The organism is Lysobacter auxotrophicus (assembly GCF_027924565.1).
Lineage (GTDB): Bacteria > Pseudomonadota > Gammaproteobacteria > Xanthomonadales > Xanthomonadaceae > Lysobacter_J > Lysobacter_J auxotrophicus.
The window spans coordinates 1,303,044-1,360,425 of record NZ_AP027041.1 but is presented as its reverse complement, the minus strand read 5'-3'; the positions used below and the strand labels follow the sequence as shown (position 1 = coordinate 1,360,425).

The following is a 57,382-nucleotide window of genomic DNA, read 5'->3' as shown; positions in this document are numbered from 1 at the left end:
AGGTCGGCGACAACGTCCATGGATTCCCGCCTTCGCGGGAATGACGAACACCACGCATCGCGCACCACCCAATCGCCTTCGCGCCCGCCGAAACACGCACGGAACCGGCCACACGAAACCCTCCGGATGAACGCCACTTCCCTCCCCGCCGTCGAAGTTCCCGCCGCGCGCGACCACCAGGACGCGCGCAACGACCGGCTGTTCCGCATCGTGCTCACCTGCACCGTGGTCTTCGTGCTCGTCGCGCTCGCCAGCGCGGCGCTGTCGATGCTGTGGGGCGGTCGCCACGTGCTTCAAGCCGAAGGCCTGCGCTTCTTCTTCAGCACCGAATGGAACCCGGTCGAGAACCGCTACGGCGCGCTCGTGCCGATCTACGGCACCGTCGTCACCGCGCTCATCGCGATGGTGATCGCGGTGCCGGTGAGCTTCGGCATCGCCTTCTTCCTCACCGAAGTCGCACCGCGCTGGGCGCGCGGCCCGATCGGCACGGCGATCGAACTGCTCGCCGGCATTCCCTCGATCATCTACGGCATGTGGGGCCTGTTCGTGCTCGTGCCGGTGATGACCGAATACGTGACGCCGTGGCTCAACGACCACGTCGGCACGCTGCCGGTCGTCGGCGCCCTCTTCCAGGGCCCGCCGCTGGGCATCGGCATGCTGACCGCCGGCATCGTGCTGGCGATCATGGTGATCCCCTTCATCTCCTCGGTGATGCGCGAGGTCTTCCTCACCGTGCCCACGCGCCTGAAGGAATCGGCGTACGCGCTGGGCTCGACGAAGTGGGAAGTGAGCTGGGACATCGTGCTGCCGTACACGCGCTCGGCGGTGATCGGCGGCATCTTCCTCGGCCTGGGCCGTGCGCTGGGCGAGACGATGGCGGTCGCCTTCGTCATCGGCAACAGCGTCAACTTCTCCGCCTCGCTGCTCGAACCGGGCACGACGATCGCCGCGCTGATCGCCAACGACTTCGGCGAGGCGACGGAAACCTACCGCTCCGCGCTGCTGCTGCTGGGCTTCGTGCTGTTCATCGTGACCTTCGTCGTGCTGGCCATCGCGCGCTTCATGCTGCTCAAGCTCGCCCGCAAGGAGGGCACCTGATGAGCGCCCCCACCGTCTCGGTCAAGACCGAACGCGAATTCAAGGTCGCCGACGCGCTGTATCGTCGCCGCAGGATCATCAACGTCGTCTCGCTCGTGCTGGCGTGCGCGGCGGCGCTGTTCGGCCTGTTCTTCCTGGGCTGGATCCTGTGGACGCTGATCGCCAAGGGCATCGGCGGCATCAACTGGGCGCTGTTCACGCAGAACACGCCGCCGCCCATGCAGGAGGGCGGCCTGATGAACGCCTTCTTCGGCAGCGCCGTGATGTGCGTGATCGCCATCCTGATCGGCACGCCGCTGGGCATCGCGGCGGGTACGTGGCTCGCCGAATACGGCCACGCGCGAAAGTTCGGCACGGTGGTGCGCTTCGTCAACGACATCCTGCTGTCGGCGCCGTCGATCGTGCTGGGCCTGTTCGTCTACACGCTGGTGGTGATGCAGACCGGCGGCAACTTCTCGGCGCTGGCCGGTGCGATCTCGCTCGCCTTCATCGTGCTGCCGGTGGTGGTGCGAACCACCGACGAAATGCTGCGACTGGTGCCGGCGCAGATGCGCGAAGCCGCGCTGTCGCTCGGCGTGCCGCAGTGGAAGGTGATCGTGCAGGTGCTCTATCGCAGCGCGTCGGCGGGCATCGTCACCGGCATCCTGCTGGCGCTGGCGCGCATTTCCGGCGAAACCGCGCCGCTGCTGTTCACCGCGTTCGGCAACCAGTACTGGTCGGCCAACGTGCTGCAGCCGATGGCCTCGGTGCCGGTGGTGATGAACCAGTTCGCCGGCAGCCCGTACGAGTCCTGGCAGGTGCTGGCCTGGGCCGGCGCGCTCGTGCTCACCGCTTTCGTCCTCCTCATCAGCCTCGTCGCGCGCGCCATCGTGCTGCGCAACCGGATCAGCCATGACTGACCTCTCGAACCTCTCGGGCCTTTCGACCCGGAACACCGCCATGAACGACGCCCGCATCGCCCTCGCCACGCCGGAACGCAACGCGCCTGCCGCCGCCGCACCGGTGAAGCTCGCCGCCCGCGGCCTGAACTTCTACTACGACAAGTTCCATGCGTTGAAGGACATCCACCTGGAAATGCCGGAAAAGCGCGTCACCGCGCTGATCGGCCCATCCGGTTGCGGCAAGTCCACGCTGCTGCGCATCTTCAACCGCATCTACGCGCTGTACCCGAAGCTGGAAGCGCGCGGGGAGGTGATCCTGGACGGCGAGAACATCCTGGATTCGCGCTACCCGATGAACCGCCTGCGCAGCAAGGTGGGCATGGTGTTCCAGAAGCCGGTGCCGTTCCCGATGACGATCTACGAGAACGTCGCCTACGGCATCCGCCACCACGAGAAGCTGTCCAAGGCCGACATGGACGCGCGCGTCGAACATGCGCTGCGCCAGGGCGCGCTGTGGGACGAGGTCAAGGACAAGCTCGGCGCGAGCGCGCTCGGGTTGTCGGGCGGCCAGCAGCAGCGCTTGTGCATCGCGCGCGCCGTCGCGCTGCGCCCGGACGTGCTGCTGCTGGACGAGCCGACCTCGGCGCTGGATCCGATCTCCACCAGCCGCATCGAGCAACTGGTGGAGGAGCTGAAGAAGGACTACACGATCGTCATCGTGACCCACAACATGCAGCAGGCCGCGCGCGTGTCGGACTTCACCGCCTTCATGTACCTGGGCGACCTGATCGAGCACGGCACGACGGACACGATCTTCTCCAATCCGACGAAGCAGCAGACCGAGGATTACATCACGGGCAGGTTCGGATAAGCCGGGAACAGGGAATGGGGAATCGAGAATCGAAAGCGCTCGCCTCATTCCTCCCGCCCTCCCGCCCTGCCGCTTTGCGATTCCCCATTCCCCATTCCCGGTTCCCAGACAGATGACCATGCACGACCACATCGTCAAGAGTTACGACGACGAGCAGCGCCGGCTGCTCAACGAAACCCTGCGCATGGGCGAGATGGCCGCCGCGCAGCTGGAGGCCGCGCTCGACGTGGTCCAGCGTCGCGACGACAAGGCCGCCGAGCGCATCATCGCCAACGATGAAGCCATCGACGCGCTGGAGCAGGAAGTCAGCCACGACGTGATGAAGCTCGCCCTGCGCGGGCCGATGGCGCGCGACCTGCGCGAGATCCTCGCCGCGATCCGCATCGCCTCGGACATCGAACGCGTCGGCGACTACGCGGCCAACGTCGCCAAGCGCTCGCTCGCGCTGAACCTGTCGCCGCCGCTGCCCCACGTGAGCGGCCTGCATGCGATCGGCACGCTGGCGGTGCAGCAGGTGCGCGACGTGCTGGTGGCGTATCGCGACAACAACGTCGAACTCGCCCAGCGCGTGCGCGCCCGCGACGCCGACCTGGACGTCGCCTACACCGCGCTGTTCCGCGAACTGCTGACCTACATGATGGAAGACGCGCGCGCCATCACGCCGTGCACGCACCTGTTGTTCATGGCGAAGAACATCGAGCGCATCGGCGACCACGCCACCAACATCGCCGAGAACGTGTGGTTCCTCGTGCGCGGCGAGGAAGCCCTGCCCCCGCGCGAGAAGCGCGACGGCAGCAGCACGACGGCGGCGCCGTAAGCGAGCCTGTTTTTGTAGCCCGGGTAAGCGGAAGCGCACCGCGCCTCTGGGCAATTCGGTCGTGGTAGCGATGACCGCGCCGCAGCGCGCCGTATCGCGGAGGCGGCGATTCCTTTCGCCCGGCACCGGCTCTTGCGGCGTGGATTTGCGACTTGCGAACCAACTTCAGCGACCCGGCAACCTGGAAGACCGTCATTCCCGCGAAGGCGGGAATCCAGCTTTGAGCGCATCACCGCCTACGGAAAGGCTGACATCCGGGCCGTTGGATCCCCGCCTTCGCGGGGATGACGATCTTCCTTGATGTTGCTGTGCCGTTAACCCGGGTGCGCTTCGCTTACCCTGGCTACAAACGCCCGGCGTTCGTTTCACCGCGTATCCCGCCCGCCTCGGCGCATTCACCGCCAGCGCCCACGACTGATGGCCTATGACGCGGCGCGCCGGATTGCGCAAAGTCGCGATCTGCAGACGCGTTCGCGCGGAAACCGCTTACACCACGTGCTGCACTGCGTCACGTGAAGCGGAATTCACCGATCGCTATCCTTTGCCCTGTCATCGTTCCCAGGCCTGAAACCGGGCCATCTCCGCGGGTCCCCCGCATCGCGCACAGGAGTTCACTCATGTCCAGCAAGACCAGCAAGACCGTCGCCCTCGTTGCCGGCGCCGCCCTGGCCGGCGGGATCGCCCTTTCGGGCTCGGCGTTCGCCATGACCGACCTCGCCTCCGGCTACATGGTCAGCGCCGGCGAAGGCGCGAAGGCCGGTGAAGGCAAGTGCGGCGTCGAGAAGATGGACACCGACAAGGACGGCAAGGTGTCGCAGGCCGAATTCGGCGCGGCGCACAACGGCGACACCAGCAAGTTCGCCACGCACGACGCGAACAAGGACGGGTTCCTCTCCGCCGACGAACTGAAGGCGAAGAAGGGCGACAAGATGGAAGGCAAGTGCGGCGAGGGCAAGTGCGGCGGCATGAATTGAATGCGAGTCCCTCGCAAAAGCCCGCACATCCTTATGCGGACTCTTCAATAGTGCGTCGCTCATGGATAGGCAATGAGCAGCCTGGCTGACACTTCAGTCGGACTCGGACTGCGGCGGGCCCTGATGGGCCCGCTGCGGAACGCCGCCGCGGGCGATTTCGATTTCCTCGAATGCGCGCCGGAAAACTGGATCGGCGTCGGCGGCAAGCTCGGCGAAGCGCTGGACGAACTCGCCGCGCGCCACACGATCAGCTGCCACGGCCTGTCGCTTTCGCTCGGCGGTTTCGCGCCGCTGGATGAAACCTTCCTCGCGCGCGTGCGCCGGTTCCTCGACCGCCACCACGTCGCGCTCTACAGCGAACACCTGAGCTACTGCAGCGACGACGGCCAGCTCTACGACCTGCTGCCGCTGCCGTTCACCGAAGAAGCGGTGCATCACGTCGCCGCGCGCATCCGCCAGACGCAGGAGATCGTCGGCCGCCGCATCGCGGTGGAGAACGTCTCCTACTACGCGACGATGCCGGTCGATGGCGATCAATCCGCGCTCGACGAGGCGACCTTCATCAACGCGGTCCTGAGCGAAGCCGACTGCGACCTGCTGCTGGACGTCAACAACGTCTACGTCAACGCGATCAACCATCGCTACGATCCGCACGAATTCCTCGCGGCGATGCCGGCGCAGCGCATCGCCTGCATCCACGTCGCCGGTCATTACGACGAAGCCGACGACCTCAAGGTCGACACGCACGGCGCGCCGGTGAAGGACGCGGTGTGGTCGCTGCTGCGCGAGGCGTACCGCCGCTTCGGCGCGCGCCCGACGCTGCTCGAGCGCGATTTCAACATCCCGTCCTACGCCGAACTGCTCGGCGAACTCGACACCGTGCGTCGCGTGATGCGCGAGCACGCGCCCGCATCGCACGCGCACGCCCATGCCTGACGCACCGCCGCGCCTGCGCGCGCAGCAACTCGCCCTCACCCGCCACCTGCGCGATCCGCAGGCCGTGTCCGCGCCGGACGGCGTGGAGGATCGGCGCGTCGCGATCTACCGCGACCTCGTCTTCAACAACGTCGAAAGCCTGCTCGCCGGCAATTTCCCGGTGCTCAAGCAGGTGCTCGGCGATAGCCACTGGCGCGCGCTCGTCCGCGATTTCTTCCGTGTGCACCGCGCCCAGACGCCGCTGTTCCCGGAACTCGGCCGCGAATTCCTGCGCTTCCTCGATGCGCGCGAGGACCACGCGCCGTCGCTGCCGCCGTTCGCCGGCGAACTCGCGCATTACGAGTGGGTTGAACTCGCTTTGCAGATCAGCGATGCCGAACTGCCGTCGTTCGACGCGCGCGGCGAGCTGATCGACGGCGTGCCGGTGCTGTCGCCGCTGGCGTGGCCGCTGGCGTATGCGTGGCCGGTGCATCGCATCGGGCCGGATCATCGCCCCGAGGTTCCGCCGCCCGAACCGACGTTGCTGCTGGTGCGTCGGGGCCCCGACGGCGACGTGCGGTTCTCGCAGCTGAGCCCGCTCGCGTTCCGGCTGCTGCAGCGGCTGGATGAAGCGCCGACGCTGACTGGTCGCGCGCAGCTGGAAGCGCTGGCGTCGGAAGCCGGCCACGCGGATGCGGACGCGTTCGTCGAGCAGGGCCGTGCGCTGTTCGAACAGATGCGCGGCGCGGGCGTGGTGCTGGGGACGCGGCTGTAGCCGCATCCGGCATCTTCTTTGTCCGTCATCCCCTTCTTTATCCGTCATCCCCGCGAAGGCGGGATCCAACCGTGCGTGTATCACGCTCGACGGAAGCCTTGACGCGTTCACAGGTGGATTCCCGCCTTCGCGGGAATGACGGCTGATAGGCATCACGCTTGACGGAAGACTTGACGCGTCCACGGCTGGATTCCCGCCTTCGCGGGAATGACGGGAGCGGCATTTCCCCCGTCTGCTAACCTTTCCGGCATGCAGAACCCCGACGCACCCGCCCCGCCCGCCCGCCTTTGCACCCGATTCCGCGGCTTCCTGCCGGTGGTGGTGGACGTGGAAACCGGCGGGTTCGACTGGAACCGCCACGCGCTGCTCGAGATCGCCGTGGCGCCCATCGACATCGACGAGAACGGCCTGCTTTTCGTCGGCGAGATCACCAGCAGCCACGTCGTGCCGGCCGAAGGCCTCGAGATCGATCCGAAGTCGCTGGAAGTCACCGGCATCGACATCGACCATCCCTTCCGGGACGCGAAGATCGAGCGCATCGCGCTGGAAACCGTGTTCGCCCCGGTGCGGGCCGCGCTGAAGAAGCACGGCTGCCAGCGCGCGATCCTGGTCGGCCACAACGCGCATTTCGACCTGAATTTCCTCAACGCCGCGGTCGCGCGCAGCGGCCACAAGCGCAATCCGTTCCATCCCTTCAGCGTGTTCGACACGGTGAGCCTGGCCGGCGTCGCGTACGGGCAGACGGTGCTCGCGCGCGCGGTGCAGGCGGCGGGGCTATCGTGGAACAGCGAGGAGCAGCACTCGGCCGTGTACGACACCGAGCGCACCGCGCAGCTGTTCTGCCGCATCGTCAACGCGTGGCCGTCGCCGCTGCCGCCGGTGGTCGCGCCGTGACCGACGCGCGCACGCCGATGCAGCGCATGCTGGCCGGCGAGCTGTATCGCGCCGACGACGCCGAAATTCAGGCCGCGCAGGCCGACACGCGCGACTGGCTGGTGCGCTACAACGCCGCGCTGGGCATGACGCCGGCGCAGCGGCATTCGCTACTGGTCGAGCGCCTGGGCGCCGCCGGCGAAGGCAGCGAGATCCGCCCGCCGTTCCATTGCGATTACGGTTTCAACGTGCACCTGGGTCGCGGCGTGTTCCTCAACTTCGACTGCGTGATCCTCGACGTGGTGCGCGTGGAGATCGGCGACGGCACGCAGATCGGCCCGGCGGTGCAGATCTACACCGCCGACCACCCGCGCGATCCGGCCATTCGCCGCGACGGTTGGGAATTCGGCAAACCCGTGCGCATCGGCCGCAACGTGTGGATCGGCGGCGGCGCGATCCTCCTGCCCGGCGTGAGCGTCGGGGACGATGCGCTGATCGGCGCCGGCAGCGTGGTCACGCGCGATGTGCCCGCCGGCGCGACCGTGGCCGGTAATCCGGCGCGCATCGTGTCCAAGGGCGCGTAACCGACCTCCGCATCGTTCCGCGACGCGGAAGGATCGCGGCTGGATGCTCCATCGCAGGCGACCCCGGGGACCCGGATGCACGACCCGGGCGCGCTTCGCTACCCGGGCTACAAACGCGTGCTTACGGCGACGCCAGCTTCAACCCGATCAGTCCCGCGACGATCAGGCCCACGCTGATCAGGCGCAGCGCGTTGACGGGCTCGTTGAACAGCACGATGCCCAGGATCACGGTGCCGACTGCACCGACGCCCACCCAGATCGCATACGCCGTGCCCACCGGCAGCGACTTCATCGCGATGCCCAGCAGCCCGAGGCTGATCGCCATGGCGGCGACGGTGCCGATCGTGGGCCAGGTTTTGGTGAAACCGTCGGTGTACTTGAGGCCGATCGCCCAGCCTACTTCGAACAGGCCGGCGAGTACGAGGATGATCCAGGGCATGTGAGTCTCCAGTCGGATGGGGCCGTCCCCGGTTGCGATTGGAGCGGCGGGGTCGTCCCCGCTTCCTGGGCTTCGCGGATTATTCCACACGCATGCCGCGCGCGCCGTCACGCGCGCGGGCGGTTCACAGGCGCGCCTGTGGCGGGTTCGCGTCCACGCAGATGATGTTGCGTCCCTGGTTCTTGGCGCGGTACATCGCCGCGTCGGCGCGTTCGAGCAGGCGCGCGGTCGTGTCGTCGAAACGGCATTCGGCGATGCCGACGCTGAAGGTCACGCGCAGGCCCTCGATCCCGGCCCAGATCGCATGCTTCTGGAAGGTTTCCTGCATGCGTTCGCAGATCGTGATCGCCTCGTCCAGCGTGGTGTCGGGCAGCAGCAACGCGAACTCCTCGCCGCCCAGGCGCGCGAGCAGGTCGGCCGCGCGGCTGCCGCTGGCGAAGAGGATCGCCGCCTCGCGCAGCACGGCATCGCCCACCGCGTGCGAGTGCGTGTCGTTGATGCGCTTGAAGTGATCCAGGTCGATCAACGCCAGGCACAGCGGATGGCCTGCACGCTGCGAGACGGCCATGTCGCGCTTGAGCACTTCGTCGAAGCGGCGTCGATTCGGCAGGCCGGTGAGCGCGTCCTCGCGCGCCTGCCGTTCGTAGGCAACGGCCTGGCGACGCACGCGTTCGAGCAACTGCGCGCGCTCGCGATCGACCGCGAGCAGCCGTTCGGCCTGTGCCTGCAGGTCGCGCGTGCGTTCATTGACCAGTCGCGCCAGGCGCACGTTCTTGGTGCGGTAGCGATGCACCAGATAGCGGTACAGCGCGAACAGCGCGCCGATGAGCAGCAGCGCGGCGAGCACGCGCGTGTCGGCGCGCTGCCACCACAGCGGCTTGATCGTGAACGCCCAGACCGCCACGTCCTGCGTCCACGGCCCGCCCGGATGCGCCGCGGCGACCTGCAGCACGTAATCGCCCGGAGGCAGGCCCATGTATTCGACGGTGCGCTGCCGATCGCGTTCGACCCAGTGTTCATCCAGCCCGATCAGCCGCGTGCGATAGCGGATGCGATCGGACATCACGTAACTCAGCCCGACGTACGACACGCCGATGCGCTTGCCGCCCGGCAGCGCGGCGCGCGAGTGGAACGGCACGTCGCGCCCGTCGAGCGCGACGCGTTCGATCACCGTCGGCGGTGCGCGGCGGTCGAGATAGCGCTGCAGGCGCGCGGGATCCACCGACGCGACACCGGCCGCGGTGGCGATCCACACGCTGCCGTCGCGACGCAGGATCGCCGAGGGCGACGAACTGCCGTTGGCCTGCGCGCTCGGAAGGCCGTCGGCTTCGGTGTAGCGCTCGTTCGGCACCGGCGTGGTGCTGCCGTCGGCGGCGGTGTCGAGCGCGTCCGTCGCGATGCGCAGCACGCCGCGATTGCTGGTCACCCAGGCATTGCCGACACGGTCGGGGACGATCTGGAACACCGCGTCCACCGGCAGGCCCTGTTCGAGTCCGACACGCGCCAGCTTGCCTTCGCGATAGCGGTACAGGCCGCGATCGGTGGCGATCCACACGTCGCCATGGACGCTGCGGAATCCGAACACCGAACGCGCACCGCTCGCTTCCAGGTCGATGCGTTCGACCTTGCCGTCGCGCAACACGTGCGCGCCTTCGACCGAGCCGATCCACAGCGCGCCGTCGATGCTGGCGAGCGCGGTGATCAATCCCTGCGGCAGGCCGGGCACGGACGGCGCATGCGCGCCCTGCCCGTCCAGCGACACCAGGCCGCGTCGCGTGCCGGCCCAGACCACGCCGGCATCGTCCACGGCGATCGCGCGCACGTGGCCGCTGGGCACGCCTTCGTCCTGCGCGTAGCGACGTTGCAGGCGACCGTCGCGCAGGCGGAACACGCCATCGGCATACGTGCCGACCCACAGGTCGCCGTCGACGCCCTGCGCGATGCTCAGCACCGACAGCGCATCGGCACGGTCGCTGTCGGCGCGATCGATCCCGATGTGGCGCACCTGGCCGTCCGCGCCGAGGCGATCGAGCCCGCCGCCGCCGCCGATCCACAACTCGCCGTCGCGGTCTTCGAAGATCGCGCGCACGTAGTCGCCCGAGATGCCGTCGCGCCGCGTGATCGCGCTGAAGAGCGTCTCGCGCAGGCGGAACAGGCCGCCGTTCGCGCCGACCCAAATGTTGCCCTCGGCGTCTTCCAGCAGGCTGGCGATGCGGCCGTTGGGCAGCACGTCGCCGCCGGGCAGGCGCTCCACGCCGTGCGCGCCGATGCGCAGCAGGCCGTGGTTTTCCGTGCCCAGCCACAGCTCGCCGTTGCGGTCGCGCAGCATCGCGGTGAAGTGGCCAAGCCCCGGCACGTGCTTCACCAGCGCCACCGTGTCGCCCTGGAGGCGGTAGACGCGGTCGCTTGCCACCAGCCACAGCGAACCGTCGGCGGCGCGATACGGCCACGCCAGACCCGGCGGGAGATTCCAGCGGGCCGGGGCACGTTCCCATCGGCCGTTGGGCTGGCGGATCACCAGCCCGTCCATCGTGCCGACCCAGACGCGATCCTCGGCGTCGATCGCCATGCGCGGGAAACTCGCCGCCAGCGGAATGCCCGCCGGTGGCGCGAGGTACGTGAAGCGATCGTCGGGGTCCAGGCGCCCCATGCCGTGGTTTTCGAACAGCAGCCACAGGCGGCCGCGGCTGTCCATCGCCATGTCGTGGATCAACGCTTGCGGCCAGTCCTTCGCGCGTTCCCAGAAACGCCATTGGCCGTCGGGCTGCAGTCGCCCCAGGTTGCCGCGCGAATCGCTCAACCACAGGCGGCCGGCCGGATCGACGTACAGCGCACCGATGCCGTTATCGCGCAGTCCGGGCCGCGTACCGCGCCCGACCACGGTGAAATCGATGCCGTTGTAGCGGACCGCGCCTTCCCAGGTGGCGAACCACAGGTGCCCTTCCGGCGTCTGCGCGATGTCGCGCAGCGAGTTGTGCGGCAGGCCGTTGCGCGTCGTCCATTCGTCGACGACGTAATCGCGAAGCGGCGGCGGCCCCAGGACCGGATGGGCGTTCGCGATGCCGCACGCGGCGAGCGCGAACGCCATGGCCGGCAGCCATGACGCGCAAAACAGAAGCCATCGCCGCCAACCGCGGCGTTCTCCCCGTGTTTGCGTAGCCCCCATCGCGACCCCGAATCTCGTTCCCGCAGGCGTTAACGGCCCCGTTCGCCCGCGCTCAAGCCCGCTGGCGCACCGCTTCGAACAGGGTGACGCCCGCGGCGACGGAAACATTCAGGCTTTCGACGCTGTCGCCGCCCGGCATCGGGATGCGCACCAGCTGGTCGCAGTTCTCGCGCGTCAGGCGGCGCAGGCCATCGGCCTCGCCGCCGAGCACCAGGCCGACGTTGCCCTTCAGGTCCAGCGAATACAGCGACGTGTCCGCCTCACCCGCCAGGCCGTACAGCCACACGCCGAGTTTCTGCAGATCGCGCATCGTGCGCGCGAGATTGGTCACCGGGATCACGGCCACGCTGTCGGCCGCGCCCGCGGACGTCTTGCGCACGGTGGCGTTGACCTGCACCGACTTGTCTTTCGGGATGATCACCGCCGTCGCACCGGCCGCGGCCGCGCTGCGCAGGCATGCGCCCAGGTTGTGCGGGTCCTGAACGCCGTCCAGGAGCAGCAGCAACGCGCGACCTTCCGCGCCTTCGACCAGCGCTTCGAGCTCGTTCTCGTTCCACGTCTTCGCCGCGGCGTAGCGCGCGACCACGCCCTGGTGGCGCAGGTTGCCGACCACGCCGTCCAGCGCCTGCGTCGCGACGCGGCGCACGTCGATGTCGAGACGGCGCGCGTTGCTCTCGATCTCGGTGATGCGCGGATTCTTGGCGCCGGCCTCGATCAGCACCTCGCGCACGTGTTCGGCATCGTGTTCGAGCGCCGCCGACACGGCATTGATGCCGGCGATCCATTGTTTCTGGCTCATGGGGGTTCCGGAATTGCGGGGCGCCGGGCGGGCGCCAGAAGGTCCGTATCGTCGGGCCGGCCGGGGGCGGCGGTCCAGTGTTTTGTGCGGAAGGTCGCGGATTGGGGGCCTGGGTGGCGCACGACCGGTATTCCTGAACGGATCGGCCCGATTGGGCAAGGCGTTCCGAGGCGCGCCGCTCACCGCATTTGTAGCCCGGGTAAGCGAAGCGCACCCGGAGAAGCGTCACGTCGGCAGCAAGCGCCATCGCACGGCGCTTCACCCCTCCCCAACCCTCCCCTGCAAGCAGGGGAGGGAGCAAACCCGCGAGGCTATCTGCCTCAGTACTTCTGCTTCACCCGCTTGGCCGGCTGCCCGCGCGGCGGCAGCGGCTTCACGCCGCGGTCCTCGACCAGCTTGAAGTCGATCTTGCGGTCCTCGACGCTGGCCTTCATCACCACGATGCGCACGCGATCGCCGAGGCGGAACTCGCGGCCGGCGCGCTCGCCCGACAGCGTCTTGCGGATCGGATCGAACTGGTAATAGTCGTGCGGCAGCTGCGTGACGTGGACCATGCCGGTCACCTTCGAGTCGACCAGCTCGACGAACAGGCCGAAACTGGTGACGCCGCTGATCACGCCGTCGAACTCGCCGCCGACGTGCTGTTCCATCCACGCGGCGCGGTAACGCTCGTCGACTTCGCGCTCGGCTTCGTCGGCACGGCGCTCGCGTTCGGAACACTGCAGCGTGAGCGCGGCCATTTCGCTGGGCGAATAGCGGTACTTCTCGGGACGCCCGCCGGTCAGCGCGTACTTGATCGCGCGATGCACCAGCAGATCGGGATAGCGACGGATCGGCGAGGTGAAGTGCGTGTACGCCTCCAGCGCCAGGCCGAAATGGCCGACGTTTTCCGGCGAATACACCGCCAGCGACTGGCTGCGCAGCAGCACCGACTCGATCAGCGCCGCATCGGGGCGCTCGCGGATCTTCTTCAGCAGCGCGGTGAAATCGCGCGGCTCGACGCGATTCCACGGCGGCATGCGCAGCTTGAACTCCTTCAGGAATTCCAGCAGGTCGGCGTACTTCTGCTCCGGCGGGCGCTCGTGGATGCGGAACGGCGACGGCACGTGCTTCGCCATCAGGTACTTCGCCGCCTCCACGTTCGCGGCGATCATGCATTCCTCGATCAGCTTGTGCGCGTCGTTGCGCTGGAGCATGCCGGCCTGCACGACCTCGCCCTTCGGGCCGAGCACGAAGCGCACTTCGCTGGATTCGAATTCGATCGCGCCGCGGCGCTCGCGCGCCTTGGCGAGGATCTGGTACAGCTGGTGCAGCCGCTCGACGTTGGGCATCAGCGAGCCGATGCGCTCGATCGCCTCCTCCCTGTCTTCCTCGCGCACGTCGTCGCCGACCGCATTCCACACCTGCGTGTAGGTGAGGCGCGCGTGCGAGTTCATCACCGCTTCGTAGAACTTCGACCTGGTGACTTCGCCTTCGCGATCGATCTGCATGTCGCAGACGAAGCACAGACGGTCGACCTTCGGGTTCAACGAGCAGATGCCGTTGGACAGCGTCTCCGGCAGCATCGGCACGACGAAACCGGGGAAGTACACCGAGGTGGCGCGCTTCTGCGCTTCGTCGTCCAGCGGCGTGCCGGGGCGCACGTAATGCGAGACGTCGGCGATGGCGACGACGAGGCGGAAACCGTTGCGATTGGTCTCGCAATACACCGCATCGTCGAAGTCCTTCGCGTCCTCGCCGTCGATGGTGACCAGCGGCAGCTCGCGCAGGTCCACGCGCTGCGCGGCGATTTCCTCCGGCACGGTGAGCGGCACGTCGCTGGCTTCGTCGAGCACGGCCTGCGGGAATTCGTGCGGGATCTCGTGGCCGTGGATCGCCGCCTGCACCGCCAGCGACGCGGTGAGGCGATCGCCCAGCACCGCGAGCACGCGGCCGATCGGCGTGCGCTGCGGGCCGTGCTCGTCCGGCGCCTCGATCAGTTCCACCACGACCAGCTGGCCGTTCTGCGCGCCCAGTCGCTCGTCCGGCGGCACCTGCACGTTGCGCTGGATGCGCCGGTCGTCGGGCACGACGTAGCTGATGCCGGCTTCCAGGCAGAAGCGGCCGATGAGGCGATTGAGGCGGCGTTCGAGCACGCGCAGGATCGCGCCTTCGCGACGGCCGCGACGGTCCACGCCGGTGACGCGCGCGAGCACGCGGTCGCCGTGCATCGCCTTGCGCATTTCCATCGGCGGCAGGAACAGGTCGTCGCCGCCGCCCGATTCCGGTCGGAGGAAGCCGAAACCGTCGGGATTGGCGATCACCACGCCGGGGATCAGATCGAGCTGCTGCGCCGGCAGGAACTCGCCCATGCGGTTACGCAGCAACTGGCCGTCGCGCACCATCGCGCCCAGGCGCTTGCCCAGCGCGTCGAAGCGGCTTTCCTCGGTCAGACCGAGACGTTGCGCGAGCTCGTCGGCCGACAGCGGGCCATCGGCCTGCACCAGCAACTGCAGGATCATTTCGCGACTGGCGATGGGCTGCTCGTAACGTGCGGCCTCGCGTGCGGCGTAAGGATCATGGAAACCCGATGCGGCACCGCCGCGACCGCGATGCGCCGGCGGTGGCGGTTCGGGCATCCAGCCAGGGCGTGCCGGCGGTGCCTTGCGCCCACCGGATCCGCTGGCGAACTTGCCGGTCGTGCCGGATGTCGCCTTGCCGGCGCCGGGCTTGCCGCCGCCCTTGCCGCCGCGCGGGCCTGCCTTCGATGAGCCCGCCTTCGACGAGCCTGCCTTGGAGAAGCCCGATTTCGAGCCGGATTTCGATGCGCCTGAGGCTTTTTTCTTCATGCCGCGCATGGTCGCACATCCGCATGAATGCGGCGTCTTGGCGGCGCCGGGTCAGCGCCGCGCTAGGATGGCCTCCAGCTCGCGCCGGACGAAACCGTCCGGCTCGCCGTCAGCGCGACAGATCCAGGTTTCGTGCGTGAGCTGGCGTTCGATCGAGAAGCCCGAGCTTCGCAGCATCGCCAGCACGCACGCATCGTTGGGCGCCCACCAGTTGGTGGGATCGCCCGCAAGCCGATGCTCGATGAAGGCCATGCGCGGCCAGCCCTGCGCGCGCAGCAGGTCGCGCTCGCCCAGGCCCACGTCGGGCGGCGTGTGGACCTGTTCGGTCTCCGGCATCGTCATGGTCTGCAGCACCATGCGATCGGCCGCCTTGCGCCGCACCAGGTCCAGCGCGAGCAAGGGGTGGCGCAGGTGGTACAGCACGCCCATCAGCCATACCCAGTCGAACCGGCCCGGCAGGTCGGCGACCTCGTAGACCTGCATGCGCCGGAACTCGATGCGGTCGTCCAGGCCGTACTGTGCCGCCGCCCAGCGGGCCTGTTGGAGGTAATGCGGATCGATGTCGATCGCCGTCACCCGCGCGCCCCGCCGGGCCAGTTCGAAACTGTAGAAACCCGCATTGCACCCGATGTCGAGCACCGTCGCGCCATGCAGGTCTTCGGGAATGTGCGGCGCGATCTGCCGCCATTTGAACGCGGGGAAATCCCCGTATTCGTGGTGCGGAGCGGTCTGCACGCCGCCCGGCAGATGCAGGTTGTGGAACCAGGGGCCCAGATCGCGGATCGCCGATTCGACGCTGCCCGGTGCGCGCGCATCCATGTTCATTCCCGCTGCACGAACTTGAAGAAACGGCTCACCTCGCCGTCCGCCGTCTTGTCCTGGTAGAGGAAGGCGAGCTTCTCCTCGTCGAACTTCTCGAAGAAGTCCTCCCACTCGATCTCCTCCAGGTCTTCGTCGTCGCGGAACATGATCCGCAACAGCCCCGCTTCCTCGCCGCGTTCGGCGGTGCCGCGCACGGTGGCCGGGCTGCCGTCGCGTTCCTCCACCCAGCGGCGGATGCGGTCATGATCGGTGGTCTGGTGGGACGAATGACGGCTCATGCGATGTCCTCCTGTTGCCGGAAAGGCGTGGCGGCGTGGTGCGCGAACGCCATGCGGCCGCGCGTTCGAAATACGTGTGAAGCGATTGCGCGCGATGCGCCGGCGTGTGCTCGGCGAGGAAACGTGCGCGCGCGGCGTGGCCGATGCGCCGTCGCATCGGGTCGGGAATGCGTTGCAGCCAGTGCGCGACCTGCGCGCCGGAATGCGCGATGAGGATTTCCTTGTCCGGCTCGAACAGCGCGTCCAGCCCCGTCCACGGATCCGACACGATGGGCGTTCCGCACGCGGCCGCCTCGAACAGGCGAACGCTCGGCGAGAACCCCATCGCGACCATGTCGGCGCGGGTGACGTTCAGCGTGAAGCGCTGCCGGTTGTAGAACGCGCGATGCTCCGAAGGCGGCAGGTGTTCGATGCGCTCGACATTGGGCGGCCATCCAACCGTTTCGGGGTATTGCGGACCGGCCACGACGAACCGGCCGTCGTTCCACGTGCGCGCGGGCTGCAGCAGCAGGCGATCGAGCACGGGCTGGCGATCGTCGCTGTAGGTGCCCATGTAGCCCAGGTCGTAGGCGGCCTCGCGCTCTTCCGGGAAATAGCGCTTCGGATCGGCCGAGCAGTACAGCGGCACGGCCACCTGCGCGCCGTGTCGCTCCTGCAGCGTCTCCAGCGCGGGACCGCCGCTGAAGGACAGATACAGGTCGTAGCCGGCGATCGTCTGCGCATCCAGGTACCCGCAGCGTCCCTGCGCGAGCGCCGCCAGCGTGACCGGCGTGTCGATGTCGTAGAACGCGACGATCCCGCGCGCGGTGCGCTGCGCCCACCGGCCGACCTCGATGCCCTGCGGCACGTACGAACCGACGATCACCAGGTCCGCGTTCGCGACGTCGTCCGCGTGGCGATCGCACAGTTCGTCGAGGCTGGCATACAGCGCGAGCCGCCCCGGCAGATCGCTCGCCGCGTCCTGGTTCTGCGCGTACCACGGCACGTCGCGCTCCAAAAACAGCACCCGATCCCCGCGCGCCTGCAATGCACCGAGCAGGGCGCGATAGGTCGTCGAATGTCCGTTGCCCCACGCCGAACGCAGGCTCAGGCCGATCACCACGATGTCGAGCGGCGCGCCCATCACGCCGCCGCGCGCAGGCGCGCCTCCAGCAGCGATTCGAGCTGGACGACGCGATGCGCGTAGGTGTGTTCGCGCAGCATGCGCGCACGCGCGCGCTCGCCGATCTGGCGCGCAAGCACCGGTCCGATCGCGCGAAGGTGCTGGTTGACCTGCTCGGCGCTGTCGGCGATCAGCACCTCGCGCCCGGGTTCGAGAAACATCTCGATGCCGTCCCACGCATCGGTCATCAGGCAGGCGCCCGCCCCCGCGGCCTCGAACACGCGCGTCGGTGGCGAAAACCCGAAGCGCGCCATGCTGTCGCGATTGATGTTGAGCACCATGTGCGAGCTGCAGTTGAATGCGTTGTGATCGCGCGTGGACACATGCCCGATGCGGGTGACATTGGTCGGAAGCTCGACGTCGTCCCACCCGCTGCCGCCGAGCAGGTAATCGAATTCGGGCGCCTTGCGCGCCGCGTCGAAGAAGAAACGGTGTACGCGTTCCTCGCGATCGGGAAGGCGATTTCCGAGAAATCCCAGGTCAGCCGCGAACCGGTGGTCGATCGGCACTGGATGATGCGTGTCCGGGTCCAGCGCGTTGTAGATGGGCACGCATTCGCGCGCGCCGAGGCCGAGGTACGCATCGATCACGCGCTGTCCGCCGCCGTAGGTCAGCACGAGGTCGTAGCTCGGCACGTGGGCACGCAGCGCATCGCCGGGATCGGCGAGCATGCGCTCCAGCGTCGCCGGTGCATCGACGTCCCAGAACGCGACCCACGTCGATGGCGAACGCAGCGCCAGCACCTCGCGTTCTAGGAACTCGTCGAACACCCCCACGCCACTGGCCTTCACCACCAGGTCCGCGCCGCGCGCCTGTTCGAGGGCACGCGCGGCGTCGGCTTCGCCGTGCGCCGGATACACGACCATCTGCGCCCACTCCGGGTCTTCGATGTCGCGATGCTGTTGCCGCTCGAACGCGTCGGGCTCGAAGAACGTGACACGGTGGCCACGCTGGTGCAGCGCACGCACGATGCCACGGTAGTAGGTGGCCGCGCCGTTCCAGTACGACGACACGAGGCTGGAACCGAAGAAGGCGATGCGAAGGGGGCTAGGCATGGGAGACACTCCGGGAGGCGGATGCAAGGGGGTGCGATGACGCGTCCAACGACGAGGCAATCGAAAGCAGCTCGTCGACGCGATGCCCGCAGGTGTGGCGCGCAAGCACGGTGGCCAGACCATGCGCGGCGAGTTCCTCGGCCGCGGACGCATCCTCGACGAGCATGCGAAGGTGATCGCGCATCTGCGCGCCATCGCGCGCGACGAGGAAATCGCGGCCCGGTGCGAACAGGTGTTCGGCGTCGTCCCAGGGCGCGCTCACCAGCGGGATGCCGCAGGCCAGGGCCTCGAATACGCGGATGGTCGGGATGCCGGGCAGCAGCCGCACGTACGGGCGTCGCGGCACGTGGACGGTCGCCCTGAAGCGCGCGAACACCTCCGGCGCGCGCCAGTTCGGCAACCAACCGCGGTAATCGATACCGGCATCGCGCAGCATCGCCAGCGCATGCGCGGGATAGCGCACGCCGTGCAGCCGCGCCCGCAGGCCCAGCGCCCGCACCGGTTCGATCAGGAATTCGCGAAGCTCCGTCTCGCGCTCGTCGTCGCCCCAGTTGCCGATCCAGACCAGGTCGCCGTCGGGCACGTCGGGCTTGCGTCGTGGATGGAACACGCGCACATCCGCGGCTTCGTGCCAGGTGAATGCGCGATCGCACCACGCGTTCTCGAGGTAACGCTGCCGAACGGCTTCGCCGAATGCGAGCACGCCGTCGTAATCGTGCAGCTCGTAGCGGGCCATCTCCGCCGGCGCGCTCACGCTGCGATGGTGCGTGTCGTGAAAGAACACGCGGCACGACGGCGGCGCGGCTTTCCCTACGCTGGCCACCAGCGCCGGCTCGTTCCATTCGTGCACGATCGCCACATCGGCACCGTCCAGCGCCTGTTCCACATCGAACCGGTCGCGGCGATAGCGATGGCTGCGCAGCTGCGGATAGCGCGCCTGCCAATCGGCGATGGCCTTCTGGCCGTGGTCGGCGACCAGCTGCGTCACGCTCCACGCGTCGTCGGGCTCGAAGACGTGCACCTCATCGCCCCGCGATTGCAGTTCGGCCACGATGCCGCGCAGGAAATGTGCGTTTCCGTGGTTCCAGTCGGACACGAGCGAGTGGTAGAACAGGACGAACTTCATGCATGCGCTCCTGTTTCGATGGAGGCGGAATCCGCACGCCTCGATGGCGTCCGGCGGGCGTCGAGCAGTTCGAAGTAGGCGTCGCGATAGCGACTCGCCATCGCGTCGGGCGTGTAGCGTGCCGCGCGCCGTTGCGCCGCCCTTGCCAACGCGTCGCGCGCCGCCACGTCGGTGATCAGGCGCAGCAGTGCGTCGCGTAACGCACCGGCATCGTCCGGCGGAACGAACATCGCGGCATCGCCCCACACTTCGCGCAGGCTCGGCACATCGCCGAGCACCAGCGCGCATCCAGCCTGCGCGGCTTCCAGCGCGGACAGACCGAACGGTTCATAACGCGCCGGCAAGGCGTAGATCGCGGCGCGCGCCATGAGTTCGCGCACGGCCTCGCTGCCGAGTGGGCCCAATAGGTCGACGTTGTCGAACGTCGTCGTGCGCCCCTCGCCAGGATGCCGTGCATCGCCGGCGATGCAGACCGGCCACGGCAGATCGGGGGCGATCGCCGCCAACGCGCTCAGGTTCTTCGCCGCGTCCCACAGCCGGCCGGCCGCGAACACGACGGGCGACTTGTCCGTGACGAGCCCGGCCGCGCTCCGTCCGTTATGGATGACCTCCGACGCGGGCAGCGCACCGTGCTCGCGCATGAGCGCGTCGAGCATCGCGCGCGTCGGCGCGACGACGCGATCCGCCGCACGCAGGGTCGCGCCGACGTGCTGTCGATAGCGATCCCACGACGGCGGCGCGGCCTCGCCGTGCACCGCGCGCCACCACGAGCAGACGCACGAGTGCGCCGACACGATCACCGGCGGCTCCCAACCAGCATCGCCCTGCGACAGATCGTTCAGATGCACGACGTCGGGCCGGAACCCGCGCGCGAGGCGGCGCAGCCAGGCACCGGTGGCGCGCAGGTCGCGCCAGGGTTCGGGCATCCACACCAGCTTGTACGGCCGCGCGTGCAACCGGAGCCCGTCGATTCGTTCCGCCTGCGCACGCTGACCGGCATCGGGTTCGCGACCCGTCGCGGCGAGCAGCACACGATCGCCACGCGCGCACAGCTGGGCGCACAGTTCCATCGCGAACGTCCACACGCCGCCGACGGTGTCGGCGGTCATCAGGATGCGCAGTCGCTCAGCGGCCATAGATCGCGTCCACCGTGCGTGCGACACCGACGAGCGACTCGGCCTGCGGGTCGAAACCTTCTCCGGCGCCCACGCGGCGCGCCCATTCGATCAGCGTGCGGCCGCCCCACGCATCCGGCGGCGAGGCGGTGCGCGTCGACCGCGTGCCGTCGAACACGTCGACGGTGAAGTCGTAGAACGAGCCGGTGACATTGCGGATCGCCGCGCCGCCGCGGGTTCCGTAGAACGCCGCTTCGATCACCGCGTCGCGTCCCGCGTGCAACCGCCACGAGCACGCCATGCGCACGCTCGCGTTGTTGTCGAGCCGCCATTGCGCGGTTGCGTAGTCCTCCACTTCGCGCTGTGGCGCATGCAGCGGACGCCCCGCCGCCTGCAGCATCGCGGACAGCTGCGAGTGCCCCGCCGCGCCGCACATCCACTGCGCCAGGTCGACCAGATGGATGCCCAGGTCCATCACGCACCCACCGCCGGATTGCGACAGATCGTAGAACCACGGCTTGTCGGGACCGTACGCGTTGTGGAACACCAGATCGATCGCGTGGATGTCGCCGAACTCCCCGCGTTGCATGCGCTCGCGCAGATCCGCGACGCCGTCCAGATAGCGGTAGCTGAAGTCGACTTCGAGCAGGCGATCGGCGCGGCGCGCGGCATCCACGACCTGCCTGGCTTCCAGCGCGGTGCGCGTCAGCGGTTTCTGGCAGAACACCGCGAGGCCCCGGTCGAGCGCCGCGATGGCCTGCACGGCATGCGCGCCGCTCGGGGTGGCGATCACCACGCCGTCCAGCTCGTCCATCGCCAGCAGTTCGTCGAGGTTGCGGCACTGGCGCGCGTCGGGCGCGCTGGGCGCCGCACGCGCGAGGCAGTCGGGGTTGCTGTCGGCGATCGCGCCGATGCTCGCGATGCCGCTCCCGGCGAGCACCTGCATGCGCTGGCAGCCAATCCAGCCGAGCCCGAGGAAGCCCAGGCGGGGCGCGCGTGCCGCGGGTTGGAGCCGCGCGTTCATGCGAGTACCGCCGCTTTGAGGAAGCCGTCGGGCCGCGACGACAGGGTCTGGAAGGCGTCGCCGATGCGATCGAGCGCGAAGCGATGGGTGATGAGCGCGAACGGGTCGATGCGTCCGTGCTCCACTGCATCCATCGCCTCGCGCAGTCCGCGTGCGGCCACGGCGGGATCGCGCTCGTGCGCATTGATCACGTCCAGCCCGCGCCAGTTCCACTGCTGCATGTCGACCTGCCGCGGGCCGTCCTGGTGATAGCCGGCGATCACCAGCCGCCCGCCTTCGGCGCTGATGCCGCTGGCGATGTCCAGGGTGGCCTGTTCGCCGGCGGCTTCGATCACGCGCGCACACCCGCCGGGGCTGAGTTCGTTCACCGCGCCGATGGCGGCGTGCACGTCACCGGTTTCGAGTACCTCGACGGCCCCACAGCTGCGCGCCACGCCGCGTGCGAACGGACGCCGCGACAGCGCGATCACGCGCGCGCCGGCGCGCGTCGCCAACTGGACCAGCAACGCGCCGATGAAACCGACGCCGACCACCGCAACGGTCTGCCCCGCGCGTATGTCGCTACGGCGCCATATGTTCATCGCGCACGCGAGCGGCTCGCCGGGCAGGTCGCGCGAGGCGAACGTCACCGGCAGCTTCGCCAGGGCGTCGGCGCGCGCGATGTCGTACTCGGCATACGCGCGCGTCGAGAGCAGCGCAACGACATCGCCGCTGTGCCAGTCGTCGATGCCCTCGCCCACCGCGTCGATCTCGCCCCAGCCTTCGTGCCCGGGCGCGCCGGGCTCGAAGGGATACTGGAACCACGGCCGCCCCGCCCACACCGGCAGGTTCGACGCGCACACGCCGCACCCGTGCAGCCGCACACGCACCTCGCCGTGGCCGGGCTCCGGCCGGGACGTGCGCGCGACGCGGATGCGCCCCTCCCCGTCGAACACCGCCGAGCGCATCGTGCTCATGCGGCGTGCGTCCGTGACGTCGCCGGGGCCGGCGCATGTACGCGCGGCGGCATCGTGGTTTCGAGCAGCCAATCGTGGAGCCGGCCGATCCCGTCTCGCGCGGCGACCGACGGCGCCCAACCCGTGGCGCGCCGGAATGCCCGCGTATCGGAGACGTACCAGCGCTGATCGCCGACGCGCCACGGGCCGTACTCGATGCGCGGCACGCGACCGGTCAGCCCGGCGATGACATCGAGCACTTCGCGCAGGCTCAGCGCGTTCGACGGCCCGCCGCCCATGTTGAACGCACGCCCGGCGAGCTCGTGCATGCGCGCCTGGCAGCGCACGAACGCGTCGGCGAGATCCTCGACGAACAGGATGTCGCGCACCTGCCGGCCATCGCCATACAGCGTGATCGGCTCGCGCGCCAACGCCCGACGCAGGAAATGCGCGACCCAGCCCTGGTCCTCGTTGCCGCACTGATGCGGACCGTAGATGCAACTCATGCGGAACAGCGCAGCCGGCAGACCGAAGCTTCGCGCGTAATCGAGCACGTATTGATCCGCGCCGCCTTTCGAACAGCCGTACGGACTATGGAAATCCAGTGGCCGCGACTCGTCGACGCCCGCTTCGCCCAACGCGTCATCGCGCGGCGCGTAGCGATCGCCGGCGCGCTCCAGCGCGATGTCGTCCAGCGCGCCGTACACCTTGTTGGTCGAGGTGAATACCAGCGACGGCGGCGCTTCGAGCGCGCGCATGGCTTCGAGCACGTTGAGCGTACCGCCAAGGTTGACATCGAAATCGTTGCGCGGATCGATCAAGCTCGACGTCACCGCGACCTGCGCCGCGAAATGGAACACCTCCGAGGCGTTCGCCACGAGGCCGCGCACGCGTTCGGCATCGCGAACGTCGCCGACCTGAATCTCGACGCGGTCGCCGAATCGATGCCACAGCCAATGCGCGTTCGCTTCGACGCCCGGGCGCGACAGGTTGTCCAAGACCACCACACGACGGCCGGATTCCAGCAGGCGCGTCGCGAGGTTGGTGCCGATGAAGCCGGCGCCGCCGGTGATCAGCGCGGGTGCGTCGTGGCTGGGATGCTGGGGAGGCATGCGCGCGTTCATCGTTGCAGCCCCCGGCTCGCCAGTTCGGCCGCGGCCGCATCCACGCGGTCGACGGCCTGCTGGTGCTGCATCCACTCGACGAGTTCGACAAGGCCCTGTTCGAGCGTCACGCGCGGTGCATAACCGAGCAGTTCACGCGCGAGCGTGATATCGGCGAAGCAGTGCCGGATGTCGCCGACGCGAAACTGCCCGGTGATCTCCGGCGGCAGGTCGTCGATGTCCAGCGCCTTCGCCATCGCGTGCGCGACATCGGCAATCGATACCGACACGCCGCTGCCGACGTTGATCGCGCGCCCCGTTGCGTCGTCCGATTCCAGCGCGAGGCGGCACGCGCGCGCGATATCGCTTACGTGCACGAAATCGCGGCGTTGCTGCCCGTCCTCGAAGATGCGCGGCGGTTTGCCGTTCATGTAGCGGGCCGCGAAGATCGCCAGCACGCCGGTGTACGGATTGGACAGCGCCTGCCGCGTTCCGTAGATGTTGAAAAAGCGCAGCGCCGTGGTCGGAATGCCGTATGCCTGCCCGACGATCAGGCATAACCGTTCCTGATCGAGTTTGGAAAGCGCATAAACCGACGTCGGCATCGGCGGCTTGCCTTCGTGCGTCGGCACCGGCGTCAGCGGCTTGCCGCCCGCACGCAGCTCCCAGTCGCCACCGCGCAGCGCGTCGGCATCGCGCTCCGATGGCGAGACGGTGCGACCGTCCGCATCGACGTACAAGCCTTCGCCGTAGACGCTCATGCTCGAGGCCACCACCAGCTTCTTCACCGGCGAACGCGACAGCGCTTCGAGCAGCACGGCCGTTCCGCGGTTGTTGACGTCGGTGTAATGCTCGATCTCGTACATGCTCTGCCCCACGCCCACGGCGGCGGCGAGGTGGAACACGCGGTCCACGTCCTCCAGCGCGGCGCGAACGGCATCCGCGTCGCGCACGTCGCCCTGCATGCGTTCGACTTCGGCGGACAGGTAGCCCGGCCATTGTGCGTCGTCGCCATGCACCTGCGCGGCGAGCACGTCGAGCACGCGCACCTGATAGCCATGGGCCAGCAGCTCATCGGCCAGGTGCGACCCGACGAAGCCTGCGCCGCCGGTGATGAGCACGCGACCGCGCGCGGCCGAACCGCCATTGCCGCGATCATGCGCAGTCACGATCCACCTCCCGGACGCGCGCGTTGCGCGAGGCTTCCTGCATGGCGAACCACGCGATCGTGCGCCGCAGGCCGTCGTCCAGTGCGACGCGCGGCTCCCACCCCAGTTGCGCGCGTGCAAGCGAGATGTCGGGACAACGGCGCGTCGGATCGTCGGTCGGTATCGGCTTGCGCACCAGGCGCGAGCGCGAGCCGGTCAGCGCGATGATCCGTTCGGCAAGCTCCAGCACCGTGACTTCCACCGGATTACCGAGATTCACCGGCCCGGTGAACGTGGACGGCGTGTCCATCAGGCGCATGATGCCGTTCACGAGATCGTCGACGTAGCAGAACGAACGCGTCTGCAGTCCTTCCCCGTAGATGGTCATCGGCTCGTCTCGCAGTGCCTGCACGATCAGGTTGGACACCACGCGGCCATCGTCCTCGCGCATGAACGGCCCGTACGTATTGAAGATGCGCGCGACCTTGATCTGCACGCCGTGCTGGCGCCGGTAGTCGAAGAACAGCGTTTCGGCGCAGCGCTTGCCTTCGTCGTAACACGCACGCGGTCCCGTAGTGCTCACCGCGCCGCGATAGGCCTCCTTCTGCGGATGCGTTTCCGGCTCGCCGTAGACCTCGCTGGTGGAAGCCTGGAAAATGCGCGCGCCGTTGCGGTGCGCCAGTTGCAGCAGATTCAATGCGCCTTCCAGGCACGTCTTCAATGTATGGACCGGCTGGGCCTGGTAATGGATCGGCGAGGCGCAGCACGCGAGGTTGAAGACGATGTCCGCGCGGGCATCGAAAGACGCGATATCGAAGGGCTCGGTGACGTCGTGCCGCACGAATCGCAGCCGATGTTCGCCGATGGCATCGTCGAGCAGTTCGGCAAGGTTGCTCAGCCGCCCGGTGACCAGGCTGTCCATCGCGATCACGTCGTAACCGTCCTCGACCAGCCGGCGGCACAGGTGCGCTCCGAGGAATCCCGCGCCACCGGCCACCAGCGCCCTGCGCCGCGCGTGTTTGTTCCGTTCTACGCCGTCCATATCCGTTCCCTATGTGCTTCGGGTGCCCGCGTGCATCGCTGCGCGCGGCGGCCCGGTGTTCTGGGAGCCGAACGAAACCCGCGCCGGACTGCAACGGCGCACTTCGTCGGGCTGTTTGATCCGCCGGCGCGGACGGGAATGACACGTCCTGCGCGCGGCGGGTAACGGGCGGCTGTAGCGTTCTTGTCGTCGCCAGGCATGCCCGGCTGACGCTCAACACCGGCCTCGTCCAATACGAGGCGACGGTTCGCGCTTGCCTGCGGATCAGTTCGCCATCACCGCGGGGAAGCCTTGTGCAGGATGCAACGTCTGCGCACGAACCGTCTGAGTAACGGGGTTCGATGCCGTGCTGATGTGTAGCCGGTGTCCACCTCCATTACCTGAGTGGAATGGGCGACCGGCACGTTGCCACGTCATCGGTTCCGCTTCGTGACTCCAGGGATCGCCCCATCAGGTACGAAGCCAGTCTTGCACGCCGCGTTTTAAACCGGCGAGAAGAAACGGATGGGCTCGACCGACATGGCTTTCACACTCTGGCGTCGGTTTCGTTGATTCGCACGATGCGTACATGGTCGTCGCCGAGTTCGATTTCGCTTACCGAACCGGTGGCAATCTCGATGCGCTGGAACATGTCGAGCGCGATTCCCGCGTAGTACGCAATCGCCGCGCGGATGAGATCGCCATGACTCACCACGACCACGCATTCGTGCGGATGGCCATCGCGCACGCGCGACAGGCCCGCGACCATGCGCGCCTGCGCCTGCAGCATGTTCTCGCCACCGGGCACGTCCGCACAGCTGCGGAAACGGTTGAACCGGTCGAAGCGCACGTCGCGCGAGAGTTCCGCGAAGTCGAGCCCGGTCCATCGACCGAACTCGATTTCGAGAAATTCTTCACGAGGTTCGACATCGCATCCCACTAACGTCGCAATCGATCGAGCGGTTTCCATCGCGCGTTGCAACGGACTGCTGTAAACCGCCGCGACGGGGAGTCTCGCCAGGCGCGCGGCAAGCCATCGCGCCTGGGCGCGTCCTTCCTCGTTCAGCGCGATTCCGGCGGTACGTCCGGCAAGACGCACACCGTTGGCATCGGTACTGGCATGGCGGACGAGCAGCAGGCGGGTCATGGCGAGCACGAGCGGGCGCGACCGCTGCAGATTCGACACATTGCGGGGACGGGTCCGTGAAGACCGGTGTACTCACCTTCCATCGCTGCATCAATTACGGGAGCTACTGGCAGGCGCGTTGCCTGCTCGAGGGCTTGCGCTCGCTTGGCCATGACGCCGTGCTGCTGGATCACGCAAGCGGGCGTGTGGATCGCGCCGAGTGGAAGTGCGCGTTGCGTCCGGTGCCCGGACAACGGGGCGATCGCGCGGTATACCGGCGCAAGGTATCGCGCTTCTTCGAGGCGTTCGAAGCGCTGCCGAGGTCGCCGCGCTTTCCGCTCGACGCGCCCGAGCGCATGCCGGAGTTCGACGCGGTCGTCGTCGGCAGCGATGAAGTCTGGAACCTGTCGCATCCCTGGTATGGGCGCGTTCCCATCTTCTACGGCGAAGGCCTGAAGGCACCGCTCATGGTCGCGTACGCGGCAAGCTTCGGGCATCACGACGAATCCGGCGGACTCGACCGCGCGTGGGCGCAGCGGCTGCGCGCCTTCGATGCGATATGCGTGCGTGACGAGGCATCGCGTTCGATCGTGAGCCGCGCATTGGGAACGGACGTACCCGTCGTTCTCGACCCCTGCCTTGCGTTCCCTCCGGCGCGTGACGAATCCTGGCGCGGTCCCGAAGAGCACGCTTACGTCGCGCTGTACGGCCACGGCTTCTCTCCCGGCTTTGCGAGTTCGGTCCACGCATGGGCGCGACGTCGCGGCTGGCCGGTGGTGAGTATCGGCTACCGCAACGACTGGGCGGACCGGCAATGGATCGACGCCGGTCCGCATGAGTTCGCCGCGTTCATGGCGAACGCGGGCGCGGTGGCGACGACGTTCTTCCACGGCTGCGTGTTCGCGCTGCGTTTCCAGCGACCGTTCGCGTGCGAGGCGTCGTGGTATCGCGGCACGAAACTCCGATGCCTGATGCGGCAGGTCGGCGGTGAACGGCATCTGGTCGATGCGTCCAGCGCGATGCAGGGCATCTCGCGCCTGCTCGACAAGCCGCTCGCAGCGGGCATCGAATCGCGCATCGAATCGTTGCGTTCGGCGTCCCGCGAGATCCTGCGCGAGGCGCTGAATGCGCCGGTGGCTGCATGAGCGCGCCGGGGCCTCGCCGCATGGTGCGCTCGGGGCGCTGCATCGGCTGCGGCGGCTGCGTGGCGCAGTCGCACGGCGCGGGCATGCAGTTCGATCGCTATGGACAGATCAGGCCGGTTGGCTCGCGCAGGTGGGATCGGGACGCCGCAGCCATCGTCGCGCAGACCTGTCCGTTCGCCTCCTGCGTGCCGGACGAGGATCGACTCGCCGCCAGCCTCTTTGCTGACGCGCCAGCGCACGACGCGGCGACGGGCCGGTACGTCGCCGCCTACGTCGGTCATGCGATTGAAGGCGGTTATCGCGACCGCGGCAGTTCAGGCGGACTCGTCAGCTGGGTCGCCTGCGAGCTGCTGCGCAGCGGTCGCGTCGACGCGGTCGCGCACGTGCACGCCTGCGAGGACCCCGAAGCGAGCGGTCGCCTGTTCGACTACCGGCTATCGCGCAGCGAAACCGACGTGCGCCGCGGTGCAGGCTCGCGCTATTACCCCGTCGAGATGTCGGCTGCCCTGCGCACCATGCTCGACGAACCCGGGCGCTATGCCGTCGTCGGCATTCCCTGCTTTGTGAAAGCGGTGCAGCTGATGCGACGCCGCCATCCGCAGCTTCGCGAACGCATCGTGCACACGATGGGCCTGTTCTGCGGTCATATGAAAAGTGCGCGCTTCGCCGAAAGCCTCGCGTGGCAGATGGGCGCGAACGGCGACGACATCCGGCACGTCGACTTCCGCCGCAAGCACCCGGATCGCGCGGCGAACCAGTATCACGCGCGGATACAGCTGCGCGACGGCCGCACGCTCGGCCGCGACTGGTGGCCGCTGGTGGATGGCGACTGGGGCGCCGGGTTCTTCATGGACGCCGCGTGCAACCTGTGCGACGACGTGATGGCCGAAACGGCGGACATCTCGTTCGGCGATGCATGGGTCGAGCCGTACTCCTCGGATTGGCGCGGACACAACGTGGTGGTCGTGCGCACGCGTGAGCTCGACGGCATGTTGCGCTACGCCCGCGATGCGGGCCGCATCGCGCTGGACGAGGTGGACGCCGCCTTCGTTGCGGCAACTCAGGCCGCCGGCTTGCGCCAGCGGCGCGAAGGGCTTTCGTACCGGCTGTCGAAGCGTTCCGACGCGCCCCCCAAACGCGTTCCGCCCGACGCCAACGCCGCCACGCCCGAACGCCGCCGGATCTACGCCTTGCGTGCGGGCACGTCGCGCTGGAGCCATCGCATGTTCGGTATCGCGCGAGCGACGCGCATTCGCGCGATCTATCTGGTGTGGGCGCGCGTCGCGCTTACCGTGTACCACGCCTTCGCGTACCGGCGCGGCCGCCTCGGCGCGCTCGTCAACCGGCTCGGGCCTGGATGAAACCGGACAGCTCCGCGGACACGCGATCGATCACCTCGCCCCACTCGCCGCTGCGGCGCTGCCGGAACAAACGCATCGTCGGATACCACGGGCTGTCGTCGCGATCGAGCATCCAGCGCCAGTCGGGATCGTCCGTGAGCAGCGTCCATACCGGAACACCCAATGCGCCGGCCATGTGCGCGGGCATCGAGTCGATGGTGATCAGCAGGTCCATCGCGCGCAGGGCGCGCGCATGATCGAGCAGGTTGAGCTCGCCCGGCCATTGCCCCGCATCGCCGGGCCACCCCGCTTCACGCGCGTCGGGCTGGAGGATGAACCAGTCGATGCCGCCCACCGCGAACAGCCGCCGCACCGTCGCGTAGGGAATCGAGCGCCTCGCATCCCAGTCGCCCGCCTTCCATACCAGGCCGACGGCCACCCGGCTGCGGTCGTGGGGCATCGGCAGCGGCGAGGCATGCAGGTACGGGACGCGCGACGGGATCGAGTCGATCGTCGTGCGGAACAGATGCGGCAGCTCCATGATCTCGAGGTCGACGTCGAAACCGGCTTCAAGCGCACCCTCGTGCAATGGCAGGAGACGATCGATACCGTTCACTCGCGCCAGCAACGCAAGCAGGTTCGGCTGCGCCCACACGATGACTTCGCGCGCACGCTCGCGCAGCAGCGGCATGTAGCGGATGAACTGGATCGTGTCGCCGAGCCCGTGATAACAGCGCACCAGCACACGCCGGCCGTCGATCGGATCTCCGTTCCACACGTATTGCTCGTGGCGCGGCCAATGCCAGCATGGTTCGTCGCGGCGCGCTTCCAGCTGTGCATCCTTCACGCGCCAGGCATGTTCCCAGCGTCCCGCGCGCATGTGCTCGAGCCACGCGTCCGGCGTTGCGGACACCAGCGCGCTCACGCATAGCGCCGCAGCATCGCGGCGCAGAAGTCGGCGAATTCGACCGGATCCTGCGGCGGACTGGTGTGGTGCGGCCGCAATCCCTTGGATTCAGGCGTGAAGCAGAACGTGATCGTCAGGTCGAACCCTTCGAGCCTGCGCATCATGCGATCGAACCAGCGCTCCGCGTCGGGGCGCAGATGATCGGCCCAGCTCAACCCCGTGCGCAGGCGCCGTACGCCCAGCCGCTGCAACCACGCGACAGCGTCGTCGAGGCGATGGTCTTCGAAATGGAACCACTGGCAGATGCCGATTTCCGGCGTGTACTGCGCGAACTGCTCCAGCGCGCGCTTGGGCGTCCCGTCCTCGCGGAGCAGGCCCATGTGGAAATGCCGGTAGTACGAGGAGCCCTCGGCTTCGCGGTGGCGCGTCGTGGCCTCCCAGGCGCGGGGCAGGTCGTACAGGCTGTACCAGTGGATGCGATCGACGCGACCGCACAGCAGTTCCGCCGTGCGGCGCAGGCCGAACTCCTGCACCTCCTCCGCGCCAAAGCTCGACACGCCCACTTCCGTCACCCACACCGGCAATTGCGTCACAGCCTCGATTTCAGCGATCTTCTCGCGCCAGTCGTGGATCGACCACAGGTTCCAATCCAGCGGAAACCCGTGCACCGCGACGGCATCGAGATCGGCAGTTGCCTCCAGCGCCTGCAAGCGCGTGACGAACGCGGGATCGATCGGCGAGATGCCGCCGAGCACGCGCAGGACGTCCGGCCGCTCGGCTTTCACCGCCTGCGCCGCGCTCTTCACCATCTGCGCGTAGAGGCGCCACTCGGGATCGAGCTCGAGATCCCAGTGCGATTTGTTGTTGGGCTCGTTCCAGAACTTCACCGCCTCGATCATGGTCGCGCATCCGCCTGCGTCAAAGCGCTTCGACCAGTTCCTGGTAGTAGTCCAGGCCCAGGTGCGTGATGAGGTCTTCGCCCATGAGGTGGCGAAGCGTGTTCTGCAGTTTGATCAGCTGGCGGAAGATGTCGTGCTCCGGACGCAGGCCGGGCGCCGTCTGCGGCGACTTGAAGTAGAACGACAACCACTCCTGGATGCCCGACATGCCCGCGCGCTTGGCCAGATCGATGAACAGCGCAAGATCCAGCACGATCGGCGCGGCGAGGATCGAATCGCGACACAGGAAGTTGATCTTGATCTGCATCGGATAGCCCAGCCATCCGAAGATGTCGATGTTGTCCCAGCTTTCCTTGTTGTCGCCATGCGGCGGGTAATAGTTGATGCGCACCTTGTGGTAGAGCTCGCCGTAAAGTTCAGGGCTCAGTTCCGGGCGCAGGATGTCTTCCAGTACGCCGAGCTTGGAGACTTCCTTGGTGCGGAAGTTGTCCGGATGGTCGAGCACGAGGCCGTCGCGATTGCCGAGGATGTTCGACGAGAACCAGCCGCGGATGCCGAGCGCGCGCGCCTGCAAGCCAGGCGCAAGGATCGTCTTCATCAACGTCTGCCCGGTCTTGAAGTCCTTCCCCCCGATCGGCGTGCCGGTTTTCAGCGCGAGTTCGACGAGCGCGGGAATGTCGCACGTGAGGTTCGGCGCACCGTTGACGAAGGGAATACCCTGGGATATCGCCGCGTACGCGTAGATCATCGATGGCGCGATCGCCGGATGGTTGTCGCGCAGCCCCTGCTCGAAGGCGTCGAGCGTGGCGTGCACGTCCTGGCATTCCAGGTACTTCTCGGTGGACGCGCACCACACCATCACCAGCCGCGAACACCGGTTTTCCTCGCGGAAACGGCGCATGTCCTCGACGACGGCCGCCACGCGCGCCATCGCCTGCGTTTCGGGTTTCACGTGCCGTCCTTCCAGGTTCGGCACGAACGCCGGATCGAACACGGCGGGCATCGGCCTGATCGCATCGAGCGGTTGCTTCACCGAATCGAGCAGCGCGGGATCGAGCACGCGCGCGTTGCGTGCCGATTCGTAGACGCTGTCGTCGTAGACGTCCCAGCCGCCGAACGCGATGTCGTCCAGCGGCGCGAGCGGCACGAAGTCGCGGATGCGCGGGCAGCGGTTTTCGGTGCGCTTGCCGAGCCGGAGATTGCCCATCTGCGTGAGCGAGCCGACGGGTGACGCCCCATGCGTGCGGATCGCTTCGACGCCGGCGATGAAGGTCGTGGCCACCGCGCCCAGGCCCGGCATCACGATGCCGAGGCGGCCGTCGGGCGAATCGATTCCAGTGCGCATGAGGTGAGGCCGTTTCGAAGGACGACCTCAGCTTGCGAGCGCGCAGGTATGTCACCGTGAAACGAACGTTCAGAGACGTTCACGCGCACGGCGGTTGATGATGATGAAGAAGATGCGCGGCGGTTGCGGAAGAACAAGAAGACGCGCGATCGCGAGGGATGCAATGCGTCGTTGCCGCGACGGCGGAACGCATCGGCGCGGATGCGCGTCGGAAGCACTGCGTACTTCGACGCGAGTGCTCGCCGGTTTCCTGCAGGCCCCGTTGCGACATCGGGCCGCCCTTCCAGCCCCACGCCCCATCGGGGGATGCCACGCCGGCCAGGGGCTTCGGACTCGCACACCGGAAAGCCGGAAAACAAAAAACCCGCGCGATGCGCGGGTTCTTGTGCCGGGCCCGAAGGCCATTCAGCGTGCTGTGTCCAGCAAGATCAGTTGGTGCCCAGGAGAGGACTCGAACCTCCACGGTTTTACCCGCTAGTACCTGAAACTAGTGCGTCTACCAATTCCGCCACCTGGGCATCGCTTCGGTGTTTCGCCGAGCGAGGCCGCGTATGTTGCGGTGCGAGGACCGCCTTGTCAACGTCTCGTCACGAAAATTTTCACTTTCGATGCGCCCCCGCCCCGATGCCCCCGCCCGGACCCGTCCGAACCGGCCGGTTCGGCATTGTCGGCTTGAAGCCCCGACCGCTCGGGGCTATGGTCGCCGGACATTTTCCTCTGCGGGCGACGCACCCGGTGCGGCGCCCGCGTTGCTTTGGAGATTTGCAATGTCCGACCCCAAGCCCCCGCTGCTGATGTCGCGCCTGGATGTGGAGCGCATCGAGTCGCTGCTGGAATCCCCGGCCGCGCAGAACGTCGACACCTCCGCGCTGGAGGCCGAGCTCGAACGCGCGACCATCATCGAGCCGGCGCAGATGCCGCCGGACGTGATCACGATGAACTCCACCGCCCGTTTCGTCGAGGAAACCAGCGGCGAGGAGCGCGAGCTCACGCTGGTGTTCCCGCGCGATGCCGACGGCAGCGCCGAGAAGGTGTCCATCCTGGCGCCGGTGGGCAGCGCGCTGCTCGGCCTGCACGTGGGCGATTCGATTGAATGGCCGCTGCCCGGCGGGCGCACGATCCGCCTGCGCGTGCTGTCGATCCGCTACCAGCCCGAAGCCGCCGGCGAGCTGCATCGCTGAACCGTGCGGCGCGCCGGGCCGCTGCCGCACGCGCCGCTTTAGAATCCCCGCATTCCGACTCACCTGGCCCGTACCGCTTAAATGAACGATACCGTCCGACCGGCATTCCACGGCTTCGAGCAGATTCCGCTGCGCGAGTACGCCGAGCGCGCCTACCTCGATTACTCGATGTACGTGGTGCTCGACCGCGCCCTCCCGTTCCTGGGCGACGGGCTCAAGCCGGTGCAGCGCCGCATCATCTATTCGATGAGCGAGCTGGGACTGAACGCGGCGTCCAAGCCGAAGAAGTCCGCACGTACCGTCGGCGACGTGATCGGTAAATACCACCCGCACGGCGACAGCGCGTGCTACGAGGCGATGGTGCTGATGGCCCAGCCGTTCTCGTACCGCTATCCGCTGATCGAAGGCCAGGGCAATTTCGGTTCCAGCGACGATCCCAAGTCGTTCGCGGCCATGCGCTACACCGAGGCGAAGCTGACGCCGATCGCCGAAGTGCTGCTGGGCGAACTGGGCCAGGGCACCGTCGACTGGACGCCGAACTTCGACGGCACGCTGGAAGAACCCTCGTGGATGCCGGCGCGCCTGCCGCACCTGCTGCTCAACGGCACCACCGGCATCGCGGTCGGCATGGCCACCGACGTGCCGCCGCACAACCTCAACGAAGTCGTCAGCGCCTGCGTGCGGCTGCTCGATGATCCCGACGCCACCACGCGCGACCTGTGCGAGCACGTGCGCGGCCCGGACTATCCGACCGCGGCGGAGATCATCACGCCGGCGGCCGACCTCCAGCAGATGTACGAGACGGGCCTGGGCAGCGTGCGCGCCCGCGCCGTGTACGAGAAGGACGGCAGCAACCTGGTCATCACCGCCCTGCCCTACCAGACCTCGCCGGGCAAGGTGATCGAGCAGATCGCCACGCAGATGCGCGCGAAGAAGCTGCCGTGGCTGGAGGACATCCGCGACGAATCCGACCACGCGAACCCCACGCGCATCGTACTGGTGCCGCGCAGCAACCGCGTGGACGCCGAGCAGCTGATGGGCCATCTGTTCGCGACGACGGACCTCGAGAAGAGCTACCGCGTCAACTTCAACATCATCGGTCGCGACGGCCGCCCGCAGGTCAAGGGCCTGAAGGCGCTGCTGACCGAATGGCTGGCGTTCCGCACCGAAACGGTGACGCGCCGCCTCAAGCATCGCCTGGACAAGGTCGAGCGTCGCCTGCATCTGTTGGAAGGTTTGCTGGTCGCGTTCCTCAACCTGGACGAGGTGATCCGCATCATCCGCACCGAGGACGAGCCCAAACCCGTCCTGATGAAGCGCTTCAAGCTCAGCGAGGACCAGGCCGACTACATCCTCGAAACCCGGCTGCGCCAGCTCGCGCGCCTGGAGGAGATGAAGATCCGCGGCGAGGAGGACGAGCTCAAGGCCGAGCGCGAACGCATCGTCGCCACGCTGGAGAGCCGCGCCAAGCTGAAGAAGCTGGTGAAGGACGAACTGCTGGCCGATGCGAAGAAGTTCGGCGACGCGCGTCGTTCGCCGCTGGTCGCGCGCGGTGCGGCGCAGGCGCTGAGCGAAACCGAACTGGTCGCCAGCGAGCCGATGACCGTCGTGCTCAGCGAGAAGGGCTGGGTGCGCGCGGCGAAGGGGCACGACGTCGATGCCGCATCGCTCAGCTATCGCGAAGGCGACGAACTGCTGGCGTCGGCGAAGAGCCGCAGCACGCAGCAGGTGGCGTTCCTGGATTCGACGGGCCGGGCGTATTCGACCGTCGTGCATTCGCTGCCGTCGGCGCGCGGCAACGGCGAACCGCTCACCGGCCGCTTCTCGCCGGCGCCGGGCGCGTCGTTCCAGGCGCTCGCCAGCGGCGAGAACGACACCCGCTTCGTGCTGGCGTCGAGCCACGGCTACGGCTTCGTCACCCGCTTCGAGAACCTCACCGGCCGCAACAAGGCCGGCAAGGCGATGCTCTCGCTCACGCCGGGCGCGAAGGTCGTGCAGCCGGCGGCGGTCGGCAGCGTCGAGCAGGATCGCATCGCGGTGGTCACCAACGTCGGCCATCTGCTGACGTTCCCGGTCGGTGAGCTGCCGGAACTCGACAAGGGCAAGGGCAACAAGCTCATCGACATCCCGAAGGCGAAGCTCGGCACCGAACGCGTGGTCGCCGTCGCCGTCGTGTCGCCGGGCGGCACGCTGGTGGTGAAATCGGGCGCACGCACGATGTCGCTGTCGTTCAAGGACCTCGACACCTACCTCGGCGCGCGGGCAACGCGTGGCGGGCTGCTGCCGCGCGGGTGGCAGAAGGTGGAAGGGCTGGGGGTCGAGTAAGGCGCGCAGCGCGGGCTTCATTCCCCGGCAACGAGCCCCCCATATCACCGTCATCCCGGCGAAGTCCGGGATCCAGGCTCACAACGTTACGAGAGCGGCAACACGAGAACTGGCACCTCCACAGCCCGGATCCCGGCCTTCGCCGGGGCGACGGGTGGGTGGGATGCCATTACGCTGCCGCCGCTCCAGCAAGGACGAACCATGCATCCCGACTTCTGGCATCAACGCTGGGCCGACAACCAGATCGGCTTCCACCAGGACGCACCGACGCCGCTGATGCTCAAGCATTGGCCATCCCTCGGCGTTGAACCGGGGACGCAGGTGTTCGTTCCGCTCGCCGGCAAGTCGCTCGACATGGCGTGGTTCGCGTCGCAGGGCTATCGCGTGCTGGGCGTGGAACTGTCGCGCATCGCGATCGAGGCGTTCTTCGCCGGACACGGCGTGACGCCCGAGATCAGCGAATCGAAGTACGGCACGCATTTCCGCGCCGGCGACATCGAACTGATCTGCGGCGATGCGTTCGGCCTGGACGAGGCGGCGCTCGCCGGGTGCGGCGCGGTCTTCGATCGCGCGGCGCTGATCGCGCTACCGGCCGACCTTCGCCGCCGCTACGTGCACGAGCTTTACGCGCGCCTTCCGTCGCACTGCCGCGGCCTGCTCGTCACGCTGGAATACCCGCAGCACGAGAAGGCCGGCCCGCCTTTCAGCGTGGTCGAAGAAGAAGTGCGCGAGCTGTATGGACGCGACTGGAATGTCGAAACGCTGGAGCGTCGCGACATCCTCGATACGCAGCCGAGGTTCGTCGATGAAGGCGTGACCGCGCTGTACACGTCGGTCTATCGTCTTACGCACAAGGGCTGACACTGCCTGCATTTGTAGCCCGGGTAAGCGAAGCGCACCCGGGTGAGCGTGACAGCCCCCGGGTGCGCTTGGCTTACCCGGGCTACAAGGGCGAAGAAGAGAGCGACCTCACTCCGCCGACGTCGCCTTCTGCGCCAACCGCGCCGTCAGGTAATTCTGGATCCCCAGTCGCCTGATCAGCCCGAGCTGCTGCTCCAGCCAGTGCGCGTGGTCCTCTTCGGTGTCCTGCAGCTGCACGCGCAGGATTTCGCGACTGACGAAATCGCCGGCGCGCTCGCACAGCGCCATGCCCTCGGCCAGCGCGGCGCGCACGCGGTATTCCACTTCCAGGTCCCGCTGCAGCATTTCCTCGACCGTATGGCCGGCGACGAACGGCTCCGGGCGCATGTCCGGATCGCCTTCCAGGAACAGGATGCGGCGCAGCAGCGCGTCGGCGTGCTCGGTCTCTTCCTGCATCTCGTGGTCGATGCGCTCGTACAGCGACTGCAGCCCCATGTCCTCGTAACGACGGGAATGGATGAAGTACTGGTCGCGTGCGGCGAGTTCGCCGCGCAGAAGCTGCTTCAGGTAGTCGACGACGTCCGGATGGCCTTTCATGGGGGAAACCTCCTTGCAAGGCGCATAGGGTGCCCGATCGCGCCGCGCCGCGTCCTAATCAGAATCAGTCGCATTGACTTTCGCAGCGGGCCACGAGCGCAGCCCGCCGCGCCGCCGATCAGAGCGCCGCCTCGTGCACCCCTGCAACGGCGCGTCCCGACGGGTCGGCCATCTTCGCGAAGGCCGCATCCCACGCGATCGCCGCCGGCGACGAGCACGCGATCGACTTGCCGCCCGGCACGGTCTGCGCGCAGGCCACGCCCGGGAAGAACTGCTCGAAGAGGTGCCGGTACAGGTACGCTTCCTTCGTCTGCGGCGGGTTCACGGGGAAACGGCTCGCGGCGGCCGCGAACACACGATCGCTGATCTGCGCCTGCGCGTGCGCCTTGAGGCCATCGATCCAGCCGTAGCCGACGCCATCGCTGAACTGCTCCTTCTGGCGCCACAGGATCTCGTCGGGCAGGTAGCCCTCGAACGCCTCGCGCAGGATCGCCTTCTCGATCGGCCGCCCCCCCGGGCCCGGACGCACCATCTTGTGCGCGGCGTCCATGCGCATCGCCACGTCGAGGAATTCGACATCGAGGAACGGCACGCGCGGCTCCACGCCCCACGCCATCATCGACTTGTTCGCGCGCAGGCAATCGTAGTTGTGGAGCGCGTCGAGCTTGCGCACGGTTTCGGCATGGAACTCGCGCGCATCGGGCGCCTTGTGGAAGTACAGGTAGCCGCCGAACACCTCGTCGCTGCCCTCGCCCGACAGCGCCATCTTCACGCCCATCGCCTTGATGCGCCGCGCGAGCAGGAACATCGGCGTCGATGCGCGGATCGTGGTCACGTCGAAGGTTTCGATGTGCCGGATCACTTCCGGCAACGCGTCCAGGCCTTCCTCGAACGTGTAGGTGAACCCGTGATGCACCGTGCCGAGGGCTTTCGCCGCGACCTGTGCGGCGGCGAGATCGGGCGAGCCTTCCAGCCCGATGGCGAAGGAATGCAGGCGCGGCCACCACGCCTCGGTCGTGTCGTTGTCCTCGATGCGTTTGCGCGCGAATCGCGCGGCCACGGCGGCGACCAGCGAGGAATCCAGCCCGCCCGACAGCAGCACCCCGTACGGCACGTCGCTCATCAGCTGGCGATGCACGGCGCGTTCGAACGCCTCGCGCAGCTCCTGCCGGGAAACCTCCACGCCGTCCGTGGCGGCATGCTCGCGCCACGGACGCTCGTAGTAGCGCACGAGTTCGTCGACGTCGCTGTCGTAGTAATGGCCCGGCGGGAACTGCGCCACGTCCGCGCAGGTGTCGGCCAGCGCCTTCATTTCGGAGGCGACGCACAGGCGTCCGTCGCGATCGTGCCCCCAGTACAGCGGGCACACGCCGATCGGATCGCGCGCGATGACGAACCGTTGCCGCGCGCGATCCCACAAGGCGAAGGCGAAGATCCCGTTGAGCGTGTTGAGCCACTGTCCGATGTCCTCGCGCTGCCGATACAGCGCGTTGATGACCTCGCAATCCGAGCCGGTCTGGAACGCGTAATCCTGGGCCAGCGACTGTTCCAGTTCGCGATGGTTGTAGATCTCGCCGTTCACCGCGAGCGCGAGGTCGCCGTCGGCCGAGTGCAACGGCTGCGAGCCGCCGGCGGGGTCCACGATGGCGAGGCGCTCGTGCACGAGGATCGCACCGTCGTCCAGGTGCACGCCGCTCCAGTCGGGGCCGCGATGGCGCTGGCGTTGGGAGAGTTCCAGCGCGTGCCGGCGCAGGGCCTGCACATCGTCGCCGGGTTGGAGGCCGAATATTCCGAGGATCGAACACATAACGATGACTCCGTGGGCTAGAGGCTTTTCTTCAGGGGCGGACAAACGAAAAAGCCCGCGCTTTCCGGCGCGGGCTTCGTGGGTGCTTAGTGCGGTTACAACGCGCTAATCACCGGCCCGCGGGAGGCTGGCGTTATTGCGGTTGTTGTTGTTCAGGCCCTGCACGGGCGCGCCACCGCGCGAGGCGGCATGGGCGGCGTAGGCAGTGGCCTGGACGGAAGACATGGGTCGATCCTGCCGGCCCGCGGCGCCGCTTGCAAGGGGCAGGCGCACGCCGGGCCCGCCGTTCATCGGATAAGCTCGGCGCGGGGAAACACACAGGCGACAGGCCCATGAGGAAGTGGATCGCGCGCGTGCTCGTCGCGCTGGTGGTGGTTCTGCTGGTGGCGGTGCTCGTCGGCTGGTGGCTGATGCGCGGCAGCCTGCCGCGACTGGACGGCGAACTCGCGCTGCCCGGCCTGTCGGCAGCCGTGACGATCCAGCGCGACGGCAACGGCGTGGTGACGGTCGACGCCGCCAACGAGAACGACGCCATGCGCGCGCTCGGCTACGTGCACGCGCAGGAGCGCTACTTCGAGATGGACCTGCTGCGGCGCACGGCCGCGGGCGAACTCGCCGCGCTGTTCGGGCCGGTCGCGGTGGACGTCGACAAGCGACATCGCGTGCACCGCATGCGCGCACGCGTGACGCAGCACATGGACGCGATCCTCGGCGACAAGCGCGCGATGGCGCAGGCGTACGTGGACGGCGTGAACGCCGGGCGCGCCGCACTGAAGGTGCGTCCGTGGCCGTACCTGCTGCTGCGCGCGGAGCCGGAACCGTGGACGCTCGCCGACTCGGCGCTCACCGGCTACGCGATGTACTTCGACCTGCAGGATGCGCGCAACGAGCGCGAACTGGCGATGTGGCGCCTGCGCCCGCATCTGCCCGCCGCGCTGTTCGCCTTGCTGTCGCACGACGGCTCAAGCTGGGATGCGCCGGTCGCAGGTCGCCCGCGCGGGGACGCGACATTGCCCGACGCGGCGACGGTCGATCTTCGCAGCCTGCCGATGCAGGAGAACGCGAACCCCGCCGACGTGCCGGAGCGCCCGGAAGTCGGCAGCAACAACTTCGCGGTGTCGGGCCAGCTCACCGCGGACGGCCGCGCGATCGTCGCCGACGACATGCACCTGGGCCTGCGCGCGCCGAACATCTGGTTCCGGGCGCGGTTGCGTTATCCCGATGCGCGCGCGCAAGGCGGTCGCGTCGACGCCAACGGTTTCACCCTGCCCGGCCTGCCCGCGCTGGTGGTCGGCAGCAACGGCCACGTCGCATGGGGCTTCACCAACAGCTACGGCGACTGGCTCGACTGGCAACGCGTTGCCGATTGCAGCGAGTCGACCTGCGACAGCGCGACGCGCCACGTCGAGATCATCCGCGTGGCCGGAAGCGACGACGTCCAATTCCCCGTCGATGAAACGGCGTGGGGCCCGATCCTGCACCGCGAACGCGACGGCAGCGGCCTGGCGCTTCGCTGGATCGCGCACCAGCCCGGCTCGATGAACCTCGGTCTGGCCGAATTCCTGCACGCGCGCTCGCTCGACGACGCGCTCGCGATGGCCGATCGCACCGCGATCCCGGCGCAGAACCTCGCGATCGGCGATTCGCAGGGCCGCATCACCTGGCGCCTGCTCGGCCCGATGCCGCAGCGCGGCGCCGGTTGCGACGCGACGCAGGTCGTCGAGCCCGAGGCCTGCGCGCCGTGGCCGATCACCACCGCGCACGGCACGATGCTGCCGATCGGCACGGTGCAGCGCCTGTGGACGGCGAATTCGCGCGTGGTCGATGGCGCGTTGCTGGCGCGCGTGGGCGACGGCGGCTACGCCAACGGCGCGCGCGCGCGGCAGATCCGCGACGACCTCTTCGCGAAGGACCGTTTCGCGGAACGCGACCTGCTCGCGATCCAGCTCGACGATCGCGCGTTGTTCCTGCAGCGCTGGTGGACCTTGCTGCGCGAGCGCGACGGCGCGCAGAAAACGTCGGCGCTGCACGAACTCGCGGCGGCCGCATCGACGTGGCAGGGTCGCGCGAGTACGGATTCGGCGAGCTATCGCATCGTGCGCGCGTGGCGACTGGCGGTGCACGATCGTTTGCTGGATGGCCTGACCGCACCGGCGCACGCCGCGATGGGCGAGGCGTTCGAGATGCCGAACCTCTCGCATTTCGAGGGCGTCGCGTGGCCGCTGGTGACACAGCGTCCGGCGAACCTGCTGCCGCGCCGCTTCGCGACGTGGGACGCGCTGTTCGAGGACGCCGCGCGCGAAGTGCGCGACGAGTTGGCGAAGGACGGGCCCATCGCGCAACGCACGTGGGGCGAGCGCAATACCGCGCGCATCTGCCATCCGCTGTCGCGTGCGCTGCCGGGCTTCCTGAAGCCGCAACTGTGCATGCCCGCCGACGAGCTGCCCGGCGACAGCGGCATGCCGCGCGTGCAGGGACCGGATTTCGGCGCGTCCGAGCGCATGGTGGTGTCGCCGGGGCACGAGGCCGATGGAATCATCCACATGCCAGGCGGACAGAGCGGCCATCCGATGTCGCCGTTCTGGGGCGCGGGGCACGACGACTGGGTGCACGGACGTGCGACGCCGTTCCTGCCGGGGCAGACGCGTTACACGATGAGGCTGGTGCCGGGTAAACCGTAGTCCCGGCGATAACCGCGACATCCACCTTGGGCGTCATTCCGGCGAAGGCCGGGATGCGGGCCAGCACTTCCCGGGCATCTCGTCGCTCGGGCATTTGTAGCCCGGGTAAGCGAAGCGCACCCGGGTTCAGACGTGACAGCTCCCGGGTGCGCTTCGCTTACCCGGGCTACAACAGCCCCGCGATACTCAGTCGAGCAGCATCCGCTCGATCAATTCCCGATACAGCCCCGGCAGGCGCTGCAGATCCGCGACGGCGACGTTCTCGTCGACCTTGTGGATGCTCGCATTCACCGGGCCGATCTCGATGCACTGCGCGCCCAGCGGCGCGATGAAGCGCGCGTCCGACGTGCCGCCGCCGGTGCTTTCTTCGGGAACACCACCACCGTAACGGCCCAGCACCGAACGCGCCGCGGCGCGCAGCGGGCCTTCCGGCGTGTAGAACGGTTCGCCGCCGCGATGCCAGCGGATCGTGTACTCCAGGCCGTGGCGGCGCAGCACGTCCTCGCACTCGCGCTCCAGCTGCTCGGCACGCCAGTTCGGGTTGAAGCGCAGGTTGAACAGCGCCTGCAGTTCGCCGGGAATCACGTTGTTGGCACCGGTGCCCGCGTGGATGTTGCTGATCTGCAGGCTCGTCGGCGGGAAGGTTTCGAAGCCGTCGTCCCAACGCCGCGCGGCCAGTTCGCTCAGCGCCGGCATCGCCAGATGGATCGGATTGCGCGCCTTTTCCGGATATGCCACGTGGCCCTGCACGCCGATCACGTTGAGCGTCGCCGACAGCGTGCCGCGACGTCCCACTCGCAGCAGGTCGCCCAGCACCGCCTTCGACGACGGCTCGCCGGTGACGCACCAGTCAATGCGCTCGCCGCGCTTGCGGAACGTCTCGGCGACCTGGCGCACGCCGTCGACGGCATCGCCCTCCTCGTCCGAGGTGACGAGCAACGCGACGCGGCCCGGATGATCCGGATGCGCGGCGACGAAGTCCTCCAGCGCCACGACGAACGCCGCGACGCTGCCCTTCATGTCGGCCGCGCCGCGACCGTACAGCACGCCGTCGCGGATTTCGGGCACGAACGGGTCGCTGCTCCACGATTCGCGCGGCCCCGGTGGCACCACGTCGGTGTGGCCCAGCAGCACCAGCGTCGGGCCGTCGCTGCCGTGGACCGCCCACAGGTTGTCGACGTCGCCGAAGCGCAGCGATTCGCAGCGAAAACCCGCTGCGGACAGTCGGCGCGCGATCAGCGCCTGGCAACCGGCATCGTCGGGCGTGACCGACGGGCGCGCGATCAGCTCGCGCGTGAGCGCGAGGACGTCGCCTGCAGCGTCCAGATCAGCCAAGGGCGCCCACTCCGAACCGCTTCTTGAAGCCGTTGTCGCTGAACCCCTGCGCGATCGCGCCGTCGTCGGTGATCACCACCGGGCGGCGGATCAGCTGCGGGTATTCCGTCAGCAGCAGCTTCCATTCGGCATCCGAACCCGGGGTCTTGCGGTGGTCGGGCAGCGTGCGCCACGTCGTGGACGACTTGTTGATCATCGCGTCCCAGCCGCCGAGCTTGTCCTTCCATTCCAGCAGCGTTTCGGGCGCCTGGCGTTGATCGCGGTAATCCACGAAGGCATGCGCGACGCCGAAGCGCTCCAGCCACTTGCGCGCCTTCTTGCAGGTGTCGCAGTTGCCCAGCCCATAGAGCGTGGTCGCCATCGGGTTACTCCGCCAGCCCGCGCAGCAGTTCGTTGATGCTGGTCTTGCTGCGCGTCTTCGCATCGACCTGCTTGACGATCACCGCGCAGTACAGCGAGTGCGAGCCGTCCTTCGCCGGCAGCTGGCCGGAGACGACGACGCTGTACGGCGGCACGAAACCGTAGGTGATCTCGCCCGTCGCGCGGTTGTAGATGCGCGTGCTCTGGCCCAGGAACACGCCCATGCCGATCACGCTGTGATGGCCGACGACGACGCCTTCGACCACTTCCGAACGCGCGCCGATGAAGCAGTGGTCCTCGATGATCGTCGGGCTCGCCTGCAACGGTTCGAGCACGCCGCCGATGCCCGCGCCGCCGGACAGGTGGCAGTGCTTGCCGACCTGCGCGCACGAACCCACGGTCGCCCACGTATCGACCATCGTGCCTTCACCGACGTGCGCACCGATGTTGACGAAGCTCGGCATCAGCACGACGTCCTTGCCGATGTGCGCGCCACGACGCGCGACCGCGCCGGGCACGACGCGCGCGCCGAGCTTGCGGAAATCCGATTCGCCGTAGCCTTCGAAACGCGACGGCACCTTGTCCCAGTACGGCGCGGGATACCCATCGACGACCTGCATGTCGTTTACGCGGAAGTACAGCAGCACCGCTTTCTTCAACCACTCGTTGACCTTCCAGCCGCCGTCGCCATCGGGCTCGGCGACGCGGAATTCGCCGGTTTCCAGGCCGGAAATCACGCGCTCCACGGTGGGGCGCGTCGAACCTTCGATCTCGTCCAGGGTCAACATCGCGCGTCGCTCGAACGCGCTGTCGACCATGAACTTCAGCTCGTCGACGCCCGGACCGGCCGGCACGGCCTTCTTGCGAACGGTCTTCTTGCGGGCGGTCTTCTTCTGTACAGCCATTCAGCAGTCTCCTTCGAGGCATGCGAGCAGGGCCTGGCGCAGCGCCTGCCTTTGCGTGTCGTCGAGCGCGCCGTCGCGCCCGTCGTGATGGGTATGGGTGATCTGGAACACGTCCTCCGCGCGCTCGCCGAAGGTGGCGATGCGCGCGTCGTGCACGCGCAGGCCCTGGCTGCGGATCGCGTGCGTCACGTCGGCCAGCAGGCCGGGCCGGTCGGTGCACACCAGGCTCAGCATGGTGCGCGTGCCCTGCTCCGTCTGGAGCGTGTCGAACCCGATCTGCGGCGCGATGCGGAAATGCTTCAGGTGCCGCGGCTGCGCGCGGCGCGCGGGCTTGATGCGTTCGAGTTCGCCGTCGAGCGCCGCGCCCAATCGCCCCTCGACGTCTTCCGTCGACGGCGGGCAACGCGGGTCGATCGGCACGACTTCGAAGCTGTCGAACACCATGCCGTTGGGCCCGTCGAGCACGCGCGCCTGCTGGATCGCCAGGCCCAGCCGATCGAGCGTCGCGACGATCGCGGCGAACAGGCCGTCGCGATCGGGCGAATGGATGAAGACTTCCAGCGCACCGGAATGCTCGCCCAGCGCACGCGCGCGAACGCGCGTCTGGCCGACGTCGACGCCGCGCAGCGAAGCGGCCTGCCACGCGATCTGGTCCGGACGCCCGCGCTCGAAACCGATCTGCGGCATGCGCGCGTACAGCGCGTCGACCTGTTCGTCGCCGATGCCCATCGTGGCGAGCATCGCGCGCGCGGCGTCGCGGGTTTCGTTCGCGCGCTCGTCGCCGGCGACGGGATGTTCCAGGCCGCGTCGCAGCGCCAGGCGCGTGGCGGTGTAGAGATCGGCCAGCAGCCGATCCTTCCACGCATTCCACAACTTGGGCGAGGTGCCGGCGATGTCCGCACAGGTGAGCAGGTAGAGATGATCGAGGCGTTCGCGATCGGCGACCTTGCCGGCGAAGCGATGGATGACCTCGGGATCGGCGATGTCCTGCTTCTGCGCGGTCACCGACATCAGCAGGTGCTGGCGGACGAGCCATTCGACGAGGGCGCCGTCGGCCTGCGACAGGCCCATCGTGCTGCAGAAGATGCGCGCATCCTCGGCGCCGAGTTCGGAATGATCGCCGCCGCGCCCCTTGCCGATATCGTGGAAAAGCCCGGCGAGCAGCAGCAGTTCCGGCTTGCGCAGCCGCGGCCAGACTTCATGCGCGATGCTGAAGCGCTCGTCGGCGATGCCCGAAGCGAAGCGCGCGAGATTGCGCAGGACCGCGAGCGTGTGCTGGTCCACCGTGAACACGTGGAACAGGTCGAACTGCATGCGGCCGGAGACTTTCGCGAAGGCCGGAATCCAGCGCCCGAGCACGCCCAGGCGCGCCATGCGTTCGAGCGCGTGCACCGGATGCGGGCCGCGCAGCAGCGCGATGAAACGCTCGCGCAAGGCCGGCTCGGCCTGCTGGAACGCCGGCACGCGCGACAACGATTCGGCCAGCGCGCGCGCCGTGCGCGAATGCAGGCCGCGCACGGCGTCGTGCGAGGCCCAGACGGCGAACAGCGCGAACACGTCGTAGGCATCGCGCGGCCAGTGCGGATCGCGTGCGCACAGGTAATCGCGGCGCAACTCGAATGCGTGGTCGATCGCGACCGGCGTGCTTTCGCCTTCGATCTGTTCCTCGAAACGCTGCAGCAGCCGCTCGCCGATGCGCAGCACCAGCGCGGCGCTGCGATAGAAGCCCTGCATCATCTGCTCGACGGCGAGGTTGTCGGCGTTGTCGACATGCCCCAGGCGTTCGGCGAGCACTTTCTGGTAATCGAAACGCAGGCGTTCCTCGCGCTTGCCGGCGACCAGGTGCAGGCCGAAGCGCAGGCGCGACAGCGCGCGGCGTTCGCGCTCGAGCGTGGCCAGTTCGTCCGCGCCGAACTGGCCGATGGCGACGAGCGATTCCAGGTCGCCCGTACCGACGATGCGCAACGCCATCCAGCGAAGCGTCTGCACGTCGCGCAGGCCGCCGGGGCCTTCCTTCAGGTTGGGCTCGAGGTTGTCGGCGGTGTCTTCGTAACGCGCGTGGCGCAGGCGCAGTTCCTCGCGCTTGGCGGCGAAGAACTCGCGCGCGGGCCACACCAGGCTCGGGGCGATCGCCGCCTGCAACGCGTGCAGGTGTTCGACCTGCGCGATCAGCGGGCGCGCTTCCAGCATCGCGGTGAGCACGGTAATGTCGGCCGCCGCTTCGGTGCACTGCATCGGCGAGCGCACCGCATGGCCGACCGGCACGCCGCCGTCCCACAGCAGCGCGACGAAACGCGCCAGCGCTTCGGCGTGCGCGGCCTGCGCGTCGGGTTCGGCGAGCACGAGCAGGTCGACGTCGGATTGCGGGAACAGCTCGGCGCGGCCGTAGCCGCCGACGGCGAACAACGCCAGCGGTGCGTCGTCCGGAATGCACGCCTTCCATGCGGCGCGCACCTGCGCGTCCATCGCGCCTGCGCGCGCGGCAAGCAGGCGGTCGATGTCGGCGTTGGAGTCGCTGTCGAAGGCCTTGGCGAGGCCGGCATCTACCGTGGCGATGGCCGCGCGGATCGACGCGGCCGGATCGGCACTGCCCTGCGCCGCCGAGGGTTCGTCGACGGCGGCGGGGAGTTCGTTCATAGATCGTTGTCGTCGCCCGGCACGCGGGTGAGGATCTCCACGCCGTCCTCGGTCACCGCGACGGTGTGCTCCCACTGTGCGGACAACTTGCGGTCCTTGGTGACCACGGTCCAGCCGTCGGGCAGCAGCTTGGTGTAGCGCGTGCCCTCGTTGATCATCGGCTCGATGGTGAAGGTCATGCCGGGCTTGAGCACCAGCCCCTCACCGTTGCGGCCGTAATGCAGGACCTGCGGATCCTCGTGGTAGATCTTGCCGATGCCATGGCCGCAGTATTCGCGCACCACGCTGAAGCGCTCGGCTTCGGCGTACTGCTGGATCGCCGCGCCGATGTCGCCGAGCGTCGCGCCCGGCTTTACCGTGCGGATGCCGCGGAACATGGCCTCGCGGGTCACCTCTACCAGGCGCTTGGCCATGACCGACGGCGTGCCGACGACGTACATCCGGCTGGTGTCGCCGTGCCAGCCGTCCTTGATCACGGTGACGTCGATATTGACGATGTCGCCGTCCTTCAGGACCTTGGCCTCGCTCGGGATGCCGTGGCAGATGACGTTGTTGACCGAGGTGCAGACGGTCTTGGGGAATCCCTTGTAGCCGACGTTGGCCGGGATCGCCTTCTGCACGTTGACGATGTGATCGTGGCAGATGCGGTCCAGTTCCTCGGTGGTCACGCCCGCCTTGACGTGCGGCGCGACGACCTGGAGCACCTCGGCGGCCAAGCGGCCGGCGACGCGCATCTTCTCGATCTCTTCGGGGGTCTTGATGGTGATGGGCATGCAGGCATTATGGCCCATCCGCGGTCCGTTCAGGCTTTCCGGACGCCCGAAGTTGCCCGTAACGCACTGTTACGGCTACAATCCCGCGGCTCAGCGACCGGCTTCGTCCGATCCTGACCGCCCACGCCAGGGCGAGAGCGCACCGGCCCCGTCCGGGACGCAGGCGAATACACACCCGCAGCCACACGTCGTGCCGGGGTGACCAAGCCATCAATGGCGAGGTTTCGGCCACGAACGCTGCGGGGAGGCCCAACCCCGGAACCCTCGCCCCCGGCCCTGCCGGCGGCACCGCCCCCACACCGTGCCTTGTCACGCGGGCGGCCGGTTCCACTGCCTTGGAGTTAAGCAATGCCCCAGATCACCATGCGCCAGATGCTCGAAGCCGGCGTCCACTTCGGCCACCAGACCCGTTACTGGAACCCGAAGATGGGTCCGTACATCTTCGGTGCCCGCGGCAAGATCCACATCATCAACCTCGAGAAGACCGTTCCGCTGTTCAACGACGCGATGAACTTCATCTCGGGCATCGCCCAGAAGCGCGGCATGATCCTGTTCCTGGGCACCAAGCGCAGCGCGCGCGAGGCGATCAAGGAAGAGGCCGAGCGTTGCGGCATGCCGTACATGAACCAGCGTTGGCTGGGCGGCACGCTGACCAACTTCCGCACCGTGAAGCAGTCGGTCCAGCGCCTGAAGGAGCTGGAAGCGGCCGAGACCGACGGCACCTTCCAGAAGCTGGTCAAGCACGAAGTGCTGGGCCTGCGCCGTGAGCGCGACAAGCTGGAAGCCTCGCTGGGCGGCATCAAGGACATGAACCGCCTGCCCGACGCGCTGTTCGTGATCGACATCGGCCACGAAGACATCGCGATCAAGGAAGCCAAGAAGCTCGGCATCCCGGTCATCGCCGTCGTCGACACCAACTACGATCCGGCCCTGGTCGATTACGCCATCCCGGGCAACGACGACGCCATCCGCGCCGTGCAGCTGTACGCCCGCGCCGCCGCCGACGCCGTGCTGGAAGGCAAGGCTGCCGCTCCGTCGGCCGCGTCGGTCCGCGAGGAAGACTTCGCCGAAGCCGCCGAGGGCGAGGAAGGCAAGGCTCCGCGCCGCGCCCCGGCCAAGAAGGCTGCCGGCAAGAAGGCCGAAGCGGCCGAGTAAGGACCGCGTCATGTGGCCGCGCCAAGCTGCGCGGCCGCATCCGAGTTTTCGCGTGCGCCGGGTTACGCCCCGCGCACGTCCGGAATCGAAAAGGCGGGCCCTGCCCGCCCTACACCATTCAGAGGTACCCCCATGGCAGAAATCACCGCTTCCCTGGTCAAGGATCTGCGCGAGCGCACCGGCGCCGGCATGATGGAGTGCAAGAAGGCACTCGTCGAAAACAACGGCGACATCGACGCCGCGGCCGAGTGGCTGCGCAAGTCGGGCCTGGCCAAGGCCGACAAGAAGGCCGACCGCGTCGCTGCCGAAGGCCGCATCGCCGTCGCCCAGAACGGCGGCAAGGCCGTGCTGGTCGAGATCAACTCCGAGACCGACTTCGTCGCCAAGGACGAGAACTTCCTCGCCTTCGCCAACGCCGTCGCCAACGCCGCGCTGACCTCCGGCGCGACCGACGTCGAAGGCGTCAAGGCCGCCAAGCTCGCCTCGGGCGAGACGGTCGAGGAATCCCGCGCCGCCGCCATCGCCAAGCTCGGCGAGAACATCCAGGTGCGTCGCATCGCGCTGGTCGACGGCAACAACAACGTCGCGGCCTACGTGCACGGCGGCAAGATCGGCGTGCTGGTCGAGGTCAAGGGCGGCGACGCCGAACTGGCCCGCGGCCTGGCGATGCACGTCGCCGCGATGAACCCGCCGCACATCAAGGCGTCGGACGTCCCGGCCGACTTCGTCGCGAAGGAAAAGGAAATCGAGCTGGCCAAGATGTCCGACAAGGACAAGGCCAAGCCGGCCGACATCCTCGAGAAGATCATCAGCGGCAAGATCGCCAAGATCGTCAACGAGGTCACGCTGTACGGCCAGCCGTACGTGCTGGACACCAACCAGACCGTCGAGCAGGTCCTGAAGGCCGCCGGCGCCGAAGTGGTCAGCATGCAGCGCCTGGCCGTCGGCGAAGGCATCGAGAAGGTGGTGGAAGACTACGCCGCCGAAGTCATGAAGCAGGCCGGCCTGGCGTAAGCCACCGGTCCTTCGGACAGAGAAAAGGCCGCGAGCGATCGCGGCCTTTTCCGTTTCTGCGGCGCGGGGGAGAGGCGGCGCCGCCGGGGGAAGGTCTGGAGAAGCCGTCCGGGGCTTCCCCAGAAGGGACCTAAGCGGCAGGGTCCGCTTCGATCCGGTGGCGAGTCCCGTGGTTCCCGCCAAGTACGCACCCTCCTGGTACGCATGAGTCGTGGCCGCCCAAATGGACCGCCGAAGAAGTGCGCCATCCGTGGCGCGGAGACATCCGTATCCGTCGTCCTGATCCCTCTTCGCAATCCATAACGCGCCCCCGTTCCATCCCCCCTACCCCGGCTACGACATTTTTTTGAAGTCGCGGGCTGAATGGGCGCGAGGCGTCGTGACGCCCAGCCGTCGGGAATGCCCCGGCACTTGTAGCCCCGGTAAGCAAAGCGCCCCCGGGAAGGCGGCCGACGCGCCAGGAATTCCCCGGGTGCGCTCCGCTTACCCGGGCTACACGAGCACCAGCGCGCCTTCGGGGTTTAGAAGCGGTACGCCGCGCTCAGCAGGTAGTAGCGGCCACGCGGGTCGTCGTAGGCGATGTCGTAGCCGCCCTTGAACGGGTCGTAGTTGCGCGGCTCGCGGTCGGTGAGGTTGTCGACGTTGAGCGACAGGCGCCAATGCGGAAGTCCGACGTACGCCAGGTACATGTCGGCGGTCGTCGAGGACGGCGTGCGGCAGCGGCCTGCCGCGGCGTTGAGCGTCGGGCACGTTCCGGAGGGCGACGCGATCTCCACCGGGCCGAGCTGGTGCACGTTGAGCGTGGCGATCCAGTCGCCGATCAACCACTCCAGTCCCGCAAGCACCGAGCGCTTCGGCGAACCGTGGCCGGCGTAATCGAGTTCCGGTGCGTCCGGACTCACCTTCCGCGTCAGCGATTGGAGATAACTGGCGGCAAGGCGGAAGGTGAAATGCCCTGCCGATGTCGTATCGAGCCGGTATTCCGATTGCAGTTCCCAGCCGTCGACCTGCGTGCGGCCGACGTTGGTGAAGTAGTCGTTCACCGCGATCAGGCGTCCCTCGTTGTCGCGCTGGAGCGACAGCGGAAACGCAGCCGGATCGGCGATCGCATTGGTGGTGACGATCTCGTTGCGGCGACGGATGCGAAAGCGGTCCAGGCTCACGTCGAACGACTGCGTCGGCGCCCACACCAGTCCCAGCGTGTGGCTGCGCGAGGTTTCCGGCGCGATGTCGGGGTTTTCGACGGCGCCGTGCGTGACGATGCAGTAATCCACGCCCATGAAACTGGTCGGGATCGCGCACGGCGCGACCGCCGGCGTCGCTTCGACGACTTCGAACGTGCCGCCCGCGATGCTGGGTCGTCGCAGTTCGAACAGCGACGGCGCGCGATAGCCCGTGGCGGATGTCGCGCGCACCGTGAGCGACTCCAGCGGCGTCCACTTCAGGCCGAACATCGGCGAGGACTCGCTGCCGTAACCCTGCCGGCTGTCGATGCGCCATGCGAGGTCGGCGTGCAGCCACGTCGCGACCGGCAGGCTCATTTCGGCGTAGAACGCAGCGCTGGTCTGGCTGTCGTCGAGGCGGCTCTTCTGCGCGCCCAGCGCGATGTCGCCGTCGAGCATGCGCGGGTCGGGCTCGTTGCGTAGCGCATCGCGCGACCATTCCACGCCGAGCGCCGTCTGCGCGTCCCCGCCCGGCAGCGAGAACCACGCACCGTTCACCGCGAAGGTGAACTGGTCGAAGCGCGCTTCGCCTTCGGCTTCCACGCGCGGCGACAGCGCGCGCAGGACCTCGGGCGGGTTGTCGGGCGAGTTGAAGCGGTAGCTGAAATCGACCAGCGCCTGCGACAGCGCGGCGTTGCTGATCAGCCCGTCGATCAGGTTGTCGACGCGGCTTTGATGATGCGAGACCCCGGCGCGCCACTCCCAGTCGCCCCACAGGCCGGACAGGCCCAGATCGAGGTCGGCGGTCCGTGAATCGCTTCGGCTGCGCACCGGACCGACGTCGAAGAACGCGTAGTCCAGCTGGATCGGAATGTCGGGGAACGGATTGTCCGGATGCACTTCCGGCATCGCGACGCCACCGTACAACGGCGCCGCCTGCAGGCTCTGGCGGACCTGGCCCAGGCGCAGCGAGCCGTCGAACTCCAGCGTGCCGCCCAGCGGCTGGCGCAGGCGCAGGTAGACCGACGCGCTCTCCATCTCCGGCTGCAGCGTGAGGTACCGCGGCACGTCCAGGTAGCAGCCGTTTTCCGCCGCGCGCACGTCGTCCGGGCACGCGGGCTGGATGATCGCCAGGTCGAACAGGCTGAAATAACCCAGCGGAATGCGGCGGTCTGCGAGGCCCTCGTCGCTGCGGTCGGCCGTGCGCCAGTCGCGCTCATCGCCCTGCAATGCGTCGCGATGGAAGTAGTCCGCGCCGAGGAAGAAGTTGCCGCCGCGCTGCGTCGCTTCGCCGTAGCTGAGCGACACGCGCCGCTGTTCGGCGTCGCCGCGCTCGGACAGGCCGTAGCGCACGGTGACCTCACCGCCTTCCTGCTCCTTCTTCAGGATGATGTTGATCACGCCGGCCATCGCATCGGCGCCGTAGATGGCCGACGCGCCGCCGCGCATCACCTCGATGCGATCCACCATCGTCAGCGGAATGCCGTTGAGATCGGTGAGGCCGCCGAGGTCGGCCGAAGCCAAGCCGTAATTGGCCACACGCCGTCCGTCGATCAGGATCAGCGTCGCCCGCGGGCCGAGACCGTAGAGACTCGTCGTCGCCGCGGCCGCGAACGGCTGCTGCGAGTTGAAACTGCCGTCGGTCGCCACGTCCACCGGGTGGTGGCTGATCATGCCGGGCTGGTAGCTCAGCAGCTCGAACACCGTCTGGTAGCCGCTCGCCTCGATCTGCGCGCGATTGATGCGCGTCAGCGGCGCGGGCGTGACGACGTCGATCGACGCGCGCGGAATGTGCGTGCCGGTGACTTCGACCGTCGCCAGTTCGACCGGCTCGCGCACCGGCGCGGGCGTGGGCGGCCCGATGTCGGGCGACGGTGCGCGTTCGATCAGGTAGGTGTTCGGCGTGACCTGCACGGCGTGCAGGTCGCTGTCGCGCAGCAGGATCTCCAGCGCGCGCGCGGGCGACAGATCGGCCTGCAGGCCGGACGAATGGCGTTGTTCGACGAGCGCCGGCGCGTACATCAACTGCACGCGGCCCTGGGTGGCGAGGGACTGCAATGCCTGGTCGAGCGACCCGGCGGGAATCACGAAGCGGATCGATGCGGCCGGCGCGGATTGCGCCGCGAACGCCGGCGTCGCGCCCGCGCAGGCGACGGAAAGCGCACCGGCAATGGCGAGGGCGAGTCGGAACTTCCTGGCCATTGGTGCTTGCGCGAGTCAACGTGAAAGTTGCTCACACGATAGAGAGCGCGACCGCGCCGCGCAACGTTTGCTTAACGATTCAGCGACTTTGCGCCATTTGCCCGCTGCGCCGGCGATCGCCCCGTCGTGCGCGCGGCGCCGATCAACGCTCCGCGACGCGACGATGCAGGACGATCTCGTCTGCGCCGCGGCGTTCGGCGCGCAGCGACCAGCCGCGTTCCAGCACCGCGACCAGCGCGTCCTGGTCGCCTGCGTGGAACACGCCGCTGACCGTCAGGCCGCCCATCGACGGATCGGCCAGCCGGACCTGCTGCTTGGAATAGCGGTTCATTTCCGTCAGCAGTTCGTCCAGGCGGCGCTGCTTGAACACCAGGTCGCCCTGGGGCCAGGCGCGCGCGCTCACCAGATCCAGCGGCGCCTTGGCGCCAAGGCGGCCGGAGGCATCCACGCTCACCTTCTCGCCGGGCGACAAGGTGGCGACGCCGCCGCCGTTGCGCGCGGTGACGTCCACCCGGCCTTCGAGCAATCCCACGTCGACTGCATCGTTGCGATGCGCGACCTGGAACGTCGTGCCGATGTCGCGGATCGTGCCCGCGCCGGCTTTCACGAGGAACGGGCGCTGCGCATCGTGGCCGACGACGAACTGCGCGCGGCCGCGCTCGAGCACGACGAGGCGCTCGCGCGAATCGAACGTCGCCGTGAGCTGCGTGCCGGTGTCCAGCAGCACCACCGTGCCGTCGGCCAGCGTCACTTCACTCTGCTCGCCCATGGCGGTGGCGTACTGCTGCGCAACGGCGGCGGTGCGGGGCTCGTAGCGCCACCAGATCGCCGCCACGGCGACGACCAGTACGGCCGCGGCGGCCGCCGGCAGCCACGCGTTGAACGGCCTGGCCGGCGCGCGGCGGATCGCGCGCGTCGCCGCGCGCAGCATCTCGTCCGAGCGCAACTGCGCCGAGAGCGCCTGCACGCGTTCCATTTCCAGCCACGCCTCGATGTTCCGCGGCGATTGCGTGAGCCATTCCTCGAAGGCCGCCCGATCCGCCGGCGTGCAGTCGGGCGCCATCAGGCGCGCCATCCACGCTTCGGCTTCGCCGTCGGCCGGCTGCCACGTCCGTGTGTTCATGTGCGTTCCTCGCGATCGACGCCTTCACGCCTGAGCTTCGAACGAAGCAGCGACAGCGCCTTTCCGATGTGTTTTTCGACGGCCTTCACCGAGATCCCGCAGTGCTGCGCGATCTGGCTGTAGCTCAGGCCATCGATGCGGTTGAGCAGGTAGACCTGCCGGCAGCGCTCGGGCAGTTGCAGGATGGCGGCGCGTACCAGCGCCAGCTCCTGCTCGTGCTCGATGCGCGTCTCGTGCGCGGGCTCCAGCGACGGGAGGCCGACGAAATCCTGGTCCAGGCTCACGTGCGCGAACACCTGTCGCGTCGAATCGCGACGTCCGCGGTCGTGGATCACGTTGATGGCGATGCGGTACATCAGCGGTCGCAGCTGTTCGAACGGCTGCTCGCGGTAACGCATGAGGCGCACCAGCGCTTCCTGCGCCACGTCCTGCGCGTCGTCCTCGCCGATGCGGCGGCTGAGCCACGCCACCAGCAACGGGCGGTGGTCGCGCAGGAACCGGTCGAAGTCGCCCGCGCCCATGGCCGCGTGCGCGTCGTCGTCCTGCGGGCTGGATCGCATCGCGCCCGACGGGGTCATGGCGATCGCCTCGCCGGACGGCAGGGCCAGCCCGAAGGCCGAAAACGATTCGAACGCATGGTAGGGACCGGCGGCTCCTGCGGGGGCGACATCGGGTTGCGCACCGTCCGGATCGCCCCACTCCCAGCCGGCCTCCGCGTCGGAAACCGAGCCCTCAACACCGGACAGCGCTTGGCGCAATGCGGATTTGTAGCATGCGCGCGCCGCCCATGCGGAGGCCCCGGCCGCCTCCTGGCCGGCCGGGTCTGTCGCGAGCGCGTTGTACGGGCGTCCGTCCATGCCTGATCAACGCGAGGGGGCTGCCCTACCCCACCCGCCGCCGTGGCGTGCGTTCAGCTCTGCGACGCGGTTCCCATCGCCTCTGGGATGCGCTTCCGCCGGGTCTTCACGCGCCGCGCGGCGACGCCTTCCGTGTCCGGGCACGCGCCACGCGCGAAACCGGCGTACCGCGGCGCAGACACCTGATCCCGTACAATCCCGCCGTTTGCCCACTCACCACCGAGGCCCCCATGTCCCAGCTCGCCTATCGCCGTGTCCTGCTCAAACTTTCCGGCGAGGCGCTGATGGGGGACGAGGATTACGGGATCGACCCGAAGATGATCGGCCGCCTCGCCCGCGAGGTGATCGAAGCGCAGCAGGCCGGGGCCGAGGTCGCCCTGGTGATCGGCGGCGGCAACATCTTCCGCGGTGCCGGCCTGGCGGCCGGCGGCATGGACCGGGTGACCGGCGACCAGATGGGCATGCTCGCCACGGTCATCAACGCGCTCGCCATGCAGGACGCGCTGGAGAAACTCGGCGCCAAGTGCCGCGTGATGAGCGCGATCAAGATCAACGACGTGTGCGAGGACTACATCCGTCGCCGCGCGATCCGCCACCTCGAGAAGGGCCGCATCGCGATCTTCGCCGCCGGCACGGGCAATCCGTTCTTCACCACCGATTCCGGCGCTGCGCTGCGGGCGATCGAGATCGGCGCCGACCTGCTGCTGAAGGCGACCAAGGTCGATGGCGTGTACGACAAGGACCCGAAGAAGCACGACGACGCGGTGCGCTTCGAGAAGCTCAGCTACGACGAGGTCATCGCCCGCGACCTGCAGGTGATGGACACCGCCGCCTTCGCCCTGTGCCGCGACAGCGACCTGCCGCTGCGCATCTTCGACATGGGCCAGCCGGGCCAGTTGTTGAAAATCCTCAGCGGCGAGCACATCGGCACGCTGGTGCAGGGGCGCAACGGCTGAATCAAGGCAACCGGGCGCTTGCCAGCCGCCGGCTTGGCGCCTCTCAGCCCCTAAGTCAGGGGGCGAATTCGCACCGAAGGTGCGAATGGGCGTATGGGAGCGCGCAGCGGGACCCGAGGTTTGCGAAGCAACCCTTGGGGAGCACAAGCACAGGGCGCAGCCCAGGGGCGCTGTAATAGAGTCCGCCGCATCGCCCATGCCACCATTGAGCGCATGGGCCACGGACACCACCACCACGACCACGCCATCAGCTCGACGCGCGCCTTCGCCGCCGTCACGCTGATCAACCTCGCCTACACCGCGCTCGAGGCGGGTTACGGCTTCGCCACCAACTCGCTGGCGCTGCTGTCCGATGCGCTCCACAACTTCGGCGACGTGCTCGGCCTGGGCCTGGCCTGGGGTGCGGCGGTCCTGGCGAGGCGCGCACCGACCGACCGCCACACCTACGGCTGGCGACGCGCCACGCTGCTTTCGCCGCTTGCGAACTCCGTGCTCCTGGTGGGTTTCTCCGGCGCACTGGCGTGGGAAGCGGTGCGCCGCTTCAATGCGCCGCCGCAGATCCCCGCGCTTCCGGTGATGGTCGTCGCGGCCATCGGCATCGCGGTGAACCTCGGCGCCGCGTGGATGGTGCGCGAGGGCCACGAGCAGGACCTCAACCGCCGTGGCGCGTTCCTCCATCTCATCGCCGATGCCGCCGTATCGCTGGCCGCGGTGATCGCCGGTGCCGGCATGTGGTGGCTGGGCTGGGAGTGGCTGGACCCGGCGATCGCTCTGCTGGTCAGCGTCGTCGTCGCGGTGGGCGCGTTCGGCCTGCTGCGCGATGCCTTCAACGCCGCGATGGACGCGGTGCCGCCGAGCATCCGCCAGGCCGATGTCCAG

48 protein-coding genes and 1 tRNA gene (1 of these 49 running past the window's edge) are annotated in these 57,382 nt (G+C 68.2%); 19 read left to right on the top strand and 30 right to left on the bottom strand.

Translation table 11 applies throughout. The features are described 5' to 3' along the window. Positions 1 to 126 precede the first annotated feature (126 nt). From pstC to LA521A_RS06090, 9 genes are all read left to right on the top strand, one after another. Positions 127 to 1,098, top strand: a complete 972-nt coding sequence (gene pstC, locus LA521A_RS06130; protein WP_281781441.1) for a phosphate ABC transporter permease subunit PstC — start codon at positions 127 to 129, stop codon at positions 1,096 to 1,098. Next, positions 1,098 to 1,997 (top strand): phosphate ABC transporter permease PstA, encoded by a 900-nt coding sequence (gene pstA / locus LA521A_RS06125; RefSeq protein WP_281781440.1) that lies wholly within the window; start codon positions 1,098 to 1,100, stop codon positions 1,995 to 1,997. The genes pstC and pstA overlap by 1 nt, the downstream gene beginning before the upstream one ends. Positions 1,998 to 2,037: 40 nt before the next feature. Further along, a complete protein-coding gene (gene pstB / locus LA521A_RS06120) occupies positions 2,038 to 2,850 on the top strand; it encodes a phosphate ABC transporter ATP-binding protein PstB (protein ID WP_281781439.1) in 813 nt (270 codons plus the stop codon). Between the two features lie 112 nt (positions 2,851 to 2,962). Further along, positions 2,963 to 3,667, top strand: a complete 705-nt coding sequence (gene phoU / locus LA521A_RS06115; protein WP_281781438.1) for a phosphate signaling complex protein PhoU — start codon at positions 2,963 to 2,965, stop codon at positions 3,665 to 3,667. Between the two features lie 617 nt (positions 3,668 to 4,284). Then, positions 4,285 to 4,641 carry an EF-hand domain-containing protein gene (locus LA521A_RS06110; protein ID WP_281781437.1) on the top strand — a complete coding sequence of 119 codons (357 nt, stop codon included), beginning with the start codon at positions 4,285 to 4,287 and terminating at the stop codon, positions 4,639 to 4,641. A 123-nt stretch (positions 4,642 to 4,764) separates the two neighbouring features. After that, the gene (locus LA521A_RS06105; RefSeq protein WP_281781436.1) at positions 4,765 to 5,577 is read left to right on the top strand and encodes an HvfB family MNIO-type RiPP peptide maturase; all 813 of its coding nucleotides are present in this window, start codon (positions 4,765 to 4,767) and stop codon (positions 5,575 to 5,577) included. Beyond that, positions 5,570 to 6,331 carry an HvfC family RiPP maturation protein gene (locus LA521A_RS06100; RefSeq protein WP_281781435.1) on the top strand — a complete coding sequence of 254 codons (762 nt, stop codon included), beginning with the start codon at positions 5,570 to 5,572 and terminating at the stop codon, positions 6,329 to 6,331. The genes LA521A_RS06105 and LA521A_RS06100 overlap by 8 nt, the downstream gene beginning before the upstream one ends. 249 nt (positions 6,332 to 6,580) lie before the next feature. After that, a complete protein-coding gene (gene rnt, locus LA521A_RS06095) occupies positions 6,581 to 7,225 on the top strand; it encodes a ribonuclease T (RefSeq protein ID WP_281781434.1) in 645 nt (214 codons plus the stop codon). 17 nt (positions 7,226 to 7,242) lie between these two features. Further along, complete coding sequence (locus LA521A_RS06090; RefSeq protein WP_281782029.1) at positions 7,243 to 7,788, top strand: sugar O-acetyltransferase; 546 nt, start codon at positions 7,243 to 7,245, stop codon at positions 7,786 to 7,788. A 121-nt stretch (positions 7,789 to 7,909) separates the two neighbouring features. Here the strand turns inward: LA521A_RS06090 and sugE are convergent, their stop codons facing one another. From sugE to LA521A_RS06010, 16 genes are all read right to left on the bottom strand, one after another. Further along, positions 7,910 to 8,227 carry a quaternary ammonium compound efflux SMR transporter SugE gene (sugE, locus tag LA521A_RS06085; protein ID WP_281781433.1) on the bottom strand — a complete coding sequence of 106 codons (318 nt, stop codon included), beginning with the start codon at positions 8,225 to 8,227 and terminating at the stop codon, positions 7,910 to 7,912. 124 nt (positions 8,228 to 8,351) lie between these two features. Then, a complete protein-coding gene (locus LA521A_RS06080; RefSeq protein ID WP_281781432.1) occupies positions 8,352 to 11,315 on the bottom strand; it encodes a ligand-binding sensor domain-containing diguanylate cyclase in 2,964 nt (987 codons plus the stop codon). Between the two features lie 130 nt (positions 11,316 to 11,445). Further along, a complete protein-coding gene (gene rlmB / locus LA521A_RS06075; RefSeq protein ID WP_281781431.1) occupies positions 11,446 to 12,192 on the bottom strand; it encodes a 23S rRNA (guanosine(2251)-2'-O)-methyltransferase RlmB in 747 nt (248 codons plus the stop codon). A gap of 320 nt (positions 12,193 to 12,512) precedes the next feature. After that, positions 12,513 to 15,020 carry a ribonuclease R gene (gene rnr / locus LA521A_RS06070; protein ID WP_425494572.1) on the bottom strand — a complete coding sequence of 836 codons (2,508 nt, stop codon included), beginning with the start codon at positions 15,018 to 15,020 and terminating at the stop codon, positions 12,513 to 12,515. Positions 15,021 to 15,071: 51 nt separating this feature from the next. Further along, complete coding sequence (locus tag LA521A_RS06065) at positions 15,072 to 15,839, bottom strand: TIGR04290 family methyltransferase (RefSeq protein ID WP_281781430.1); 768 nt, start codon at positions 15,837 to 15,839, stop codon at positions 15,072 to 15,074. 2 nt (positions 15,840 to 15,841) lie between these two features. Continuing rightward, positions 15,842 to 16,120: a hypothetical protein gene (locus LA521A_RS06060; protein ID WP_281781429.1), complete on the bottom strand. Its 279-nt coding sequence runs from the start codon at positions 16,118 to 16,120 to the stop codon at positions 15,842 to 15,844. Next, positions 16,083 to 17,243, bottom strand: a complete 1,161-nt coding sequence (locus LA521A_RS06055) for a CgeB family protein (protein WP_281781428.1) — start codon at positions 17,241 to 17,243, stop codon at positions 16,083 to 16,085. Before LA521A_RS06055 ends, LA521A_RS06060 begins: the two co-directional genes overlap by 38 nt. Further along, positions 17,243 to 18,337 carry a CgeB family protein gene (locus tag LA521A_RS06050; protein ID WP_281781427.1) on the bottom strand — a complete coding sequence of 365 codons (1,095 nt, stop codon included), beginning with the start codon at positions 18,335 to 18,337 and terminating at the stop codon, positions 17,243 to 17,245. The genes LA521A_RS06055 and LA521A_RS06050 overlap by 1 nt, the downstream gene beginning before the upstream one ends. After that, the gene (locus tag LA521A_RS06045) at positions 18,330 to 19,463 is read right to left on the bottom strand and encodes a CgeB family protein (RefSeq protein WP_281781426.1); all 1,134 of its coding nucleotides are present in this window, start codon (positions 19,461 to 19,463) and stop codon (positions 18,330 to 18,332) included. Before LA521A_RS06045 ends, LA521A_RS06050 begins: the two co-directional genes overlap by 8 nt. Further along, positions 19,460 to 20,626, bottom strand: coding sequence for a glycosyltransferase family 4 protein (locus LA521A_RS06040; RefSeq protein ID WP_281781425.1), 1,167 nt, complete (start codon positions 20,624 to 20,626; stop codon positions 19,460 to 19,462). The genes LA521A_RS06045 and LA521A_RS06040 overlap by 4 nt, the downstream gene beginning before the upstream one ends. Next, positions 20,589 to 21,602: a Gfo/Idh/MocA family protein gene (locus LA521A_RS06035; protein WP_281781424.1), complete on the bottom strand. Its 1,014-nt coding sequence runs from the start codon at positions 21,600 to 21,602 to the stop codon at positions 20,589 to 20,591. Before LA521A_RS06035 ends, LA521A_RS06040 begins: the two co-directional genes overlap by 38 nt. Next, positions 21,599 to 22,558, bottom strand: coding sequence for an MDR/zinc-dependent alcohol dehydrogenase-like family protein (locus LA521A_RS06030; protein ID WP_281781423.1), 960 nt, complete (start codon positions 22,556 to 22,558; stop codon positions 21,599 to 21,601). The genes LA521A_RS06035 and LA521A_RS06030 overlap by 4 nt, the downstream gene beginning before the upstream one ends. Beyond that, positions 22,555 to 23,736: an SDR family NAD(P)-dependent oxidoreductase gene (locus tag LA521A_RS06025; RefSeq protein ID WP_281781422.1), complete on the bottom strand. Its 1,182-nt coding sequence runs from the start codon at positions 23,734 to 23,736 to the stop codon at positions 22,555 to 22,557. The genes LA521A_RS06030 and LA521A_RS06025 overlap by 4 nt, the downstream gene beginning before the upstream one ends. Next, the gene (locus LA521A_RS06020; protein ID WP_281781421.1) at positions 23,658 to 24,809 is read right to left on the bottom strand and encodes an NAD-dependent epimerase/dehydratase family protein; all 1,152 of its coding nucleotides are present in this window, start codon (positions 24,807 to 24,809) and stop codon (positions 23,658 to 23,660) included. Before LA521A_RS06020 ends, LA521A_RS06025 begins: the two co-directional genes overlap by 79 nt. Beyond that, the gene (locus LA521A_RS06015) at positions 24,796 to 25,830 is read right to left on the bottom strand and encodes a UDP-glucuronic acid decarboxylase family protein (RefSeq protein WP_281781420.1); all 1,035 of its coding nucleotides are present in this window, start codon (positions 25,828 to 25,830) and stop codon (positions 24,796 to 24,798) included. The genes LA521A_RS06020 and LA521A_RS06015 overlap by 14 nt, the downstream gene beginning before the upstream one ends. Before the next feature lie 526 nt (positions 25,831 to 26,356). Beyond that, positions 26,357 to 26,956, bottom strand: a complete 600-nt coding sequence (locus tag LA521A_RS06010; protein ID WP_281781419.1) for a histidine phosphatase family protein — start codon at positions 26,954 to 26,956, stop codon at positions 26,357 to 26,359. A 56-nt stretch (positions 26,957 to 27,012) separates the two neighbouring features. Between LA521A_RS06010 and LA521A_RS06005 the strand changes: the two genes are divergently transcribed. Further along, positions 27,013 to 28,080: a polysaccharide pyruvyl transferase family protein gene (locus LA521A_RS06005; RefSeq protein WP_281781418.1), complete on the top strand. Its 1,068-nt coding sequence runs from the start codon at positions 27,013 to 27,015 to the stop codon at positions 28,078 to 28,080. Then, positions 28,077 to 29,441 carry a Coenzyme F420 hydrogenase/dehydrogenase, beta subunit C-terminal domain gene (locus LA521A_RS06000; protein ID WP_281781417.1) on the top strand — a complete coding sequence of 455 codons (1,365 nt, stop codon included), beginning with the start codon at positions 28,077 to 28,079 and terminating at the stop codon, positions 29,439 to 29,441. Before LA521A_RS06005 ends, LA521A_RS06000 begins: the two co-directional genes overlap by 4 nt. On the opposite strand, the gene LA521A_RS05995 is transcribed toward LA521A_RS06000, so the two are convergent. The 4 genes from LA521A_RS05995 to LA521A_RS05980 form a co-directional block, all read right to left on the bottom strand. Then, the gene (locus tag LA521A_RS05995) at positions 29,419 to 30,345 is read right to left on the bottom strand and encodes a hypothetical protein (RefSeq protein WP_281781416.1); all 927 of its coding nucleotides are present in this window, start codon (positions 30,343 to 30,345) and stop codon (positions 29,419 to 29,421) included. The two genes, LA521A_RS06000 and LA521A_RS05995, sit on opposite strands and share 23 nt — an antisense overlap. Continuing rightward, entirely contained in the window at positions 30,342 to 31,226 is an 885-nt protein-coding gene (locus LA521A_RS05990; protein WP_281781415.1) for a glycosyl hydrolase, read from the bottom strand. Before LA521A_RS05990 ends, LA521A_RS05995 begins: the two co-directional genes overlap by 4 nt. Before the next feature lie 19 nt (positions 31,227 to 31,245). Beyond that, positions 31,246 to 32,571: an inositol-3-phosphate synthase gene (locus LA521A_RS05985; protein ID WP_281781414.1), complete on the bottom strand. Its 1,326-nt coding sequence runs from the start codon at positions 32,569 to 32,571 to the stop codon at positions 31,246 to 31,248. Between the two features lie 433 nt (positions 32,572 to 33,004). Then, a tRNA-Leu gene (locus tag LA521A_RS05980) sits at positions 33,005 to 33,089 on the bottom strand. Between the two features lie 249 nt (positions 33,090 to 33,338). On the opposite strand from LA521A_RS05980, the gene rnk reads away from it, so the two are divergent. The 3 genes from rnk to LA521A_RS05965 all read left to right on the top strand — a co-directional run bounded on the left by rnk (position 33,339) and on the right by LA521A_RS05965 (position 36,938). After that, positions 33,339 to 33,752 (top strand): nucleoside diphosphate kinase regulator, encoded by a 414-nt coding sequence (gene rnk, locus LA521A_RS05975; protein ID WP_281781413.1) that lies wholly within the window; start codon positions 33,339 to 33,341, stop codon positions 33,750 to 33,752. Between the two features lie 81 nt (positions 33,753 to 33,833). Next, complete coding sequence (parC, locus tag LA521A_RS05970) at positions 33,834 to 36,077, top strand: DNA topoisomerase IV subunit A (RefSeq protein WP_281781412.1); 2,244 nt, start codon at positions 33,834 to 33,836, stop codon at positions 36,075 to 36,077. A gap of 201 nt (positions 36,078 to 36,278) precedes the next feature. Beyond that, positions 36,279 to 36,938: a thiopurine S-methyltransferase gene (locus tag LA521A_RS05965; protein WP_281781411.1), complete on the top strand. Its 660-nt coding sequence runs from the start codon at positions 36,279 to 36,281 to the stop codon at positions 36,936 to 36,938. Between the two features lie 108 nt (positions 36,939 to 37,046). On the opposite strand, the gene bfr is transcribed toward LA521A_RS05965, so the two are convergent. Then, the gene (gene bfr, locus LA521A_RS05960) at positions 37,047 to 37,535 is read right to left on the bottom strand and encodes a bacterioferritin (RefSeq protein WP_281781410.1); all 489 of its coding nucleotides are present in this window, start codon (positions 37,533 to 37,535) and stop codon (positions 37,047 to 37,049) included. A gap of 118 nt (positions 37,536 to 37,653) precedes the next feature. Next, a complete protein-coding gene (asnB, locus tag LA521A_RS05955) occupies positions 37,654 to 39,342 on the bottom strand; it encodes an asparagine synthase B (protein ID WP_281781409.1) in 1,689 nt (562 codons plus the stop codon). Between the two features lie 332 nt (positions 39,343 to 39,674). Here asnB and LA521A_RS05950 point away from each other — a divergent pair, with 332 nt between their 5' ends. After that, positions 39,675 to 42,023 carry a penicillin acylase family protein gene (locus LA521A_RS05950; protein ID WP_281781408.1) on the top strand — a complete coding sequence of 783 codons (2,349 nt, stop codon included), beginning with the start codon at positions 39,675 to 39,677 and terminating at the stop codon, positions 42,021 to 42,023. Positions 42,024 to 42,209: 186 nt separating this feature from the next. Here the strand turns inward: LA521A_RS05950 and dapE are convergent, their stop codons facing one another. The 5 genes from dapE to map are packed head-to-tail and all read right to left on the bottom strand — an operon-like array spanning position 42,210 to position 48,033. Continuing rightward, positions 42,210 to 43,349 carry a succinyl-diaminopimelate desuccinylase gene (dapE, locus tag LA521A_RS05945; protein ID WP_281782027.1) on the bottom strand — a complete coding sequence of 380 codons (1,140 nt, stop codon included), beginning with the start codon at positions 43,347 to 43,349 and terminating at the stop codon, positions 42,210 to 42,212. Position 43,350: 1 nt separating this feature from the next. Continuing rightward, the gene (locus tag LA521A_RS05940) at positions 43,351 to 43,719 is read right to left on the bottom strand and encodes a Spx/MgsR family RNA polymerase-binding regulatory protein (RefSeq protein ID WP_281781407.1); all 369 of its coding nucleotides are present in this window, start codon (positions 43,717 to 43,719) and stop codon (positions 43,351 to 43,353) included. Positions 43,720 to 43,723: 4 nt separating this feature from the next. Beyond that, complete coding sequence (dapD, locus tag LA521A_RS05935) at positions 43,724 to 44,623, bottom strand: 2,3,4,5-tetrahydropyridine-2,6-dicarboxylate N-succinyltransferase (protein ID WP_281781406.1); 900 nt, start codon at positions 44,621 to 44,623, stop codon at positions 43,724 to 43,726. After that, positions 44,624 to 47,260: a [protein-PII] uridylyltransferase gene (glnD, locus tag LA521A_RS05930; protein ID WP_281781405.1), complete on the bottom strand. Its 2,637-nt coding sequence runs from the start codon at positions 47,258 to 47,260 to the stop codon at positions 44,624 to 44,626. Then, positions 47,257 to 48,033 (bottom strand): type I methionyl aminopeptidase, encoded by a 777-nt coding sequence (gene map, locus LA521A_RS05925; RefSeq protein WP_281781404.1) that lies wholly within the window; start codon positions 48,031 to 48,033, stop codon positions 47,257 to 47,259. Before map ends, glnD begins: the two co-directional genes overlap by 4 nt. Positions 48,034 to 48,381: 348 nt before the next feature. Here map and rpsB point away from each other — a divergent pair, with 348 nt between their 5' ends. Both rpsB and tsf read left to right on the top strand, forming a co-directional pair. Then, complete coding sequence (rpsB, locus tag LA521A_RS05920; protein ID WP_281781403.1) at positions 48,382 to 49,188, top strand: 30S ribosomal protein S2; 807 nt, start codon at positions 48,382 to 48,384, stop codon at positions 49,186 to 49,188. Positions 49,189 to 49,320: 132 nt separating this feature from the next. Next, positions 49,321 to 50,202, top strand: coding sequence for a translation elongation factor Ts (tsf, locus tag LA521A_RS05915; protein WP_281781402.1), 882 nt, complete (start codon positions 49,321 to 49,323; stop codon positions 50,200 to 50,202). 521 nt (positions 50,203 to 50,723) lie between these two features. Here tsf and LA521A_RS05910 read toward each other — a convergent pair. The 3 genes from LA521A_RS05910 to LA521A_RS05900 all read right to left on the bottom strand — a co-directional run bounded on the left by LA521A_RS05910 (position 50,724) and on the right by LA521A_RS05900 (position 55,547). Then, entirely contained in the window at positions 50,724 to 53,567 is a 2,844-nt protein-coding gene (locus tag LA521A_RS05910; protein ID WP_281781401.1) for a TonB-dependent receptor, read from the bottom strand. A gap of 142 nt (positions 53,568 to 53,709) precedes the next feature. Beyond that, positions 53,710 to 54,690 (bottom strand): FecR family protein, encoded by a 981-nt coding sequence (locus LA521A_RS05905; protein WP_281781400.1) that lies wholly within the window; start codon positions 54,688 to 54,690, stop codon positions 53,710 to 53,712. Next, on the bottom strand, positions 54,687 to 55,547 hold the full coding sequence (locus LA521A_RS05900; RefSeq protein ID WP_281781399.1) for an RNA polymerase sigma factor: 861 nt from the start codon (positions 55,545 to 55,547) through the stop codon (positions 54,687 to 54,689). Before LA521A_RS05900 ends, LA521A_RS05905 begins: the two co-directional genes overlap by 4 nt. Positions 55,548 to 55,777: 230 nt before the next feature. Between LA521A_RS05900 and pyrH the strand changes: the two genes are divergently transcribed. After that, positions 55,778 to 56,503, top strand: a complete 726-nt coding sequence (gene pyrH, locus LA521A_RS05895) for a UMP kinase (protein ID WP_281781398.1) — start codon at positions 55,778 to 55,780, stop codon at positions 56,501 to 56,503. Positions 56,504 to 56,716: 213 nt separating this feature from the next. Then, positions 56,717 to 57,382, top strand: partial view of a cation diffusion facilitator family transporter gene (locus LA521A_RS05890; protein ID WP_281781397.1) — the 5' portion only. It continues 342 nt past the right edge of the window; the window shows 666 of its 1,008 coding nt (coding positions 1-666); it begins with the start codon at positions 56,717 to 56,719; its stop codon lies beyond the right edge, outside the window.

Excerpts from the sequence above, each read along its gene's own strand:
- pstC (WP_281781441.1), top strand. The coding sequence starts at position 127 with ATGAACGCCACTTCCCTCCCCGCCGTCGAAGTTCCCGCCGCGCGCGAC.
- pstA (WP_281781440.1), top strand. The coding sequence starts at position 1,098 with ATGAGCGCCCCCACCGTCTCGGTCAAGACCGAACGCGAATTCAAGGTC.
- pstB (WP_281781439.1), top strand. The coding sequence starts at position 2,038 with ATGAACGACGCCCGCATCGCCCTCGCCACGCCGGAACGCAACGCGCCT.
- phoU (WP_281781438.1), top strand. The coding sequence starts at position 2,963 with ATGACCATGCACGACCACATCGTCAAGAGTTACGACGACGAGCAGCGC.
- LA521A_RS06110 (WP_281781437.1), top strand. The coding sequence starts at position 4,285 with ATGTCCAGCAAGACCAGCAAGACCGTCGCCCTCGTTGCCGGCGCCGCC.
- LA521A_RS06105 (WP_281781436.1), top strand. The coding sequence starts at position 4,765 with ATGGGCCCGCTGCGGAACGCCGCCGCGGGCGATTTCGATTTCCTCGAA.
- LA521A_RS06100 (WP_281781435.1), top strand. The coding sequence starts at position 5,570 with ATGCCTGACGCACCGCCGCGCCTGCGCGCGCAGCAACTCGCCCTCACC.
- rnt (WP_281781434.1), top strand. The coding sequence starts at position 6,581 with ATGCAGAACCCCGACGCACCCGCCCCGCCCGCCCGCCTTTGCACCCGA.
- LA521A_RS06090 (WP_281782029.1), top strand. The coding sequence starts at position 7,243 with ATGCAGCGCATGCTGGCCGGCGAGCTGTATCGCGCCGACGACGCCGAA.
- sugE (WP_281781433.1), bottom strand. The coding sequence starts at position 8,227 with ATGCCCTGGATCATCCTCGTACTCGCCGGCCTGTTCGAAGTAGGCTGG.
- LA521A_RS06080 (WP_281781432.1), bottom strand. The coding sequence starts at position 11,315 with ATGGCGTTCGCGCTCGCCGCGTGCGGCATCGCGAACGCCCATCCGGTC.
- rlmB (WP_281781431.1), bottom strand. The coding sequence starts at position 12,192 with ATGAGCCAGAAACAATGGATCGCCGGCATCAATGCCGTGTCGGCGGCG.
- rnr (WP_425494572.1), bottom strand. The coding sequence starts at position 15,020 with ATGAAGAAAAAAGCCTCAGGCGCATCGAAATCCGGCTCGAAATCGGGC.
- LA521A_RS06065 (WP_281781430.1), bottom strand. The coding sequence starts at position 15,839 with ATGGATGCGCGCGCACCGGGCAGCGTCGAATCGGCGATCCGCGATCTG.
- LA521A_RS06060 (WP_281781429.1), bottom strand. The coding sequence starts at position 16,120 with ATGAGCCGTCATTCGTCCCACCAGACCACCGATCATGACCGCATCCGC.
- LA521A_RS06055 (WP_281781428.1), bottom strand. The coding sequence starts at position 17,243 with ATGGGCGCGCCGCTCGACATCGTGGTGATCGGCCTGAGCCTGCGTTCG.
- LA521A_RS06050 (WP_281781427.1), bottom strand. The coding sequence starts at position 18,337 with ATGCCTAGCCCCCTTCGCATCGCCTTCTTCGGTTCCAGCCTCGTGTCG.
- LA521A_RS06045 (WP_281781426.1), bottom strand. The coding sequence starts at position 19,463 with ATGAAGTTCGTCCTGTTCTACCACTCGCTCGTGTCCGACTGGAACCAC.
- LA521A_RS06035 (WP_281781424.1), bottom strand. The coding sequence starts at position 21,602 with ATGAACGCGCGGCTCCAACCCGCGGCACGCGCGCCCCGCCTGGGCTTC.
- LA521A_RS06030 (WP_281781423.1), bottom strand. The coding sequence starts at position 22,558 with ATGAGCACGATGCGCTCGGCGGTGTTCGACGGGGAGGGGCGCATCCGC.
- LA521A_RS06015 (WP_281781420.1), bottom strand. The coding sequence starts at position 25,830 with ATGGACGGCGTAGAACGGAACAAACACGCGCGGCGCAGGGCGCTGGTG.
- LA521A_RS06010 (WP_281781419.1), bottom strand. The coding sequence starts at position 26,956 with ATGACCCGCCTGCTGCTCGTCCGCCATGCCAGTACCGATGCCAACGGT.
- LA521A_RS06000 (WP_281781417.1), top strand. The coding sequence starts at position 28,077 with ATGAGCGCGCCGGGGCCTCGCCGCATGGTGCGCTCGGGGCGCTGCATC.
- LA521A_RS05990 (WP_281781415.1), bottom strand. The coding sequence starts at position 31,226 with ATGATCGAGGCGGTGAAGTTCTGGAACGAGCCCAACAACAAATCGCAC.
- LA521A_RS05985 (WP_281781414.1), bottom strand. The coding sequence starts at position 32,571 with ATGCGCACTGGAATCGATTCGCCCGACGGCCGCCTCGGCATCGTGATG.
- rnk (WP_281781413.1), top strand. The coding sequence starts at position 33,339 with ATGTCCGACCCCAAGCCCCCGCTGCTGATGTCGCGCCTGGATGTGGAG.
- parC (WP_281781412.1), top strand. The coding sequence starts at position 33,834 with ATGAACGATACCGTCCGACCGGCATTCCACGGCTTCGAGCAGATTCCG.
- LA521A_RS05965 (WP_281781411.1), top strand. The coding sequence starts at position 36,279 with ATGCATCCCGACTTCTGGCATCAACGCTGGGCCGACAACCAGATCGGC.
- bfr (WP_281781410.1), bottom strand. The coding sequence starts at position 37,535 with ATGAAAGGCCATCCGGACGTCGTCGACTACCTGAAGCAGCTTCTGCGC.
- asnB (WP_281781409.1), bottom strand. The coding sequence starts at position 39,342 with ATGTGTTCGATCCTCGGAATATTCGGCCTCCAACCCGGCGACGATGTG.
- LA521A_RS05950 (WP_281781408.1), top strand. The coding sequence starts at position 39,675 with ATGAGGAAGTGGATCGCGCGCGTGCTCGTCGCGCTGGTGGTGGTTCTG.
- LA521A_RS05940 (WP_281781407.1), bottom strand. The coding sequence starts at position 43,719 with ATGGCGACCACGCTCTATGGGCTGGGCAACTGCGACACCTGCAAGAAG.
- dapD (WP_281781406.1), bottom strand. The coding sequence starts at position 44,623 with ATGGCTGTACAGAAGAAGACCGCCCGCAAGAAGACCGTTCGCAAGAAG.
- glnD (WP_281781405.1), bottom strand. The coding sequence starts at position 47,260 with ATGAACGAACTCCCCGCCGCCGTCGACGAACCCTCGGCGGCGCAGGGC.
- map (WP_281781404.1), bottom strand. The coding sequence starts at position 48,033 with ATGCCCATCACCATCAAGACCCCCGAAGAGATCGAGAAGATGCGCGTC.
- rpsB (WP_281781403.1), top strand. The coding sequence starts at position 48,382 with ATGCCCCAGATCACCATGCGCCAGATGCTCGAAGCCGGCGTCCACTTC.
- tsf (WP_281781402.1), top strand. The coding sequence starts at position 49,321 with ATGGCAGAAATCACCGCTTCCCTGGTCAAGGATCTGCGCGAGCGCACC.
- LA521A_RS05910 (WP_281781401.1), bottom strand. The coding sequence starts at position 53,567 with ATGGCCAGGAAGTTCCGACTCGCCCTCGCCATTGCCGGTGCGCTTTCC.
- LA521A_RS05905 (WP_281781400.1), bottom strand. The coding sequence starts at position 54,690 with ATGAACACACGGACGTGGCAGCCGGCCGACGGCGAAGCCGAAGCGTGG.
- LA521A_RS05900 (WP_281781399.1), bottom strand. The coding sequence starts at position 55,547 with ATGGACGGACGCCCGTACAACGCGCTCGCGACAGACCCGGCCGGCCAG.
- pyrH (WP_281781398.1), top strand. The coding sequence starts at position 55,778 with ATGTCCCAGCTCGCCTATCGCCGTGTCCTGCTCAAACTTTCCGGCGAG.